The organism is Alteromonas australica (assembly GCF_000730385.1).
GTDB lineage: Bacteria > Pseudomonadota > Gammaproteobacteria > Enterobacterales > Alteromonadaceae > Alteromonas > Alteromonas australica.
The window spans coordinates 2,132,567-2,190,237 of the sequence record NZ_CP008849.1; the positions used below are offsets into that span (position 1 = coordinate 2,132,567).

At 44.2% G+C, this 57,671-nt stretch carries 49 protein-coding genes (1 of these 49 cut by a window edge); 30 read left to right on the forward strand and 19 right to left on the reverse strand.

The window, feature by feature from the left end:
• On the forward strand, positions 1-1,538 hold the 3' portion of the coding sequence (locus tag EP13_RS09400) for an alpha-amylase family glycosyl hydrolase (RefSeq protein WP_044057066.1). 166 nt of this gene lie to the left of the window's left edge; the window shows 1,538 of its 1,704 coding nt (coding positions 167-1,704); its start codon lies off the left edge, out of view; the stop codon is at positions 1,536-1,538.
• Positions 1,539-1,623: 85 nt separating this feature from the next.
• On the opposite strand, the gene EP13_RS09405 is transcribed toward EP13_RS09400, so the two are convergent.
• A complete protein-coding gene (locus tag EP13_RS09405) occupies positions 1,624-2,646 on the reverse strand; it encodes a LacI family DNA-binding transcriptional regulator (protein ID WP_044057067.1) in 1,023 nt (340 codons plus the stop codon).
• 275 nt (positions 2,647-2,921) lie between these two features.
• Here EP13_RS09405 and glnS point away from each other — a divergent pair, with 275 nt between their 5' ends.
• Positions 2,922-4,589, forward strand: a complete 1,668-nt coding sequence (gene glnS, locus EP13_RS09410) for a glutamine--tRNA ligase (protein ID WP_044057068.1) — start codon at positions 2,922-2,924, stop codon at positions 4,587-4,589.
• Between the two features lie 132 nt (positions 4,590-4,721).
• Here the strand turns inward: glnS and EP13_RS09415 are convergent, their stop codons facing one another.
• Entirely contained in the window at positions 4,722-5,465 is a 744-nt protein-coding gene (locus EP13_RS09415) for a YciK family oxidoreductase (protein ID WP_044057069.1), read from the reverse strand.
• A gap of 310 nt (positions 5,466-5,775) precedes the next feature.
• Here EP13_RS09415 and EP13_RS09420 point away from each other — a divergent pair, with 310 nt between their 5' ends.
• The 6 genes from EP13_RS09420 to EP13_RS09445 all read left to right on the forward strand — a co-directional run bounded on the left by EP13_RS09420 (position 5,776) and on the right by EP13_RS09445 (position 14,669).
• Positions 5,776-8,379, forward strand: a complete 2,604-nt coding sequence (locus EP13_RS09420; RefSeq protein WP_044057070.1) for a VolA/Pla-1 family phospholipase — start codon at positions 5,776-5,778, stop codon at positions 8,377-8,379.
• Between the two features lie 181 nt (positions 8,380-8,560).
• Complete coding sequence (locus EP13_RS09425) at positions 8,561-11,086, forward strand: acylase (RefSeq protein WP_044058875.1); 2,526 nt, start codon at positions 8,561-8,563, stop codon at positions 11,084-11,086.
• Between the two features lie 115 nt (positions 11,087-11,201).
• Positions 11,202-12,224 (forward strand): protease SohB, encoded by a 1,023-nt coding sequence (gene sohB / locus EP13_RS09430; RefSeq protein WP_044057071.1) that lies wholly within the window; start codon positions 11,202-11,204, stop codon positions 12,222-12,224.
• 94 nt (positions 12,225-12,318) lie between these two features.
• Positions 12,319-12,966 carry a TetR/AcrR family transcriptional regulator gene (locus tag EP13_RS09435; RefSeq protein WP_044057072.1) on the forward strand — a complete coding sequence of 216 codons (648 nt, stop codon included), beginning with the start codon at positions 12,319-12,321 and terminating at the stop codon, positions 12,964-12,966.
• Positions 12,967-13,087: 121 nt separating this feature from the next.
• Positions 13,088-13,849, forward strand: coding sequence for a Nif3-like dinuclear metal center hexameric protein (locus tag EP13_RS09440; RefSeq protein ID WP_044057073.1), 762 nt, complete (start codon positions 13,088-13,090; stop codon positions 13,847-13,849).
• A 55-nt stretch (positions 13,850-13,904) separates the two neighbouring features.
• Positions 13,905-14,669, forward strand: coding sequence for a methyltransferase (locus EP13_RS09445; protein ID WP_044057074.1), 765 nt, complete (start codon positions 13,905-13,907; stop codon positions 14,667-14,669).
• 4 nt (positions 14,670-14,673) lie between these two features.
• On the opposite strand, the gene EP13_RS09450 is transcribed toward EP13_RS09445, so the two are convergent.
• Together EP13_RS09450 and EP13_RS09455 are read right to left on the reverse strand one after the other, a co-directional pair.
• The gene (locus tag EP13_RS09450; RefSeq protein ID WP_044057075.1) at positions 14,674-15,705 is read right to left on the reverse strand and encodes a 2-hydroxyacid dehydrogenase; all 1,032 of its coding nucleotides are present in this window, start codon (positions 15,703-15,705) and stop codon (positions 14,674-14,676) included.
• 26 nt (positions 15,706-15,731) lie between these two features.
• The gene (locus EP13_RS09455) at positions 15,732-16,211 is read right to left on the reverse strand and encodes a glutathione peroxidase (protein ID WP_044057076.1); all 480 of its coding nucleotides are present in this window, start codon (positions 16,209-16,211) and stop codon (positions 15,732-15,734) included.
• A gap of 103 nt (positions 16,212-16,314) precedes the next feature.
• Here EP13_RS09455 and EP13_RS09460 point away from each other — a divergent pair, with 103 nt between their 5' ends.
• Both EP13_RS09460 and EP13_RS09465 read left to right on the forward strand, forming a co-directional pair.
• The gene (locus EP13_RS09460) at positions 16,315-17,175 is read left to right on the forward strand and encodes an NAD(P)-dependent oxidoreductase (RefSeq protein WP_044057077.1); all 861 of its coding nucleotides are present in this window, start codon (positions 16,315-16,317) and stop codon (positions 17,173-17,175) included.
• Between the two features lie 111 nt (positions 17,176-17,286).
• On the forward strand, positions 17,287-17,979 hold the full coding sequence (locus EP13_RS09465) for a hypothetical protein (protein ID WP_044057078.1): 693 nt from the start codon (positions 17,287-17,289) through the stop codon (positions 17,977-17,979).
• Between the two features lie 22 nt (positions 17,980-18,001).
• Here EP13_RS09465 and EP13_RS09470 read toward each other — a convergent pair whose 3' ends face one another.
• The gene (locus EP13_RS09470) at positions 18,002-19,612 is read right to left on the reverse strand and encodes a response regulator (protein WP_081869485.1); all 1,611 of its coding nucleotides are present in this window, start codon (positions 19,610-19,612) and stop codon (positions 18,002-18,004) included.
• 249 nt (positions 19,613-19,861) lie between these two features.
• Between EP13_RS09470 and EP13_RS09475 the strand changes: the two genes are divergently transcribed.
• The 6 genes from EP13_RS09475 (at position 19,862) to gmhB (ending at position 26,142) form a co-directional block, all read left to right on the forward strand.
• Positions 19,862-21,352 carry a CoA-acylating methylmalonate-semialdehyde dehydrogenase gene (locus tag EP13_RS09475; RefSeq protein ID WP_044057079.1) on the forward strand — a complete coding sequence of 497 codons (1,491 nt, stop codon included), beginning with the start codon at positions 19,862-19,864 and terminating at the stop codon, positions 21,350-21,352.
• A gap of 29 nt (positions 21,353-21,381) precedes the next feature.
• Entirely contained in the window at positions 21,382-22,536 is a 1,155-nt protein-coding gene (locus EP13_RS09480; RefSeq protein WP_044057080.1) for an acyl-CoA dehydrogenase family protein, read from the forward strand.
• A gap of 18 nt (positions 22,537-22,554) precedes the next feature.
• Positions 22,555-23,724, forward strand: coding sequence for an enoyl-CoA hydratase/isomerase family protein (locus tag EP13_RS09485; protein WP_044057081.1), 1,170 nt, complete (start codon positions 22,555-22,557; stop codon positions 23,722-23,724).
• Positions 23,721-24,617, forward strand: a complete 897-nt coding sequence (gene mmsB / locus EP13_RS09490; protein WP_044057082.1) for a 3-hydroxyisobutyrate dehydrogenase — start codon at positions 23,721-23,723, stop codon at positions 24,615-24,617. The genes EP13_RS09485 and mmsB overlap by 4 nt, the downstream gene beginning before the upstream one ends.
• A 101-nt stretch (positions 24,618-24,718) precedes the next feature.
• On the forward strand, positions 24,719-25,555 hold the full coding sequence (locus tag EP13_RS09495; protein WP_044057083.1) for a putative RNA methyltransferase: 837 nt from the start codon (positions 24,719-24,721) through the stop codon (positions 25,553-25,555).
• A 38-nt stretch (positions 25,556-25,593) separates the two neighbouring features.
• Complete coding sequence (gene gmhB / locus EP13_RS09500; protein WP_044057084.1) at positions 25,594-26,142, forward strand: HAD family hydrolase; 549 nt, start codon at positions 25,594-25,596, stop codon at positions 26,140-26,142.
• A 22-nt stretch (positions 26,143-26,164) separates the two neighbouring features.
• Here gmhB and EP13_RS09505 read toward each other — a convergent pair whose 3' ends face one another.
• Together EP13_RS09505 and EP13_RS09510 are read right to left on the reverse strand one after the other, a co-directional pair.
• Positions 26,165-27,688, reverse strand: coding sequence for a DUF3413 domain-containing protein (locus EP13_RS09505; protein ID WP_044057085.1), 1,524 nt, complete (start codon positions 27,686-27,688; stop codon positions 26,165-26,167).
• An 8-nt stretch (positions 27,689-27,696) separates the two neighbouring features.
• Entirely contained in the window at positions 27,697-27,915 is a 219-nt protein-coding gene (locus EP13_RS09510; protein WP_044058877.1) for a YejL family protein, read from the reverse strand.
• Between the two features lie 159 nt (positions 27,916-28,074).
• On the opposite strand from EP13_RS09510, the gene yejK reads away from it, so the two are divergent.
• The 3 genes from yejK to EP13_RS09525 all read left to right on the forward strand — a co-directional run bounded on the left by yejK (position 28,075) and on the right by EP13_RS09525 (position 31,039).
• Entirely contained in the window at positions 28,075-29,175 is a 1,101-nt protein-coding gene (yejK, locus tag EP13_RS09515; RefSeq protein ID WP_044057086.1) for a nucleoid-associated protein YejK, read from the forward strand.
• A 66-nt stretch (positions 29,176-29,241) separates the two neighbouring features.
• Positions 29,242-30,117 carry a 6-carboxytetrahydropterin synthase gene (locus EP13_RS09520; RefSeq protein WP_044057087.1) on the forward strand — a complete coding sequence of 292 codons (876 nt, stop codon included), beginning with the start codon at positions 29,242-29,244 and terminating at the stop codon, positions 30,115-30,117.
• A 136-nt stretch (positions 30,118-30,253) separates the two neighbouring features.
• Positions 30,254-31,039 (forward strand): M23 family metallopeptidase, encoded by a 786-nt coding sequence (locus EP13_RS09525; protein WP_052364530.1) that lies wholly within the window; start codon positions 30,254-30,256, stop codon positions 31,037-31,039.
• A gap of 116 nt (positions 31,040-31,155) precedes the next feature.
• Here EP13_RS09525 and EP13_RS09530 read toward each other — a convergent pair whose 3' ends face one another.
• A complete protein-coding gene (locus tag EP13_RS09530; protein ID WP_044057089.1) occupies positions 31,156-32,949 on the reverse strand; it encodes a M61 family metallopeptidase in 1,794 nt (597 codons plus the stop codon).
• A gap of 109 nt (positions 32,950-33,058) precedes the next feature.
• On the opposite strand from EP13_RS09530, the gene EP13_RS09535 reads away from it, so the two are divergent.
• The 4 genes from EP13_RS09535 (at position 33,059) to EP13_RS09550 (ending at position 36,270) form a co-directional block, all read left to right on the forward strand.
• Positions 33,059-33,742 (forward strand): PilZ domain-containing protein, encoded by a 684-nt coding sequence (locus tag EP13_RS09535; RefSeq protein WP_044057090.1) that lies wholly within the window; start codon positions 33,059-33,061, stop codon positions 33,740-33,742.
• Between the two features lie 43 nt (positions 33,743-33,785).
• Positions 33,786-34,247 carry an Mpo1 family 2-hydroxy fatty acid dioxygenase gene (locus tag EP13_RS09540; protein ID WP_044057091.1) on the forward strand — a complete coding sequence of 154 codons (462 nt, stop codon included), beginning with the start codon at positions 33,786-33,788 and terminating at the stop codon, positions 34,245-34,247.
• Between the two features lie 119 nt (positions 34,248-34,366).
• Positions 34,367-35,440 carry a sensor histidine kinase gene (locus EP13_RS09545; RefSeq protein ID WP_044057092.1) on the forward strand — a complete coding sequence of 358 codons (1,074 nt, stop codon included), beginning with the start codon at positions 34,367-34,369 and terminating at the stop codon, positions 35,438-35,440.
• A 2-nt stretch (positions 35,441-35,442) separates the two neighbouring features.
• Positions 35,443-36,270: a LytR/AlgR family response regulator transcription factor gene (locus EP13_RS09550; protein ID WP_044057093.1), complete on the forward strand. Its 828-nt coding sequence runs from the start codon at positions 35,443-35,445 to the stop codon at positions 36,268-36,270.
• A 79-nt stretch (positions 36,271-36,349) separates the two neighbouring features.
• Here EP13_RS09550 and EP13_RS09555 read toward each other — a convergent pair whose 3' ends face one another.
• On the reverse strand, positions 36,350-37,345 hold the full coding sequence (locus EP13_RS09555; protein WP_044057094.1) for an ATP-dependent 6-phosphofructokinase: 996 nt from the start codon (positions 37,343-37,345) through the stop codon (positions 36,350-36,352).
• Positions 37,346-37,532: 187 nt separating this feature from the next.
• Between EP13_RS09555 and EP13_RS09560 the strand changes: the two genes are divergently transcribed.
• Positions 37,533-38,378, forward strand: a complete 846-nt coding sequence (locus tag EP13_RS09560; RefSeq protein ID WP_044057095.1) for a DUF6279 family lipoprotein — start codon at positions 37,533-37,535, stop codon at positions 38,376-38,378.
• Positions 38,379-38,496: 118 nt separating this feature from the next.
• Here the strand turns inward: EP13_RS09560 and EP13_RS09565 are convergent, their stop codons facing one another.
• From EP13_RS09565 to EP13_RS09580, 4 genes are all read right to left on the reverse strand, one after another.
• A complete protein-coding gene (locus tag EP13_RS09565; protein WP_044057096.1) occupies positions 38,497-39,021 on the reverse strand; it encodes a cohesin domain-containing protein in 525 nt (174 codons plus the stop codon).
• 25 nt (positions 39,022-39,046) lie between these two features.
• Complete coding sequence (locus EP13_RS18905; protein ID WP_052364351.1) at positions 39,047-42,634, reverse strand: ExeM/NucH family extracellular endonuclease; 3,588 nt, start codon at positions 42,632-42,634, stop codon at positions 39,047-39,049.
• A gap of 387 nt (positions 42,635-43,021) precedes the next feature.
• Positions 43,022-43,315 (reverse strand): hypothetical protein, encoded by a 294-nt coding sequence (locus EP13_RS09575; RefSeq protein ID WP_044057097.1) that lies wholly within the window; start codon positions 43,313-43,315, stop codon positions 43,022-43,024.
• 5 nt (positions 43,316-43,320) lie between these two features.
• Complete coding sequence (locus EP13_RS09580) at positions 43,321-44,958, reverse strand: response regulator (protein ID WP_044057098.1); 1,638 nt, start codon at positions 44,956-44,958, stop codon at positions 43,321-43,323.
• 136 nt (positions 44,959-45,094) lie between these two features.
• Between EP13_RS09580 and EP13_RS09585 the strand changes: the two genes are divergently transcribed.
• The 5 genes from EP13_RS09585 (at position 45,095) to EP13_RS09605 (ending at position 50,401) form a co-directional block, all read left to right on the forward strand.
• Positions 45,095-45,592 carry a VC2046/SO_2500 family protein gene (locus EP13_RS09585; RefSeq protein ID WP_044447373.1) on the forward strand — a complete coding sequence of 166 codons (498 nt, stop codon included), beginning with the start codon at positions 45,095-45,097 and terminating at the stop codon, positions 45,590-45,592.
• A gap of 85 nt (positions 45,593-45,677) precedes the next feature.
• A complete protein-coding gene (trhO, locus tag EP13_RS09590; RefSeq protein WP_044057099.1) occupies positions 45,678-46,673 on the forward strand; it encodes an oxygen-dependent tRNA uridine(34) hydroxylase TrhO in 996 nt (331 codons plus the stop codon).
• 60 nt (positions 46,674-46,733) lie between these two features.
• A complete protein-coding gene (locus tag EP13_RS09595) occupies positions 46,734-46,976 on the forward strand; it encodes an EF-hand domain-containing protein (protein ID WP_044057100.1) in 243 nt (80 codons plus the stop codon).
• Between the two features lie 102 nt (positions 46,977-47,078).
• Positions 47,079-47,828: a 23S rRNA pseudouridine(2604) synthase RluF gene (rluF, locus tag EP13_RS09600; RefSeq protein ID WP_044057101.1), complete on the forward strand. Its 750-nt coding sequence runs from the start codon at positions 47,079-47,081 to the stop codon at positions 47,826-47,828.
• 218 nt (positions 47,829-48,046) lie between these two features.
• Complete coding sequence (locus tag EP13_RS09605; RefSeq protein ID WP_052364352.1) at positions 48,047-50,401, forward strand: EAL domain-containing protein; 2,355 nt, start codon at positions 48,047-48,049, stop codon at positions 50,399-50,401.
• 25 nt (positions 50,402-50,426) lie between these two features.
• Here EP13_RS09605 and EP13_RS09610 read toward each other — a convergent pair whose 3' ends face one another.
• From EP13_RS09610 to EP13_RS09620, 3 genes are all read right to left on the reverse strand, one after another.
• A complete protein-coding gene (locus EP13_RS09610) occupies positions 50,427-51,761 on the reverse strand; it encodes a DEAD/DEAH box helicase (RefSeq protein ID WP_044057102.1) in 1,335 nt (444 codons plus the stop codon).
• 89 nt (positions 51,762-51,850) lie between these two features.
• A complete protein-coding gene (locus EP13_RS09615) occupies positions 51,851-52,507 on the reverse strand; it encodes a CoA transferase subunit B (protein WP_044057103.1) in 657 nt (218 codons plus the stop codon).
• Positions 52,507-53,214, reverse strand: coding sequence for a CoA transferase subunit A (locus EP13_RS09620; protein WP_044057104.1), 708 nt, complete (start codon positions 53,212-53,214; stop codon positions 52,507-52,509). Before EP13_RS09620 ends, EP13_RS09615 begins: the two co-directional genes overlap by 1 nt.
• Positions 53,215-53,316: 102 nt before the next feature.
• On the opposite strand from EP13_RS09620, the gene EP13_RS09625 reads away from it, so the two are divergent.
• Positions 53,317-54,213 (forward strand): LysR family transcriptional regulator, encoded by an 897-nt coding sequence (locus EP13_RS09625; protein ID WP_044057105.1) that lies wholly within the window; start codon positions 53,317-53,319, stop codon positions 54,211-54,213.
• A 23-nt stretch (positions 54,214-54,236) separates the two neighbouring features.
• Here EP13_RS09625 and EP13_RS09630 read toward each other — a convergent pair whose 3' ends face one another.
• From EP13_RS09630 to EP13_RS09640, 3 genes are all read right to left on the reverse strand, one after another.
• The gene (locus EP13_RS09630) at positions 54,237-55,262 is read right to left on the reverse strand and encodes a D-Ala-D-Ala carboxypeptidase family metallohydrolase (protein ID WP_044058881.1); all 1,026 of its coding nucleotides are present in this window, start codon (positions 55,260-55,262) and stop codon (positions 54,237-54,239) included.
• A 35-nt stretch (positions 55,263-55,297) separates the two neighbouring features.
• Positions 55,298-56,671: a L,D-transpeptidase family protein gene (locus EP13_RS09635; RefSeq protein ID WP_052364353.1), complete on the reverse strand. Its 1,374-nt coding sequence runs from the start codon at positions 56,669-56,671 to the stop codon at positions 55,298-55,300.
• 225 nt (positions 56,672-56,896) lie between these two features.
• On the reverse strand, positions 56,897-57,649 hold the full coding sequence (locus EP13_RS09640; RefSeq protein WP_044057106.1) for a hypothetical protein: 753 nt from the start codon (positions 57,647-57,649) through the stop codon (positions 56,897-56,899).
• Between the last annotated feature and the right edge of the window lie 22 nt (positions 57,650-57,671).

A 57,671-nucleotide genomic window follows, 5' to 3' on the forward strand; every position in this document is an offset into this window, starting at 1 on the left:
TGACAGACAGGTTTGTGGATGGCGACCCGTCTAATAACTATGAAAATCAAGGCGGAGAGTATTCTACTTGGCAACGCCCATTAATCGGCCCGAATGGCGAAAAAGCCTACGTAGGTTACATGGGGGGTGACTTAAAAGGCATTCTAAACAACGCCGAATACATTGCTGATATGGGCTTTACCGCAGTATGGATGACGCCGGTTCATGATAACCCTGACTATGCATTTAATGGTGACGAGCCCATTACCTATGGCGGGGCGTTTAAGGATGGTGGTAAAACAGGTTACCATGGGTATTGGGCAACGAATTTCTATAAAGCCGACGAACATATTGTTAGCCAAGATCTTACGGTGAAAGCTTACACCGACCAAATGCGAAATCACGGCTTAAAATCAGTGTTTGATATTGTAGCGAACCACGGAAGTCCTAGTTTTACAATGGAAACCGACTTACCTGGTTACGGCGAAATTTACGATGCAAAAGGCAAACTCGTTGCTGACCATCAAAATTTAGCCCCAGAGGATCTTGACCCAGAAAACAACCCGCTGCACCGTTTTTTCCACAATTATCCCGACTTGGTCAAGCTGTCTAATCTGGATGATGAAAATCCAGAAGTCCGGGATTACCTGATAAATAGCTATCTTTATTGGATATCTCAAGGAGCGGATGGTTTCCGTATAGATACCATACGCCATGTTCCCCACAGTTTTTGGAGAGAAATGTCCGACCGCATAAGAGCGCAACACCCTGACTTTTTTATGTTTGGCGAAAGCTTCCAGTACGATGCTAACTTCATTGCCCAACATACGTTACCTAAAAACGGTGGTGTCAGTGTGCTTGATTTCCCCATGCAAAAGGCCATGGTTGAAGTATTTGAAAAGCCATTGGAAAGTGATTTTTCTACATTAGAAGAAGTGCTGTTTCTAACGCACGGCCCTTACAATAACCCCTACGATCTAACCACATTTTACGACAATCATGATATGGCGCGTATCAATGCGACGGACAATGGCTTTATTAATGCGCATAATTGGTTATTTACCGCTCGTGGCATCCCCGTCATATACCAAGGCTCTGAAATTGGCTTTATGCGAGGAACCTCAGAGCATCAGGGAAACCGAAATTACTTTGGGCAAGACAATATAGATGCTGCACCTGCACACCCTATTTATCAAAAACTCCGTAATATCGCCAACGTTCGCAAAACCACTCCCGCGTTACAACGTGGCTTGCAGGTGAATTTGGCGTTTGAAGGGCATAGCGCGGCATTCTATCGAATACTTCAGCACGAAGATATAAATCAAATTGCATTGGTGCTACTCAATAAAGGTAGCGAACCAAAAGCGTTCACCATAGACCAATTCATGCAACAAGGAGAATGGGTTGAGCAGTTGTCAGGTGACACGCAAACGGTAGATAGCCAAGCACAGCTGAGTACAACCGTTGAGGCAAATGGTGTTGAGGTTTGGGTACTGAACGACCAAATTAAACACCCAGCGTTATTAAATACCGTGGTATCACAAATGGCACGACAATAAGACAGGCATAATGCGAAAACAAAAAAAGCGGTGTAGGGGCTAAACCTTACACCGCTTTTTCATTTGTATTGTTTGGCTTAAAGCGCTACTGGCTACCACAAGATTGACGTACAATAACCTCAGCCGGCATAAGGTAGTCGTCTACCTCTTCATTATTAATTGCTTTTAGCAGAGCAGAAACTAACAATTCCCCGGCTAATTTTGTGTTTTGCTGAACGGTGGTGAGGGCAGGGGTGGTATACGCTGACACTGCAATATTATCGTAACCGACCACAGCAACGTCATCGGGTACTTTAATTTTTGCTTGCCTTAATGCGCGCAGTGCTCCCATGGCAATGAGGTCTGACGCACACACAATGGCTTGAGGCAATTCACCCGCTTCAATTAATCCTCGAATAGCTTCTGAACCGGCGTCTTCGGTAGATATAGCATCGAACTGACTACTGTTTTTGTCTAATCCATGGGCAAGCAATGTACGATAATAACCCGTAAACCTCGCTTTAAATTCAGGTGCGTGGTCGCCGTTGTCGCCAATAAACGCAAACGTGGTTTTTCCTTGCGAGATGAGGTGCTGAGTAATGCTTTCACCGCCTTGAAAATTATCACAGCCAATGCTGATACCGGGATGCTTTTCGTCAGGCGCGCCCCACCTCACAAAATGAGTACCTTGCGACTCTAATTGGGCAACTTTGTTTTGATAATCGGTGTAGTCGCCATAGCCCAGTAGAATGATACCATCTGCTTTATTGGAGTCTTCGTATTCGGCGTGCCAGTCATCTTCTAAGTTTTGGAAAGACACTAGCAGGTCGTAGTTAGCCTGCGCACACGCGCGAGTAATGCTCCCTAGCATGGCAAGAAAGAAAGGGTTGATCATTGAATCGTCAGACGTAGGATCTTCAAACAGCAAAAGGGCAATGGTACTGCTTTTTTGCAGCCGCAAATTGCTCGCGTTTTTATCAACTTTATAATTGAGTTCTCGGGCAATACGTTGAACCCGTTCCCGGGTTTCTTGATTTACAAGAGAGCTATTATTCAGCGCTCTAGAAACGGTTGACTGAGAAACGCCCGCTAGATGGGCAATATCAAAAGAGGTTGCTTTTTCTTTCATAAACACCATGTTCTGCTGCTACGACAGTGTTATCGCCGGTACAGATTAGCATATTTTTAGTTAAAGGCGTGACTTTAGCTACTTATGTTAAGCGATTACCGAATACCGTGTCTTGTTGACGAATATGACAAGGGAGATATCACCAGCAGGGGGGCGTGATAGATGCATATTCAACCACTTGCAAAGGTAAAACTAATTAAACGTGGTTGAACTAATTGTGTCAGTGTTATACTCCACTAAATTTTATGATTAGTTGCGTTAAGGGGAACATGCGAATGGCCGAGACTGACCATCGTCCGACCAATTTTATCCGTCAGATCATTGACAAAGACCTTGCCAATGGTGTGCACGACACTATCAAAACTCGATTCCCACCTGAACCCAATGGCTTTTTGCACATTGGTCATGCAAAGTCGATTTGCTTAAATTTTGGTATTGCCCAAGATTATCAGGGTACGTGTAATTTACGTTTTGACGACACCAATCCAGCAAAAGAAGATATTTCTTTCGTGAACTCAATTAAAGAAGATGTTCACTGGTTGGGTTTCGAATGGGACGGTGAAGAAAGGTACTCATCAAATTACTTTGATCAGCTTCACGGATTTGCAAAAGAGTTGATTAGCAAAGGCTTAGCCTATGTTGACTTCTCTAGTCAAGATGCCATGCGTGAAATGCGCGGCACATTGACCGAAGCGGGTAAAAATAGCCCTTATCGTGATACCGACATTGAAACGAATTTACGTGAATTCGAAAAAATGACGGCGGGCGAATACAAAGAAGGTGAATGTAGTTTACGTGCCAAAATTGACATGTCTTCACCTTTCATGTGTATGCGCGATCCTGTTATTTATCGTGTGAAGCATGCTCATCATCATCAAACCGGTGATAAGTGGTGTGTGTATCCAATGTATGATTTCACGCATTGTATTTCGGACGCCATTGAAGGCATTACGCACTCATTATGCACGTTGGAGTTTCAAGATAACCGTAGACTTTATGACTGGGTTATTGAGAATATCACCATAGATTGTGCCCCTAGACAGTATGAATTCTCTCGCCTAAACCTAGAATATACGGTGCTAAGTAAGCGCAGGTTAATTCAACTTGTTGAAGAAAATCATGTAAGTGGCTGGGACGACCCACGTATGCCTACCGTTGCTGGCTTGCGCCGCCGAGGTTATACCCCTGGCGCGGTACGCGAGTTTTGTAAGCGTATTGGTGTTACGAAAATGGATAACATGGTAGAAATGTCTATGTTAGAAGCCTGTATTCGTGACGATCTTAACGTTAACGCCCCTCGCGCAATGGCAGTGCTTGACCCTATCAAATTAGTTATTGAGAACTATGCAGATGGGCAAAGTGAAATTCTCAATGCGCCTAATCACCCTAATGATGAGACGATGGGAACACGGGAAATTAGTTTTGGTCGAGAAATTTGGATTGAAGCAGAAGATTTTCGTGAATCCGCCAACAAAAAATTTAAGCGCTTAGTGTTAGATAAAGAAGTGCGTTTACGCAATGCCTACGTGGTTAAAGCAAATCGTGTGGAAAAAGACGCTGATGGCAACGTCACAACAGTGTATTGCACATACGACCCAGATACCTTAGGTAAAGATCCTGCCGATGGCCGCAAAGTAAAAGGTGTGATTCATTGGGTAGATGCTGGTACGGCGCAAGCAGCAGAGTTTCGTTTGTACGATCGTTTATTTAACGTGCCCAATCCTGCAGCACAAGAGGACTTTACCAGCGCGATCAACCCAGACTCATTGCAAATTATGCAAGGGTGGGTGGAAGCAGGTTTAGACATAAATGTACCTGAAGTTGGCGCTTGGCAATTTGAGCGAACGGGATATTTCTGCTTAGATGCCGATAGCGTTGAAGGCAAGCCCGTTTTCAACCGTACCGTTGGACTTCGTGATACCTGGGCTAAAATTGGCGATTAATGGCTAACACAGCCTAGTCGAAACTTAAAAAAGCCGCGATTAAGATAATCGCGGCTTTTTTATTGCGCATTCAATGAAAGAAGCTTGGTCAATGTGCTTGCTGTGCCTTTTTTGAAACGGCAAGCTTTAACACTATTTTGGTTGGCAATCTAGCGATTCACCATTCACGTCTATGCTTTCGTCGCCCATTAAATAAAGATAAGTAGGCATAATCTCGGCAGGCGTCTTTAATGTGGCAGGGTCCTCTGCGGGGAACGCTTGTGCACGCATATTGGTGCGTGTACCGCCTGGGTTAATGCAGTTGAAGCGTAGTGACTTATTTTGGTACTCATCAGCTAATGTTTGCATTGCACCTTCAGTCGCAAATTTAGACACGGCGTATGTCCCCCAAAAAGCACGCCCTTTGCGTCCCACACTTGAGGTCGTAAAAACGACCGAAGCATGTGGCGCTTTCTCCAGCACAGGGATGAGGGCTTGTGTCATAAAAATGGTACCGTTTACGTTTATTTGCATAACATCGCGCCATTCATCTTCGCCAATGTCTTTAAATGCACTTAAATGCCCTAATACTGACGCATTATGTAATAGGCCATCTAATCGCCCAAACTGGTCTAAGATGGTTTGTGCCATTTGCTGATAGTGAGAAACGGTTGCCCCTTTTAAATCCAGTGGAACAATGGCCGGCTCACTGCCGCCTGCAGCGACTATATCATCGTAAACCTTTTCCAATTTACTCACTGTTCTGCCTAGCAATATGCAGGTAGCGCCATGTTTTGCGTAGCACCGTGCGGCTTCAGCGCCTATACCATCACCTGCACCGGTAATGAGAATAATCTTCCCCGCTAACAAATTTTCAGGGGCATGATACGCATTCATTGTCTTCATTTAATTTACTCACCCAATTAGGCACTAGGCCATGATTTGTATAGATTTGCCGATCATACTTACCTAGCGCAATAAGTAAAACCATATACAGTGAAAAAGGTTAAACGTAAAAATATTTAACACAATTAGTTAACAAATCTTTGCAAAGTTGCAACAAAGTTAATAAGATTGAAATAGATACAACTGGTCTAACTTGTTTAATTAACGTTATTCACTGAAGAGATTGTCGCAATAACTAGCCGTCCAGCAGTATGAATATTATTTAAACACAGAATAACAACAATGCTTGTAGGGAGTAGTAATGAGAAAACTCATATTAAGTTCCAGTGTGGCTCTTGCACTGGGTCTAACAGGCTGTGGTGGTTCAGACGATACACTTTCTGACATTCAGGCTGAAACTGAAGTTCAAACACCTTTTTCACGAATTGTCTTCGATCCATCTTCAGGCGATTTAAATATCCCCAACGATCTTCTAATGCTTCCTGGCGACGACGGTTTCTTTGATTACACATTGAATATACCCGTAGACGATGCCACAGACTTTTCAGATCCTCAAAATGCACTTAACGTACTGGATGGTTGGTCTACACAACACCCCTTTGCCATTAATGTAGAAACCCCCGCGGGTGTGTCACTGGACGAAAGCACGCTATCAGCCGGTATTATGCTGTTCGAAGCCACATTAGGTTTAGACCAAAGTGACGCAGACTGCGCGCAGGTTTCCATTCCATCTGCTGGGTGTAAATTGGGTGATCAACTTACCTATGGTGTAGATTTTGTTTTATCTCTCGCCGATGACGACACAGTAACCGTCGTGCCGCTAAAGCCGCTTAAATCAGGTCAAGGCTACATGCTGGTAATGACCACTGGCTTAAAAGATACTTCGGGTAAATCTGTACAAGGGTCGACGTCTTGGGATTTAACGCGTCAAGATATTGATACCTTGCCGTTATCGTCAGACGATCAATTATTACTTCAAGGCATAGTGAATTCGTTAGTCGACCCTGTAATTGCCCAAGGGTATGCTAGAGAGGACATCACCTATGTTTCTGCGTTTACTACTCAGTCTGTAGGTGTAGCGCTTAATACCATTAAAAAGGTCATGGTAAGCGACTTCGCACAAGCGTTTGCTGCCGGTGAAGCCACTGCCGCACAAGAGTTGCCCATTATCGTAGTAGGCGATTCAGCAGCACCTACGGCGATGGAGCGGTTAGAATTAGTGGATGAGGCCACGGTTGATGGCGCAGTTCAATTGGGAATTGCCTCGTTACCAGAAGGCTCAGAACAAACCATTGCATTTATTGAAGCGACAGATTTTAGTTCTTTGCAAACCTGTGCCGGTTTATCTGCCACTGCGTCTGGTCAAATGTCAGCCGAGTGGGGGGCATTGAACGAGTTCGCGACTGCGGTTGCATCAGGAATTTACACTCAGGTCGCGCCATTTTGTGCGGTACAGCACTATGAAGGGACGATTTCGCTACCTTACTTTTTGGGTACGCCCAGCGCCGAAAACCCTGAAGCCCCTGTTAACGAGTTTTGGACAGCAGCCTGTGATAGCGGCATTGTTCTCGCAAGTGCCTCAGACGAGGTGTTAAGTAGCGCAACGCCTGGTCCTAACCATGAGTTTTGTTCGGGTATCGGGCTTGCAGATTTACGTGTGAATGGCGAGATGCTTGATTCTGCACGGAACATCACAAAATTTAACCCGTATCCACAGCCCAAGGGCGGCAATGACGGTAATGAAACCCTAGATGTACAAGTTACTGTGCCTGATGTGGCGGTAGCGGCATCACTAGGGGTAACGCTAACCATGCCTGAAGCGGGTTGGCCAGTGGTTATTTTAGCCCACGGTATTACCAGTAAAAAAGAAGATATGTTGGCTATTTCAGGTGCATTATCCTTAGCTGGCGTTGCCACTATTGCCATTGACCAGCCATTGCATGGTTCTCGTGGTTATGACCTCACCGGTGACGGTGTGGACGACATTAATGCAACTGATGTCAGTGCCACCCATTATATGAACCTTGCAAGCCTGCCTACGGCCCGTGATAACCTTCGCCAGAGCGTGTCTGATTTACTTGGTTTGCGCTTGGGCATTAACGCGGTAGTTGATGCAACCACAACCCAAGGGGTGAAGTTTGATACCTCTCGCGTATCTATCATGGGCGTTTCACTTGGCGCGATCACAGGCGGTAACTTCGCTGCCGTTGCGAATACCACCATGGGTGACGAATTAGCAGCCCTAGATAGTATGTTCGCCATTAAAGAGGCGTCACTCGAGTCACCAGGAGGTGGTTTAGCGCAGTTCCTTCTAGAGTCGCCAGCTTTCGGTCCGTTGATTAAAGGTTTACTACTTAGTTCAGCGTCTGAAGAATTCGTTGCACTGTTAGTACAGCTGTATGGCGATACGTCAGATTTGACTGAAGAGCAACTTGTGGCGGCGGTCACTGCATTCATGGATGCGTTAACAGACGAACAGACCGCTGAAGTAGAAGCCGTATTCAGTGAGTTTGCTTTTGCCGCCCAAACCATGATGGATGCCGGCGATCCTACTAACTATGCCGAAACCTTAGGTGCAACCACACCGGTTCACATGATGACCGTAGTGGGTGACGGCGGTGATGAAAACTTGCCAGATCAAGTGATTCCCGTGTCTACCGCTTTACCTTTGTCAGGCCAATTACCGCTGGCAAGTACTATCGGGCTAGAGCAAGTTACTACCACGAAAGCAGATACCCAACCGGTGAGCGGCTTAGTGTTGTTTAACAGTGGCGCACACGCGTCAAGTTTAAGCCCGGCTTCAAATGCAGATGTGACTACGGAAATGCAAAAAGAGGTAGCAGCTTATATTGCCTCTGATGCCACCGTAATTAATATCAGTGATGAGAGCGTTGTTGCTAACTAATTGAGTAACTTTGTTATTTTAAAAAGCCGGCGTATAGCCGGCTTTTTTGTATGCCCACTAAAAATGTTGTTTGAATGTTTACTATTGTTAATGTAGTGTTAATTGGTCGGATCTGTTGAAGTCACAAAACGCGACGTCTCCGGGTTCCGAACAACAACAATAGAAGGACATATTTGTGAAAATAACGACAGAAAAAAGGGCCATTCAAAAAACACTGGTTGCATTGGCAATTGCCACGACGCTAAGTGCCTGTGGCGATAATGATAACGACTTTAGCCATATCGATACTCCCAGTAATGAAACCCCTAGCACCCCCACGACACCAATCACCACGCCGGTAACTGCCTTCGATGATGACGCCTCTCTTGATGCTGAAATACGTTGGACCACCTATGGTGTACCACATATTAAAGCAGACAACTTGGAAAGCATGGCCTATGGGGTGGGCTATGCTTTCGCCAAAGACAACCTGTGTGTGTTGGCGGATCAAATCGTCAAGTACAATTCCCAGCGTGCTAAATATTTTGGCCCTGATGCTAATCAGGGTAGTGGTGACGCTGAACACCTTATAAACGATTTCGGCTTTTTGACGCTGGGGATAAGAGCGTTAGCAGAAGAAAATTTACCCCGCTTGTCAGCAAATTCTCGAGCCATGTTTCAAGGGTACACGGCAGGATACAATCGTTACCTCAATGAAACACCGCTAGCGGACCAAGACCAAGCATGTGCAGGACAACCTTGGGTTACTGAAATTGACAGCGTCGATTTACTAACCTATTCATTAGGTGTAGCGTTGCTGCCTGGAGCAGCAAACTTTCTAGGCCCTATGTTTTTAGCTGCCCCGGAAGGTGAGAATTACGCGCCAACTGTGGTGTCAAGTGATAGCGGTGTGTCATCCGCGTTGGCAATAACGCCTAACATCTCACTTCCCGAAAAAAATCCACAGGAAATGGGATCTAATGGCTGGGGGTTAGGCAGCGACAAAACCACAAACGGGAAAGGCATGGTACTGGGTAACCCCCACTTTCCTCATACCGGCAACCTTAGATTTTGGCAATTCCATACTCAAATACCGGGGCATCTTAATGTCACAGGCAGTTCATTAATGGGGTTGCCTGGTGCCGTTAACATTGGCTTTAACGAAAACGTGGCGTGGACTCACACCTTCTCTACCGCTGAACATTTTGTCGTTTATCAACTGTCTTTAGACGAGGGTGACGCTTCAGGGCTTACGCACAACGTAGATGGAAATAAACGCACTATTTATGAAAAACCGTTACAAATTGAAGTGGCTGTGGCACCTGGGCAAACCATAACATTAAGTAAAACCGCTTATTACACTAACTATGGCCCCATGATTGAAGTGCCTGGCAGCTTTGATTGGACATCCACAAATGCCTTTGCCATTAAGGATGCTAACTTACCAAACTTTGATGTTGTAGATCATTGGCTAGCCATGAATATGGCCACATCAATGGATGAGTTTAAACAAGCATTTAAGGATTACGACGGGGTTATTTTTAACAATACAATGGCCGCGTCAGCAGATGGCGAAGTTTTCTATATAGATGACTCCACGGTCCCCTATCTTACAGATACCGCTATTAACGAACTCACTAGCAATCCAGTATTGATTCAAACCAAGGCATCTGCAGGGTTTACCGTATTACCCGGCTTTTTATCTGCCTTTGATTTTAATAGTCCGGTACCGTATGAAAATGCACCCAAATATGAAGGCAATGACTCAGTCCAAAACTCAAATGATAGTTTCTGGTTAACCAATCTTTCGTCTCCAATTACAGGGGTATCCCCCTTATACGGTGAAGTAGACAATCAACAGTCTTTGCGCTCGCGTATGGGACAAAAATTTATTGAATCTGAAGCTGGAAGTGATGGCACCTTTACGCCGCAAGAAGTAGAGGCGCTTTTACTCTCAAACAGAAGTTATCTGGCGGAAGAAGTATTGCCAAGCTTACTGCAGCTATGTAGTGAGCAAGGATCTGCTCCTGTCGTAGTGGATGGCAATAATGTGTCCGTTGAAGACGCATGCAGTGCGCTATCAACATGGGACGGAACCATGAATACGGAAAGTGTAGGGGCGCATGTATTTAGAGAATTTGCCTTTCAATTTGCACAAAACCCCCAGTGGGTGACACCATTCTCCCTTGAGAACCCGGTGTCTACCCCTAGCGGCTTGATTCAAAACGATGCAACATTGAATCAGTTCGCTCGTGCTGTACAGGTAATTAATGAAGCCGGTGTGGCTGTCGATGCAGAACTTGGCGACGTTCAATTTGTTGAGCGAAGTTTGCCTGATGGCAGTGCAACAGGAGAGAAAATACCCTGGGGTGGCGCGCATAATATTGAGGGTGGATTTAATGTGTTTAATATCGTGGCAGGCAACAATGGCACGCTTTTGCCCCGGCATACTTATGCGCCGCTAAATTCAAACACCATCATGAGTGCAGAAGCGCAGGGATATCACATAAACTATGGCAGTAGTTGGATGTTGGTCATTAACTTCACGGACGAGGGGCCACAGGGAAGGGGAATACTTACCTATTCACAATCTCGTGTGTTTGGCAGTGACCACTTCTTAGACCAAACATTGCTGTATTCTCAGCAACCTAGTTTAAGAGACATGTATTTTACAGAAGAAGATATAGCTGCAAATACAATCAATGAGTTAATCCTATCGTCAGACTAAAAATTGACTGGTATTATAGCCGTCATTTTTTTAACGACGCCTGTAATATCAAGATTGGGCGATAAAGCGAAGAAGGGGTAAACTTTACCCCTTCGGATTAAACTGGGAGAGTAGTTTGGAGTTTTTGTACGAATACGGTTTATTTGTTGCCAAAGCCGTCACTTTAGTTGTGGCATTCGTTGTGATTGTTTCCACCATAGTGGGCGCGGCGAGCAAACAAAAGCAAGGTAAGGGGCAACTTGAAATAACATCACTGTCTGAACAGTTAAAAGACATAACCCATTACGCGCGGCAAGTACTGTTAGATAAAAATGCACAAAAGCAGCTTGCCAAAGAACAAAAGAAAGAAGAGAAACAAAAGAAGAAAAACAAGGAACCGCAAGATAAAAAGTCACGTTTGTTTGTGTTGGATTTCAAAGGCTCTATGGACGCCAATGAAGTTGAGCATTTACGTGAAGAAATTACCGCCCTTCTTTGTATTGCACAAAGTGAAGACGAAGTTTTGGTGCGATTAGAGAGTGGCGGTGGTGTCGTACATGGTTACGGACTTGCAGCGTCGCAACTACAACGCATTAAAGAAAAAGGGCTTAAACTCACTATAGCCGTTGATAAAGTCGCCGCTAGCGGTGGGTATATGATGGCTTGCGTAGCTGATAAATTAATAGCATCCCAATTTGCATATATTGGCTCTATTGGCGTGCTAGCGCAATTGCCTAACTTTAATAAACTATTAAAGAAAAACGATATTGAATTTGAACAACACACAGCCGGGGAGTACAAACGTACGCTAACTGTGTTTGGTGAAAATAACGACGAAGGTCGGGAAAAATTCAAAGAAGAAATAGAAGAAATTCATATCTTATTTAAAGACTTTGTTCACAGCCAACGTCCAGACATGGACATTGAGAAAGTGGCAACTGGAGAGTATTGGCCTGGCGTTAAGGCAAAAGAACTCGGCTTGGTTGATGCGTTATCCACCTCGGATGACTATATCCTTTCTCATCACCCTGAGCGTGAAATATTTAGTGTTAAGTACTCAGTTAAAAAGAATGTTGCAGAAAAATTAGGCTTGTCTGTGGCCTCAGTAGCTGAGCGCGTGTTAATGAAAAGCTGGAACAAAGCAAGACATTGGTTTTAAGTAAAAACGAATTCTATCATGGGGTTAATCTGGTTACGCATAACCCTTCTGATGGATTTATCTAGTCAGCGGGCTGCTAATAAGAAATATAAAAATGGCGAAAAATACCAAAACAGATATTCTCGATGCCGCAGAATTGTTGTTTTCTCAATATGGGTTTACACAAACCTCTATGCGAGAAATTACAACGCAAGCGAATGTTAATTTGGCATCTGTAAACTACCATTTTGGTAGTAAGAAAAACCTGATCCAATCGGTATTAAAACGTTATTTCGATATTTTAATGCCCGAAGTAGCGCTTTGTTTAAAATCATTGTCGCCATCAATGGGAACGCGTGGCATTGCCGAATTGCTTCAATCTCTCATTCCCCCGATGTTGAAACTTAATACACTTGGGCCCAATGGAACGGCTATTTTTGTTCAACTATTGGGGCGAGGTTACAATGAAACACAAGGGCATTTGCGTCGGTTCATTATGACCAATTATGGCGAAACTGTTCGCGCTTTGGTTGCGAGTATACAAAGGTGTTTGCCTGAGTTACCGGAAGAAGAATTATTTTGGCGGCTTCACTTTGCGATGGGAAGCTTTGTATTTTCAATGGCATCCAGTCAGGCACTTACCGAAATTGCAGAGTCTGACTTCCATAAGCAGGTAGAGATTGAAGAGGTAATTAGTCACCTTGTTCCTTTTGTGGCGCAAGGCTTAGCGGGAAATCTCCCAAACAATATATCAACAATCTAGGCTTATCGTGGCAAAATTGCAGTGGCAGATTTAGCGCGTAGCTTTTCTGCCCAATCGTCTTTTACCGAAAAGCCAGTCACTTTTTATACTAATTTTTTCTCACTTTTTGCACGGAGGACTTGTGTCAGTATCCATTCAACAACTTTCTACCTATTTAAACGGACTTTTGCGAGTACAAGAAATAACCGACTACTGCCCGAATGGCTTGCAGGTTGAAGGTAGGAGGGAAGTCACTCATATTGTGACTGGTGTAACGGCGTCGCAAGCACTCGTTGATGCCGCTATTGCACAAGGGGCGGACACCCTTTTAGTTCACCACGGATACTTTTGGAAAGGTGAGTCACAAACCATCACGGGCATGAAGAAGAAGCGTATTTCTGCGTTACTAAAAAACGATATCAATTTGCTTGCGTACCACTTACCGTTAGATGTTCACCCTGAATATGGCAATAATCGGCAACTCGCGAAGTTGCTTAATGTTCATCAAGTTAAAGCAGTATCTAGTGTGAAACCTGTCGGTGTTTTGATGGAAGGCGAACTTCCCAGCCCAATTAAGGGTGAAGACTTAAAGCAATTACTGGCTACGCAATTAAGCCGCGAAATTCTTATGGAGTGCCCGCAGAATAAAGAGATAACACGTATTGCGTGGTGTACGGGAGGCGGCCAAGGTTTTATAGAGCAAGCCGTGGAGGCCAACGTAGATGCTTTTATTACTGGCGAGGTATCAGAACAAACCATTCATGTCGCACGGGAAATGGACATTGCGTTTTTCGCCGCGGGTCATCATGCAACCGAACGTTATGGAGTAAAAGCATTAGGCGAGCACTTGTCAGAGCACTTCGATATACCTGTAACCTTTATAGACATACCTAACCCTGCGTAATGCAAAAGCCTAATGTATTTCCTAGTACATTAAGTGAATTAACGATGAATAGTTTATGGAAAATGACCGCCTTTTTAACGGCATAGCAACTAAGTTTGCTGATAATATATATGGTACGACTAAGGGGCAGTTGCGCCATCTTATCTTGTGTGATGCCTTGCAACCTTTCACCCAAGTGCCCTTATCTATTTTAGAAGTCGGCGGGGGCACAGGTGTGATGGCCGCCCATTTAGCTGAGCAAGGGCATCGTATTACGCTGACTGACGGTTCAAAAGATGTGCTTGAATTGGCCAGCGCTAATTTAGCTGCGTTTAGCAACGTCGATATAAAGCAGCAGTATCTTCAAGATATTACAGATATTGATGCTTATGATCTGGTTGTATGCCATGCGGTTTTAGAGTGGCTTGATAAGCCCTTCGACGCCATACGTTTTTTGTATAGCAACCTAAAGCCCGGTGGGTTGCTAAGCCTTAGCTTCTTTAATAGAGATGCTGCGCTCATGGCGAATGCCATTTACGGTAACTTTGAATATATTGAACGTGGCCTTAAGGTTAAGAACCAAGTTAAACTGAACCCGCAAAATGCCTTACCTGCTAAACAAGTAGTGGAATTTTGTGAAAATTCAGGCTTTCATATCTTAAGTAAAACCGGGGTTCGCTGTTTTCACGATTACATGAAAGATAACAGCCATCAAACATCTAAATTCGACCAACTCGTAAGCGTGGAAAGGCAATACAATCAAACCGAACCGTTTCTATGGCTGGGGAAATATTTCCATTTGATGCTGCAAAAACCAGCAGCAAACGAACACAAAGAGTAACGATTTACACGTCCACGAGGTTGTCATTGGCAGTGAAATCGCTGTTGTGGGTGAATAATAAAAGGTTGCTCACAGTCACCTGTGCAATTTCGGCTAATGCCTCCTGGGTGAAAAAGCCTTGGTGCCCCGTCACCAGTACGTTGGGGAAAGTGAGCAGGCGTTGAAAAATATCGTCCTGAATAATGTCTAATGAGTGATCGCTAAAGAATAATTCACTTTCTCTTTCATAAACGTCAAGACCCAGGTAACCAAGGTGCTGTTTTTTCAACGCACCAATGACCGCGGTGTCATCGATAAGCCCTCCACGCGATGTATTAATAAGCATGGCGCCTTTTGGCATAAGGGCTAATGTATCCTCGTTTATTAAATGATAGCTATCGTCGTTTAGTGGACAGTGCAAAGACACAATTTGACACTGAGACATTACGTTTTCTAACGAGGTGTAGGTTGCCCCAAGCTTTTCAACCTCGCGATGAGGATTTGGGTCACAACATAAAATTTTACAACCAAACCCATTAAGAATACGGATGACTGCTTGACCAATCTTGCCTGTACCAATGATGCCAACTGTTTTATTGAAAAGGGTGAAGCCCATTAGGCCTTCCAAGGCAAAGTTTCCTTCTCTTACTCTGTTGTAGGCTTTATGGGTTTTACGGTTTAACGTGAGGATTAACGCCAATGTATGTTCTGCAACCGTTTGTGGACTGTATGCGGGCACACGGGAAACCTTAATCCCTAGCGCTTTCGCTGCGTGTACATCCACGTTATTGAACCCAGCGCAGCGCAGGGCGACATGTTTTACTTTTAAATTGGCTAAGGTCGCAAGGGTAGGCGCACTTAAATCGTCATTAACAAACACACAAACTGCATCAAAACCCTTACAGGTTATCGCAGTTTGCGTATTTAATGGGTGGGGGAAAAACGTAAAGTCAATAGTTGAGGATGGAGTTTCATCTACACTTTTCTGTTCCAATCGCAACGATGAAAAAATAGCATTATCGTAAGCTTGAGCACTGAAAAACGCGACCTTGAGCATACGGTTACCTCCCTGTTTATTATGACTTATGCTAAGTGGGACTCAATGTCTTTTGCTATGTCTTCTGGTTTCGTGGTGGGGGCATATCGTTTAACAACAGTGCCATCTTTTGAAACCAAAAATTTCGTAAAATTCCACTTTATCCGCTTAGAGCCAAGTAAACCAGGCGCTTGGTCTTTTAGTTCAACATACATAGGGTGGGTTTGCGGGCCATTCACATCCGTTTTTTTAAAAAGCGAAAATGAAACGCCAAAATTGATAGTACAAAACGCCGCGATTTCTTCATCACTGCCTGGCTCTTGATGGCCAAACTGGTCACAGGGGAACCCAAGAATTTCAAATCCCTTGTCTTTATAGCGCGAGTACAAGTTTTCTAGCCCTTCATATTGTTTGGTAAAACCGCACTTACTCGCGGTATTGACGATAAGAAGCAGTTTCCCTCTATAGCGTTCCATCTCTTGTGGTTCGCCAGTGTTTTTCGTGAGTGTGTGGGCATAAATTGACATCGCGTTTTCTCAGTATTGTTGTTTTTATTACTGTTGTCTTTGCTTCATTAAAGCTTGATACTTTGGGTATCAGTATAACCCTAGAATGGATAGTAAGATCAGCATGACAAAAATGAAAGTAAGCTTTTTGGGATTGGGTGTTATGGGGTATCCCATGGCGGGTCATTTGGTTTCTGCAGGTTTTGATGTGACTGTGTTCAATCGAACTACACAGAAAGCAAAGCAGTGGGTTGAAAAATATGGCGCCAAACTCGCTTTAAGCCCATCTGAAGCAGCCAAAGATGCTGATGTTGTACTAATGTGTGTGGGTGACGACAACGACGTTAGAACGGTGGCAAAAGAAGCCATTGCTGCGATGAATGAAGGCGCATTATTAATAGACCATACAACCGCATCTGCCACGGTAGCAAAGGAAATCGACCGGGTGTGTAAAGACCATGGTTTAGGTTTTCTTGATGCGCCTGTCTCTGGCGGGCAAGCTGGCGCTGAAAATGGTCAGTTAACTGTGATGGTCGGTGGGACGGAAAGAGACTATATCAAAGCTAAGCCTCTTTTCGACGCTTATTCTCGCCACAGCCAATTACTCGGGGAATGTGGCAGTGGGCAGCTTGCCAAAATGATGAATCAAATTTGCATTGCTGGGATTGTTCAAGGCCTAGCTGAAGCCTTGCACTTTGGCCAAAAAGCAGGCTTAGACTGCAATGCTGTTATTGACGTCATCAGCAAAGGAGCCGCACAATCGTGGCAAATGGAGAATCGCGCCCAAACTATGCTTAATAACAGCTATGAATTTGGCTTCGCCGTGGACTGGATGCGAAAAGACTTATCTATTGCATTGGATGAAGCTCGAAGAAATGGCTCTACACTTGCGTTAACCGCATTAGTGGATCAATATTATGCTGATGTACAAAAAATGGGCGGTAATAGATGGGATACATCTAGCCTGCTAACACGGCTGAAGTAAGGCAGGCGAAAAGCCTTAGGGTTGTTAGAATTGCAGTGCGGGAGCTGTGATGTACCGATAATTTCACAACTAAAACCTACTATACGAAAATAAATTTCAAAGGATTAAAGTATGTATGTTTTAAAATTCATAGTTTGTGTTGTTATAGCTTTACTTTTTACGCATTCTGCGCAGGCCACGCTGTTACAAGCTTCATGGCCGGGTCCTGGTACCCCTTTATTTTCCTCAAGTGGTGTTAGCCCTGGACATACTGGCGGTAAAACGTGGATGCTTACCGACTTTAATGAATCGGCCTACGATTCTCTCTATTACACGCTTTACGGAGAAATAGGGTTGGGCAGCGCTGAACCTATGAGCTTCGACGAGATTAACAGTGACTTAATCAATGGTGTGTCAATTTGGAAAAATACCTTTGACATAGATTTGTATAACAGTAGCTCGAGCACGTGGCAGACAACCACAGTGCAAAGTACATTCACAATGACTGTGGAGGACTTAACTGGAAGCAGTTTAGCGTTAGTATCTGCCAATAGTCTTGGGCTAGATACAAATTTTGGCGGTTTGTTAGAAGTGATAGATGATTTTAGCGTGAACTTTCTCTTTGAAATTAACGGCACTCCGGCAATTGAGTGGTTCGATAGTCAAAGCACCCGTCCTAGTGATGGAGGCCAATTGAGAACCAGTGCAGGGAGTATCTTCTTTTATACAGAACCAACATCAGTCTCATCACCTTCATCAATGACTTTTTATGCGTTTATGTTTTTTGTATTAGTGAGGAGACAAGTTAGACGAAATTTTAACTAGAATGAAAACGTGAAGCCTTATTTTACCCTTTTTTTTCAGCAGCGGCTTGTGCTAACAATGTCAGTTGGTTTAGTCGTTGCTGGTTGCCCTGTGTGAGTTCAAGTTCCGCAACACAACTCAGTAGGCTCTGTACAGAGAACTTTCGATATACCGCAGTATCCGCTTCAATCATACATTGAACAAGGTTAAGACCAAAGGCCGCCGTATCTGCTGACAAGGTGAACGCATCATAGAAGTGTTTGAGTGCGCCTAAAAAGTTTTTTTCAACAAACATGTGTGTGCCTGTTTCATTAAGCGCAACAGCTTGTTCGTGATTTAAACCCAATTCTTTTCCACTTGTAATAATTAATGCACTGTTGCTAACTTGTTCTGTAATAGCCTGAGTTTCTTCGTTTTTTTGCCTGGCTAATAGTAACAATGCGTTCGCTTTTTCTTCGTCGCCCAACCCATGATGCACTTTAGCGGCAATAACCAATAGTGAGGGTTCTGTCCGTAAATAATTATCCATGTAATCTTCGTCTAAAAGACTTGCGGCTTTGTCTTCATCCTGCTCGAGAATGGCAGAAAATGCTAATAGGTAGTCGCGCTTTTGCAGCATTTGCCTATCACCTTGATTTCGACCAGCAATGCCCACTAATTTTCTTGCTTGCGACAAGCTTTCTCTACGGTTAGTCGTAGGAGACTCTTCAGCGAGAAGTAGATAGAACTCTGCTAATTCAAAGGTAAAATCGTTAAAACGATCTTTCGCACTTCGGTGCATAGCGCGTTTTTTCTGAAACAAGTCTATGGCTTCTACCACTTTATCTTGCTTTTGAAAGGCAATAGATTTCATTCTGGTTGCCGATAAACTCAACTCGCTAAACTTAATGTTTTCGAGGTAATCTTCCACCTGTCCGTAGGACTTTTGTTCGAAGGACAGTGACGCCAACCACTCAAACGCGCGGTCTCTAGCTAAGCTAGAATGCACCATAGTGCTTAATTCCGACTGACATTCCGGCCATTTACCTGCAGCATATTGGCAACGTATTTTACCCCATTGTGCCCACAGCACTTTGTCAGAGCGGGTAAGTACTTCATCATAGATATTCATGGCTCGTTGAATCTCGCCATTTTCATAAAGAAGCCGTGCATACAATTTGCGAATGTCATTCACTAAACGAGAGGGCACACCTTCTCTCACTTGCTTTTGAAGTAAACTTATTGCATTACTTCGCTGCTTGTTATCCATTTCTTTTAATATCGGGTCAGCATAGTGGCGATAAGAAATATAGTGTCGAATTTGTCGAGTGAGTGACGCAATGGTGTAGGGTTTAATGAGTAGAATGTCAGGCTGAAGATCCATAATTCTACCTATGGCCTGTGGCGATCTATCCGACGTAAGAAAGATAATACCTGTACTTGGACGAATGTAACCCGCTTCACGAAGGGCGTGGATCCATTCTACACCAGACTTGCCTTGACCAAGGTGATAGTCCATTAAAAGCAGCTCGAAATGTTGTTTGCGCAGTGCGCTTTTCAACTCTACACCCGATGCAAAACTACGTACGTTTAAATGACCAATGGGCAGCAGATGACCACGAAGGGTCGTTCTTGCTGTCGCATTGTCTTCAACAATTGCAATCCTGTATTCCATCGGTGCTGTACTCAACATTCTATCAAACAATAGCTTACCAGTGCTTCGGCTAAAGTGCATTAAGCAAAAAGATGTAAAACGAAGCGGCGACATGTATCTATCGGCTTAGTCCTAAGAAACCATAAGGAATCCAACCTTTGATGTCACAATTAATTTACAATTATTTTAAATTGATTTGACGTTAACGTTTACGTGAAGGTTAACAATTCGTTACTGTTACTCTCATGAGTTAATCACAGGCAGAAAAGCATGAAACAGGTTCCTTTACTTATTAATGGTGAATTTATAACGTCGGCAACCGATGAGTTCATTACGGTGACTAATCCAGCCAACAACACACCCATAGCACACGCGCCCTGCGCGACTGAGAGCGAAATGGAAGGGGCGATCGCATCAGCAACACACGCATTCTCAAAATGGAAAAACGTGCCCGTTACTGAGCGAGCACGAGTCATGATGCGCTATCAGGCACTACTTAAAGCACACCATGATGAAATTGCGACTTTGCTCGCTCAAGAAACGGGGAAAACCTTCGACGACGCAAAAGGCGATGTGTGGCGTGGTATAGAAGTGGTTGAGCAAGCGATGAACGCCCCCGCATTAATGATGGGCGAAACTGTTGAAAACGTTGCAAGAGGCGTCGATACCTACAGTGTCACGCAACCCCTTGGTGTTTGCGCAGGTATTACCCCATTTAATTTTCCAGCCATGATCCCACTTTGGATGTTTCCCCTCGCTATTGTTTGCGGTAACACCTTTATTTTAAAACCGTCAGAACAAGACCCCTTAACGCCTAATCGCTTAGCTGAATTATTTCTTGAAGCGGGTGCGCCTGCCGGCGTTCTCAATGTTGTCCATGGCGGCAAAGAGCAAGTAGAGCCTTTATTAACCGACCCTCGCATTAAAGCAGTTTCTTTCGTGGGTTCGGTTCCTGTTGGTCAACACATTTATCGTACTGCAACGGCGAATATGAAAAGAGCACAATGCTTTGCGGGTGCCAAAAACCATACGGTAATTATGCCCGATGCCAATAAGGAGCATGTATTAAATAATCTTGTTGGCGCTTCGGTAGGCGCAGCGGGACAGCGTTGTATGGCAATTTCTGTGGCGGTCTTTGTTGGCGAGGCGCAACAGTGGATACCTGAATTAGTCGCCCGAATTGCTAAAGTAAAACCTGGCCTGTGGGACGACGAGGAAGCGGGATTTGGCCCCCTCATCAGCCCTCAGGCAAAACGACGTGTATTAGGTTTAATTCAAGAAGCGAAAGAAGAAGGGGCCGAATGTTTATTAGATGGTTCCACCGCCACTGTGGAAGGTTATGAAGACGGCAACTGGGTAGGCCCAACGGTGTTTAATAAGGTCACTGCCGATATGCGTATATATACAGAAGAAGTTTTTGGCCCAGTACTTTCCTGTATGTCAGTGGATTCACTCGATGATGCCCTGACACTGGTTAACAACAACCCTTATGGTAATGGTACTTCCATATTCACAAACAGTGGTGCAGCAGCGCGAAAATACCAAAGAAATGTCGAGGTAGGGCAGGTAGGTATTAATGTTCCAATTCCTGTGCCCTTGCCATTTTTTTCCTTCACAGGGTGGAAAAACTCTTTTTATGGCGACCTCCACGCGTACGGAAAACAAGCCATTCGTTTCTATAGCGAGACTAAAACGGTCACCGCTAGATGGCTAGAAGACGACGTACCTAGCGGTACAAATTTAACCATTTCGTTAGACTAATCCAAAACGGCAGTGTGGAGTAAAACACAATGAATGTAGAGCTTTCAGAAGACCAAGTGGCGTTTCAGGAGACAGCACGACAGTTTAGTGAACAAGCACTGGCACCTTTTGCGGCGCAGTGGGATCGCGAACATTTTTTCCCTAAAGAAACCATACAAAAAGCCGGTGAACTGGGTTTTTGCGGCTTATATAGCCCAGAAAGTGAAGGTGGTTTAGGTCTCAGTCGTTTGGATGCCTCTGTGATATTTGAACAATTGGCAATGGGGTGTACGACAACCACCGCCATGTTAACTATTCATAATATGGCAACCTGGATGATAGCCACCTGGGGAAGCGATGAGGTTCGCGCTAAGTGGTGTCCTAGTCTCGTCACTGGCGAACAACTGGCATCCTATTGTCTTACCGAGCCCGGTGCGGGTTCTGATGCTGCATCGCTAAAAACAAAAGCGGAAAAAAAACAGTCTGGCTATATTCTGAATGGTTCGAAGGTTTTTATTTCTGGTGCCGGTGAAACAGATGTTCTTGTGGTAATGGCTCGCACTGGCGGCAGCGGTCCTAAGGGCGTTAGCGCATTCGCTGTACCGGCCAATGCGCCGGGAATAAGCTACGGTAAAAAAGAGAGGAAAATGGGGTGGAACGCTCAACCCACTAGAATGATTGCATTTGATAATGTAGAGATTGACGCAAATTGGCGATTAGGCGAGGAAGGCCAGGGCTTTAAAATGGCCATGCAAGGTTTAGACGGCGGGCGTATTAATATTGCAACTTGCTCTGTAGGGACGGCCCAACAAGCACTTAATTTGGCCAACGCCTATCTACGTGAACGCGAGCAATTTCAAAAGCCTATTGCTACATTTCAAGCGTTACAATTTAAATTAGCCGATATGGCCACGGAATTGGTGGCAGCAAGGCAACTCGTTCGTATGGCAGCGTGTAAACTAGACGCGAACCACCCAGACAAATCCACTTACTGCGCTATGGCGAAACGGTTTGCCACCGATGTGGGTTTTAAAGTGTGTAATGAAGCCTTACAGTTACATGGTGGGTATGGCTATATTAATGAATACCCATTAGAACGCCATGTTCGCGATGTACGCGTTCATCAAATTCTTGAAGGCACAAATGAAATTATGCGCGTTATCATAGCAAGGCGATTACTTGCAGATACCACAAGCCTGCTTTAACAGGGATAAGGAGTTTTTATGCAACAGTCAGCCCCCGTCGTCATCGCCGAAGAGCGTAAAACCAAAAGTGGCCATGTATTGGGCGTCCTCACTTTAAACAAACCTAAGGCTCTCAATGCCCTAGACTTGCCCATGGCGAGTATCCTGTTAGATACATTAGAGCAATGGAAATCACGGCAAGATATCACGTGCATTGTTCTCACATCAGCAGGCGATAAAGCGTTTTGTGCGGGCGGCGATATCGTCTCTATGTACCACGCAATGTGTGAATCCCAAGGAGAGATCCCGGCATTTTTAACATCATTCTTCAAAACTGAATATACCTTGGACTACTGCATACATTATTACCCCAAGCCTATCGTGGTATGGGGTTCAGGTATTGTAATGGGCGGCGGTATGGGCCTTTTATGTGGAGCAAGTCATAAAGTGGTGACAGAAACATCACGATTGGCAATGCCTGAAATTTCCATTGGTCTTTATCCCGATGTAGGAGGCAGCTATTTTTTACCGCGCATGCCAGGTAAAACAGGCTTGTTCTTAGGATTGACAGCCACACAAATGAACGGTGCTGATGCCGTACATGCGGGATTGGCTGACTATTTGGTGGCTGCCAATCAACTAGACATCTTAATGCAAAAGTTAAACGACGTGGAGTGGGGCGGTGTTAATCATCACGATTCGGTCTCTCAGGTACTCGCGAACTTAGATGCGCCGCTAAGCCCGCCCAATAGCCTTATCGCTCTGCATCAAAACGCTATTGATACATGGTGTGACGGCAAAACAGTGGCTGCGGTGGTAGACAATATTTTAAGCGCCCAAGAAAGTGATCTACCGGTTAGCGAAGACCCAGAGGCACACGCAGTGGCGATAAAATGGCTTAATAAAGCACAAAAAAACCTCAAAAATGGGTCGCCTATTACCGCCCATCTGGTTTTTGAGCAGTGTGTTCGCGGGGCAACGATGACGTTGGCTGAATGTTTCAAAATGGAGGCCGTTATGTCTTGCAGATGCGGAGAGTCAGGCGAATTTCAAGAGGGCGTAAGGGCGCTGCTCATCGACAAGGACCTTTCCCCTAAGTGGAAATATAACCACGTAGAAGAAGTTCCCCACGACGTTGTTGAAGGTTTTTTCAGTTCTCCTTGGGCAGAAGACGAACATCCGCTGGCTCACTTAGGAGAGGAAAAATGACACACATCGCATTTATTGGTTTGGGCAATATGGGCGGTCCTATGGCCGTAAACTTAGTGCAAAGTGGACATAGGGTAACCGTATTTGATTTGTCGGTGCCGGCGATGGATTCACTAAAGCGTGAAGGCGCCAGTGTTGCTGATTCGGCGTTGAGTGCGGTAAAGGATGCAGACATTGTCGTGACTATGTTACCGGCGGCTCAACACGTTGAGCGCTTGTATTTAGGTAATGATGGTATTATTCGTGGCGCCAAACCCGGAACCCTATTTATCGACTCCTCTACCATAGATGCAGATACTGCAAAACGGGTTGGCGCGGATGCATATGCGTGTAACATGCACTTTATTGATGCTCCCGTCTCTGGCGGCACGGCAGGCGCGAAAGCGGGAACGCTCACCTTTATTATGGGAGGCAGCCCACACGCGGTTGCGCAGGCGACACCTGTTTTACAATGTATGGGGCGGAATTTGTTTCACGCCGGCGATTTAGGGGCAGGACAGATTGCAAAAATTTGCAACAATATGCTGTTGGCGGTGCTTATGGCGGGTACTTCAGAAGCCCTAACGATGGCCACAAAAAATGGCATAGACCCTAAGGTTATGTCTGACATTATGCTGCAAAGCTCGGGGTGCAACTGGACACTGGAGAAGTACAATCCGTGTCCAGATGTTATGGAAAATGTGCCCTCTAGCAATCAGTATGAAGGTGGTTTTATGGTTAAGCTTATGAACAAAGATTTAAACCTTGCCATGAACACTGCGGCCGACAGTGTCTCTACCACACCCATGGCAACAGCAGCGCAAAGCTTGTATAGAATGCTGGAGTCACAGGGCCATGGAGAAAAAGACTTCTCCAGTGTTTATACACTCTTTAATAAACACACTAACACGTAAAGCAATACACAAGAGAGAGGGCTAAGCCACAGTTTCCAATAAGACACTGACAGTGAAAATTGATAAACTTATTGCTCGTCGTCGTTTTTTGGATATTTTTTATGTGGCAATGCCCTTTATGCCAACTCCCCATCAATGTAAATGAAAAAGCCATTCAATGTGCAAACAAACACACGTTCGATAAGGCCAAAGCAGGCTACGTAAATTTACTTCCTGTACAGTTTAAAAAATCTAAGTCGCCGGGGGACGATAAGGAAATGGTACGTGCACGGCGCATGTTCCATGAACAAAAGGGTTATCAGCCGCTTAAAGACACCATGTGTGAAATTTTAGCGCGGTATTTCGCCAGCCAATCTTTAGAAAATACGCCGTTAACCCTGTACGATGCTGGTTGTGGCGAAGGAAGCTACTTACTTGCGTGTGTGAAAGGGTTAAAAGAAAGCGGTTTTATCCTTGACGGTGCAGGCAGTGATATTTCGAAAACCGCTGTTGAACTGGCAGCGAAAGCCTACAAGTCGTGCCAATTCGTTGTCGCTAGCAGCTTTGATTTACCGCTACAAAATAGTACGCTAGACGCCGCCATCCAGGTGTTTGCGCCGGGAAGCACCAAAGAATATGCTCGTATATTGAAACCCCATGGCGTGTTGCTTACGGTTGACCCTGCGCCAAGGCATCTCTTTGAATTAAAATCACTGGTATATAGCAACCCACAACCGCATAAAGACGGACCAACGGAGCGTGAGGGTTTCAATCAAATAAAACATGAAAACCTCTCTTACACGTTATCTTTACCATCCCCAGAACAGCGTCTCGCTCTTGTTAAAATGACGCCTTATTACTGGCGCTTAACACCTGAAAAATTAGATAAGGTGGTAGAAAATTTAGCATCGGTCACCGTCGACTTTAACATTCAGGTATTTTCACTATCATCCTCATAAAAATCTGAGTAAACCGCGTTCAAGCCAGAAGAATACAAATGCAAAAACAAAAAGCCGTATTTTTAGACCGTGACGGGATCATCAACATAGACCATGGTTATGTGGGGCACTACCACAATTTTGATTATGTGGAAGGTGTATTTGACATGATCAAGCACTTTGTCGCGCAAGGTTTTAAACCTATTATTGTGACCAATCAATCAGGTATTGCACGTGGCTACTTCACGGAGGCCGACTTTCTAAACCTGATGAAACAGGTTCAGGATGAATTTTCCGAGCAAGGGTTACCTCACATTCCCGTATTTTACTGTCCACACCATCCTGAAGGAAACCTTTCCGCCTACCAAGTCATGTGTGAGTGTCGAAAACCCAAACCCGGTATGCTGTTAAACGCCGCCAAACAATATGCTATTGATTTACCGAATAGCATAATGATTGGAGATAGTTGGCGCGACATAGAAGCTGGCCAGGCAGCTGGGGTGAAATGGTGTGTCTATGTGTCTGATAAAGCCCCTCCGTTAGAGGCTGATAAAAGCCAGGTTTACCTCGTCAATAAACTCACCGATATACCAGGCTCTATAGAGTAAAAAAGCGCCCGTAGGCGCTTTTTTAATGTTGTTGCGAGAACCGCGACAAATGTTTTATCGCTTGGCTAAGTAGGTCCACATTGAGCGGGGCGTTACTACGCTTATTGGTGGCCAAATCGGTAATTTCATAACTGCCATTACTTAACACATCAGTACGTTTTCCGTTATGAAACACCACGATACGTTCACCAGATGTACTCACCAACCAATTGCGACTTGGCGATAACAGGCTTTGCCCTGTGGAATAGAAGTGCGAAGGAGCATTACAGCCCAATGCATTTAAAATAGTAGGAGCAAGGTCTTCAGTACTTGCCATCGTACCCTTAATAGGCAGGTTACTGTATAAAGTGCCAGCGTTATTGGTGTTATTACTGCTGTAACCCGTTGCCACAATCACTTTACTGTTGGCAAGCAATTCAGAAGTTAAATAGCTTTCAATACTCGATGCCGTTAAAAACGCAATATGTAAACCACCGTGTTGACTACCTAAAGGTTGCGTATAACTGTCAAACCTTTGCGAGGGAAGAGCCTCGTCAAAGTGAAGTGATACGGGCATTCCAAGCCCCACAGGGAGCGCCAATAGCACCGGGCGTTTAGCTGATAACGATGCCTGATAGATTTCTGGAACCCCAAATAAGGTGGTGGAAATCAGGCTTTCTTGATTGCTTGCGGTAGAGTAGTAGCGAGCCACGGTATTCAGATTAAAGCCGTCAATATTGGCAATTGGCATATCGTCTGTTTGCACAATTACCGTCATATTATCGTTTGCATTAACTGAACAATACACCGGCTCTGCTGGGTAATTGATGTTGTGAATGTCTGAATTGAATTGTAGTTGCTTGCGTTCTTCATACGCCGCTAGGTCAAGTAACCCATAACGAGACATCGTGGTTTTTGCCGTCGCTGGATACGATAACGGGAACATGTTGTCCTGTTTGATAATAGGCTGATACAGCTTAGCGTCTGCCCACACATGAACGGCATGACTTGACACAAAACAAACAACGAAAAAGCTCGCTACAGGTATACCAATTTTATACTTAGTAAAGCGCTCAACCCGTTTCCAAATCGCATTGGCTAGTACCAATTGAAAACCTAGCCACACTATGAACAACAAAAACAAGTACGCCCATTGCTGCCAGTCAAATTCACCAATTTGCGTTTGTGCTTCATCTTTAAGTAGGTCAGCGGCATGCACGCTAATATGAAAACCTGTACGGTTAAACAGGAGGGCATCGAAAGCAAGGAGTGCAAGCCCAACCGCAGCAATCACCGACGCCGTTGCTTTAATCACCCTAGGGTTCGACACCAGATAACAAAGTGGCAATATAAAAATAACGAAGCCAAAGAAGGTCATGAAACCAATATGACCGAACCAATTGGTAAGTAAATACACTGTTCCCACACCTGTACCTGGCATAGGCGATGAAAATACAAAAATTGAAGCAATCACAATAGCAATAATAATATTGGCTAGTGCAAACCAGTGGCCCCAATTTACCAGTTTCGTCACCCGTTGACGGCGTGGAGATTCAGCTAAAATCATAAGGGCGCCTATTTACCTTGAACACTCTTTTTAAGAACGTTAGCGAATTGATCAGCCATGGTTTCTCTGTTTTCAGGTGCAACCTGTGTATTAAGGATATGGGTAATAACGTTACCTAGTACCATAAGAGATAAATCTCTGTCGGCTTCGTTTTTCTCTAATGTTAGAATGACGTCGTTCATTAGCGCTTCGAACTGATCGTTTGTGTAACGGCTCTGTTGGGGCATTGTTACGCCTCTTTTTAATAATTTCTTTGATAAAAAGAATGGTTTTAGTCGTAAAATGATTATAATCGTTGTTTGAGTGATAACAATCATTCATTCTAAAATCCCGCAAATCCTTGGATATTTCTGACACTTTTTAAGCAACAGGACACCCTTTTTACTATGAGTGCACTGATTCACCACTTTGTCGTACATCGTCTCATCCTCAATAAAGAAGAAAAAATTGAGGCTATTCCACGTGATAACTGCTTGGCCGTGACGCCAGAAATTGAGTTATTGGCGCATCAAATTAATCACAGTTTCAATGCTAAACCCGGCAAAGGCGTCGGCCATTTTGTTGATAACGCGCCCAGCGTAGATAACGAACACAAAGATAATGACGAAGAAAAAAGTGGCATCACTGATGTTTCAGCGTTTGCTAACGAATTAAAAAACTACATGGCAGAGAAAAAAGCCGCGGGAGACAATGTAGAAGATGCATTTCATCGTTTTTCCGTATCGGCAACCAATCGCTTAGTTAAAACCTTGGCCGATACCGGCACCGTAGAAACCGGTTTTTTAATCTTCTGCCAATATGAATACCTTGCTACACAGTACTTAATGATTGCGTTACTGAATACCCGCTCTCATGTAGAAGTTACGCATTCCCTTGATTTGTCAGCCAGAGAGCATTTAGACCTTGCTCGCATGCAATTGGCTGTGCGGTTTGATTTAACGCAGTGGGAAATCCAGCCAGAACAACAACGTTACGTAAGTTTTATTAAAGGCCGCATGGGAAGAAAAGTTTCAGACTTTTTTATGCAGTTTGTCGGATGCGAAGAGTTGGTCGACGTGAAGCAACAAAATAAACAGTTAATTTCAACTGTTGATGCGTACTTAGCCAGTGAAGCCCTAGACCCTCAAGAACAGCATCAACACAGAGAAGAAGTTAAAAGCTACTTCAAGGAAAAAATTGATGCGGGCGAGAGTTTATCTGTGGATGAATTAGCCAACCGCTTACCCGCGAACGAAGAAACGAATAACAACTTTTCCGCGTTTTCACAGCAAATGGAAACCCCACTTGAAAAAGAAATTCAACCCGACCCCGCAGCACTAAAACAATTAGCCAAATTTAGCGGGCAAGGCGGCGGTGTTTCTATTAGCTTTGAAAGAAAATTAATGGGCGATAGGGTATTTTACGATCCTGCCACCGATACCCTAACGTTGAGAGGATTACCACCAAATTTAAAAGATCAGCTTAATCGACAATCTTCTATGGACTAATCACTGATTTAAGCCTTAAAAAAACGTATACTACACAAAGAAAAATGAACACGATTCAAGGGTGTTATGCAATTATTTGTAAATGATTTGACAGTGATGGACTTTTCATACCTTTGCCCGAAGCGCGGCATGGTAGGTGAAAGCTGGATTGTCGACGTGGTTCTGGATGGAGAGCTCAATGAAGAGAGCATGGTCCAAGACTTCGGTAAAGTGAAAAAAAACCTAAAACGATTGATTGATGAATATGTTGATCACAAATTGCTTGTGCCAGCAGAATACGCAGGTTCAAAGGTTATACATGATGAAGTAACTGAACAAGTTGAAGTACAATTTACCTGCGAAGACGGCCGGCAAATTATGCTGCACTGTCCCGCTGAAGCTTACGCAATTTTGTATTCAGACGTGGTCACCATGGCGTCTGTCAGTGTGTATTTGAAAGAAGTTCTGGCTACGCATTTACCAGAAAACGTAGATAACATTACGTTGAAGTTAAGAACAGAAGTGATTCATTCCCCCTTCTATCACTATACCCATGGTTTAAAGAAGCATGACGGTAACTGTCAGCGTATTGCTCACGGCCATCGTTCTCGTATTGATATTTTACTAGATGGTCAAGTGAGTGAAGCTGAGCAAAGCTACTGGGCTAAACGGTGGGAAGATATCTATATTGCCACGCAAGAAGACGAAATTGCCTACACTGAACGGAAAATAACCGGCAGTGTTGCTGAACCGTCTGCCTATCTCTGTTTTGCTTATGAATCTTCGCAAGGGTATTTTGAACTCATTATTCCAAAATCAGACTGTGAAGTTATCGACACCGATTCTACCGTGGAATGCTTAGCGCAATATCTATTGGAAGAGCAAAAAAAGCGTACGCCTGATTCACACTGCCAAGTTATTGCCTATGAAGGGGTTGGAAAAGGCGCCATGGTAAGCGAATAATCTAGGGCAAATAAGCAAGGAAATGAGCCACTCTATGACATTGATGAAGAAAGTTAATTTTGACGTTAACCCTATTGGTAAATTCGGAAAAATAGTACGACGCACAAGTCTATTATGTGTTTGCGTACTCTTCTCAATGGTCAGTGTGGCCAGCGAAGCAAACGAAACGTCCCCTTTGGTTTTACATGGCGAAATGACCCAAGGGGCACTATTACGAGGTCAAGTGCCAGAGGGTGCCAAGGTGCGACTCGATGGCGTAAAGGTAGAGATTAACTCACAGGGTAAATTTGTTATCGGTTTTGAACGCAAAGCCCCGTTGAACCATGAACTCACTGTATCTTTACCCGATGGAAGTGTCATCACTAAACCCATCACGTTGACCGAGCGAAATTATAACATCCAGCGCATTGACGGCCTCGACCAAAAAATGGTGACGCCACCGCAATCGGTCACCGATCGCATTAAACAAGACAACATTGATGTCGCGATTGCCCGTCAGCCTAAATCGGCTCTCGATGCAGTATTCACGCGTTTCATTTGGCCGGCAAAAGGGCCAATTACTGGCGTTTATGGTAGCCAACGTATATTAAATGGTACGCCTAAGTGGCCGCATTATGGCGTAGATGTTGGCGGTCCAACAGGAACGCCAGTTTATGCGCCAGCCAGCGGGAAAGTGACCCTAGCAAAAGATTTATATTACTCTGGCAACACCCTGATTATGGATCACGGGATGGGGGTTTTCTCTACCTTTCTTCATTTAGATTCTATGGATGTAAAAGTGGGGGAATACGTAGAGCAGGGTAAACCTATCGGTACCATTGGCGCATCAGGTCGTGCCACAGGCCCACATTTAGATTGGCGTATCAACTTAGGTAAGATGCGATTAGACCCGCAAACTATCGTTACTGGCCAGCCTAACTAACGCCTAGCTGCTTATTCGTGTGTGATTCTTTGCGCGAGAAAAGTGCGCGCTAATCAACGCGCACCTTGATGAATAGCGCGCGTTATCTGGTTTAACATGAAAAGCGCTCAACCCGCTTAATGGTCTAACCATTGTTGAAGTTTTTCTTCATTTTCAATGGTAAAGTAGGCTCTATCCTGACGCGCTTGCAATACCGGCAAGGCGACATTGACGATTTGCCCATCGCGAATGAGTGTTAGAGTTACATGTGTATCAGATGCACAATCCAGTAACCGCTGTAATTTTGCTTGATTAACAACTTGATTATTTAAAGCCAAAATAATGTCATTTATCATAACGCCCGCTTTTGAGGCAGCTAACCCTTCAAACACCTGAATCACAGATAACCCCATGGCCGCGGGCTTACAAGTTGCGCCTAATTGATGTCGAATTTCTGTTGCATCAGTATAGCCGCCTTTATCTTCTGCGCTTACTGCAGAACGTGTGTGCAGTTTAACGCCTATATCATCAAGCCAAGTTTCAAGAGGCACATCGTCAGTGCCGTAAACCACGCTATCGAGATAATCGTTGACGTCAATATCAAACTCTTGCTGACACAAGGTAGCAATGACGTTATCTGGCGTACCACATTCGTCACGACCATAAATCTCCCAAAGGCGCTTCATGACAGTATCAAGTGACACGGTTTGATTCGATCGATGGCGAAGGAGCAAATCTAGGCCAAAAGCAATGATGCCGCCCTTGGTGTAGTATGAAACTATGTTATTAGTGGCACTGGCGTCTTGTTTGTAAAACTTTGTCCATGCGTCGAAACTACTTTGTGCCACCGACTGTTTATAGCGTCCAGCATTTTGTAGCAGGCGCGAAATATTCTGCGCGACAATGTCGAGGTACTTTTTGCCATCTATCAACTTAGCCCGAGCAAGGGTGAGATCATCATAAAAACTGGTAAAACCTTCATATATCCACAGTTGGTTTGTGTATGTTTCTTCACCTAACTTGGGTGTAACCATCACATCTGGTTTAATGCGTTTCACATGCCAAGTGTGAAATAGCTCGTGACTACATAAGCTTAAAAAGGTGATGTAACCGTCTGTTTTATTTGCCTGGCTATTGTCTCCCAACCGCGGTAGGTCGTGGCGAGGATAGAGCAGTGCGGTGGAGTTTCGATGTTCTAAACCGCCAAAACCATTTTCCGCCAGTAAGGTCATAAATACGTAGCGAGATACAGGCTGGGGGTGGTCAAACAACGCCATATGATGGCGACAAATGGGCTTAAGATCCTTTGCAATTCGCGCTAAGTCCAGTTGATGGCTACCACTAAAAACCAACTCGAAGGTCACACCATCCACCTCGTAACTCAGGGTTTCGCATTCACCAATAAAAATAGGGTGATCAATAAATTCAGCGTAGCTGTGGCTTTCATATGCCCAATATTGAGGATTACTGTCTAGCGCAATAGGTGTCATACCGGTATGCGCCTGCCAATGGCTCTGCGCCGGTTTTTCTATCTGCAATGTGCAACGCACTTCGCTCATTTCCACCACATTCAAAAACGCACTTGTGCCATTAATGAAGGCATATTCATGATTAATAAACGCCGAACGTACCGATAAGTCATTCGCGTAAACCACATAATTGACAATAACGCCATCGCCGTTGGTGGCAACCTCCCAGGTTTGCTTGTCTATTTTCTGAGCCGCTATTTCTGCCCCAGTGTCGGCATGGGTAAAGGTTATTTCCGTGATGCTTTTTGCGAAGTCGCGAATCATATAACTGCCGGGGATCCAAGACGGTAGCGCAAAGGTGAGGGTGGCTTCGTTGTGTTCTGGAACCTTAAGTTCTACGGCGAAAAGATGCTGCTGCCAAGATTTAACACTAAGCTGATACTGAAGAGATAAAGTACGCATAAAAAACCTAACAATAAACGAGACCTTCATGATGCCTTATCATGAAGGTTTTGTCAGCTAGGCTAAAATTAGTTACATTGGTAGTAATAACAATTAAAAATGGCGAAGCATGGAAGAAAAAGTTGTAAATAGGCGCATGAACCGAGAAGACGTTGAAAGTTTACGTTCACTCCTTCCTGGCACTATGGTAGACCTTCAAATTACTACGCCTACCGCGCCACGGCGCGTTAAAACTGGCTATGTGGGTATGGAACTGGGTAACTGTCTTTTATTTCAAGCGCCCACGTCAGCCAAATGGATGTCCACCCGAGATTTGCTCACTATTGGTAACGATTTAGTGGTTCGTTACGTACTGGAAGGAGACGCAGGGCAAGTCATTGCATTTCGCGTAAAAGTATTAAAGTTGCTCTCGAAACCTACGGGGCTGCTAATAACGAGTTTTCCTTCTCACATTGAATCCATTGGTCTTCGTGCGAATAAACGTTCGCAACCAGGTATTTCAGTTATCGTGACCTCTGAAACATTTCCTGAAGCGGATAAAGTGACGGGGATAATCGTGGACATATCACAACATGGTTGCAAAATTGCGCTACCCTTAAACCCAGAGTGGCCCGTATTATTAGATAATGCGAATCTCACCCTTACTTATTCTACCGATGGCGTGGAGTCTAAAATTCAGGCGTCGGTGCGGAATCACAAATTAGAAAGTGATTTTGTATATTACGGAGTAAAATTTAACAGTGATAGCGAAACAGTAAATGCGCTTTTATCACGCCACACATTAATTAGTTAGTATTAAAAGCGCTTGACCTAAAATAACTAGAAAGAGAATTGTTATGCGTACTATTGAACGACTGCTAACCCAATACAGCGAAAGCCATCAAAACAAAGCCAACGTTGCCATTCACGCTGTTGCTGTACCCAGCATTTACTTTGTTACTTTGGGGCTTTTATACGCCATTCCCGTGCCGGAACTGCTTGCGAATGCCAACGTTACGTGGGCCCACCTTATTGCGCTGCCCATACTCTATTATTATTTTTCGCTTTCAGGCCCAATAGGCGCGGCCATGACACTGCTTACCATTGTGTGTTTTTCTGCTATACGATTGCTTGAGTTTTACGGTGTGTCGGTTTGGCAAACCTGTTTAGCGCTGTTTGTGATCATGTGGGCATTACAATTTATTGGCCATAAAATTGAAGGTAAGAAGCCCTCTTTTTTGGAAGATTTGCGCTTTCTACTTGTTGGGCCTGCCTGGTGGTGGGTACATTGGCTTAAGCGGCTAAATATCAGTTATTAAAATTAAAATCTCATGACTTTCTTTCCTGCGATAAGTCGCCTATGGCATACGACCAAGCCGCTACGGTTAACCCGCGGCTTGCGTATAATCTCTTTATTATTTATTAAATTGGTATTTATGTGAGTCGCTTTCAGCGCGTTATTGAAAGTAATGAACGCTTGTTTTGGACGCTGCACAGTGCAGGGTGGGCAGGCTTCGCTATTATTTATTATATAGGTTCGTTTCTTCATGACGTTCGCCCTATTTGGGTATTTATCATTTTGCTTAACGCCTATGCAGGGTGGTTGCTTACCATTCCATTAAGATACATTTATCGCTGGGCTCGAAAACAATCTCCTTTAAACATGATCATCATTGTGATTGCATCGTGTTACCTCATTGCACTTTTATGGGCCGTGGTTAAAAACGTCAATTACTGGGAGATATATAAACACGGTTACCGTCCCGACGAGTGGTATATGTATTTCACCAATACCATTAACTCTCTCATTATGGTGGGGTGTTGGAGTGGTGTGTATTTCGGCATTAAAAACTTCCAAATGCTACAAAAAGAAAAGCAAAATGCGTTGAAGGCAAGTACTATGGCGCATCAAGCGCACATTAAAATGCTGCGTTATCAATTAAATCCACATTTTCTATTTAACACGCTTAATGCTATCTCTACGCTTATTTTGTTGAAAGAAAACGACACCGCTGAAGCCATGGTCTCTCGCTTAAGCGACTTTCTTCGCTATTCGTTAGATAATGATCCAATTAAACGGGTTCCTTTAGGGCAAGAGATTAAGGCGTTAAGGCTTTACCTTGAAATAGAAAAAGTCAGGTTTGATGACAGACTAGAAGTGGTGTGGGATATTGATGAGCATTGCGATAATGCGTTAGTGCCCAGCATGATTTTGCAACCCATTATTGAAAATGCAATAAAACACGCCATATCTAAAATGGAAAACGGCGGTCAAATAGCCATTACTGCCCGAACTTTTGGTAATGATTTGCTACTTGATGTGGCTGATAACGGCCCTGGAGCTGATATTAAAAATGGCCAGTTAAGCCGTGAGAATGGCGTAGGTCTGGTTAACATCAAAGAGCGTCTGCAGTCGCTTTACCAACGAAACTTTGCATTTTCTATAGAACATAATCAGCCTTCAGGAGTGCGGGTTAGACTGCGTATTCCTTATGAAGTAAAGGATGTATGAGCATGAGCAAGCAAATAATTAAAACTCTGGTGGTAGATGATGAGCCACTTGCACGGCGCGGCCTGCGAGCTCGATTAGAGCGCCACGACGATGTAGAAGTTATCGCAGAATGTCAAAATGGCCTTGAAGCCGTAAGTACCATCTCCCAATTGCGCCCAGATTTGGTGTTTTTAGATATTCAAATGCCTGGGTTGAATGGTTTTCAGGTTATTCACAAGTTGCGTGAATTGAACCAACCCATTCCTGTGATTGTCTTTGTTACCGCCTACGATAGTTACGCTATTAAGGCGTTTGATGTTCATGCTCTGGATTATCTATTGAAACCGGCCGACGATGAAAGACTTAAGTCGGCTCTCGATAAAGTGCGTGACTACCTTACCACGGCCCATCAAGATGAACAGTCTAAAAAACTGGTTAGCTTAGTGGCCGAATTGACCGGTGACGACTGTGAAGAAATTCTACGTAAACTGGCTAATGGTGAAGCGGTGGAAACAAATCCTTACCCTGACGTGTTAGCCATTAAAGACGGCTCAGAAGTCACCCGGGTTAATGTACAGGATATTCAGTGGATAGATGCTGCCGGTGATTACATGTGTGTACACGCATTAGACGGTATGCACATTATGCGTAAAACCATGAAAGAACTTGAGCAAGAGTTAAACCCGCAATGGTTTGTTAGGGTGCACCGTTCTGCCATTGCTAATATTCGTTTCGTGAAAAAATTGGTGAGTCACATCAGCGGCGAATACCACTTAATTTTACAAAACGACACCGAGCTCAAGGTGTCAAGAAGCCATAGAGACAAAGTCAAAGCCGCCATGAAAATGTAGTAGCGAACCTCTGGCGAATACGCACAAAAAACGCCCACACAAAGTGGGCGTTTTTTATTTTGTGGCTGAGTAATGGGGCTCAGTACCTATTATTCATGGTAATTCGCATAGTACTTAAGCTGCAATCATCAAGGGGCTTATTGTTTTCCCACGTTGCCTTAAGGGGGACTTCAACGGGCTTGTGGTTCACTTCACCTACCATCACTTTATTCTTATCTGTTTCAACCAGGGCCACAGCATGGGTGCCTAATTTAGTCGCAAGTAACCTATCTTGGCTAACGGGCGAACCACCACGCTGAACGTGTCCTAGGGTGACTGGGCGAACTTCCGACTGCATTTGTGATGATAAACGTTCCGCAAGTGTACTTAAGCCACCAGGCCAGACATTTTCAGCCACCACCACAATAAAACTCACCGGTCCCTTCAGCTGACGTCTGGCTTCAATTTGAGCCGCAATACTTTTCAGCTCAGCGTCTTCGCTCTCGAATAACTCAGGCACAATTACGTAGTCCGCAGCCGACGCTAACGCCGCATTTAAGGCTAAAAAGCCCGCATGCCTGCCCATGACTTCTACTAAAAATATGCGTTCGAAAGCATCGGCGGTATCTCGTACTTTATCTATGGAAGATACGGCGGTATCGATAGCTGTGTAATATCCCACAGTAGCGTCACAACCCGCCACATCATTATCAATAGTACCGGGAATTCCGAGAATTTGGCCGGGCCAGTATTGGGATAAATGTTCTGCGCCCCGAAAAGAGCCGTCACCCCCAATAACAATCAGGGTATCAATACCTAAAGTATTTAGGTTTCTAGCCGCATCTTTTGCGCCCTGAACCGATTTAAAAGCTTCACAGCGAGCGCTGTGCAAGATAGTACCCCCTTGTTGTATTAAATTGTGGGTAGCATTCAGTGAAAGGGATTCATACTCTTGGTTAATCAATCCATTGTAACCGTGCTGGTATCCAATAAGGGCATAACCAAGGTGCTCACATGCAATGACTATCGCGCGAATGCACGCGTTCATCCCAGGGGCATCGCCGCCGGACGTTAAAACTGCTACACGTTTTGACACAAGTTCTCCCTTTTTTGTTACGTGATTTCCCTTAATATAACCCCTATATCGGTATCACTAAAGCGTAATGACTTGCGAAAGTGAATACCTTAGTAAAAAGTGAGCTTAAAATTAGGCCACTTAATGTAATACCCATTTAACGGTAATACGTATCACATGGCCTAATGTAGACTGTTCAAGGATGCCCATGAAAAAATTTGTATGTTTACTGGTTTTCATAACAAGCTTAACCGCATGCTCATCTAAAATTGCTTATAACAATGTAGATTGGTGGATATATTGGTATCTCGATGATTACGTTGAGTTAACAGATGAACAAAAAACAGTGTTTGATGAATATCTAAACACGTGGCGTCAATGGCACAAAAACACGGAGTTATCGAAATACAAAGCCCAGCTTGAAGAAATTAAACAAGACGTACTCACTAACCGTCTAACTTCCGAACGCATTCTTGCCCATTTATTGCACGCCCGTGCGCACTGGACCCGCGCTAGGGACAAGGTTAGCCCAGATGTGGCTGCTATTGCGAAAACGTTAAGTGATGAGCAGGTTATTACATTATTTGCTCAAATCGAAAAAGAAAACCGCGAAGAGATTGAAAAGCGCCAAGACTATTTGTCGCTGTCAGAAAAAGAAAAAAAGCAAAAGCGTAAAGCGCAACTATTAGAGAGTGTGGAAGAGCAAATTGGCCGCCTTACTGATACCCAAGAACAAATTATTGCCACCTATAGCGAACAATATCTATCAACCAGAGATGAATGGATTAACTACCGCGAAACGATGACTAATGCGGCAAGGCGCATTATCGCCACACGACATATCAATAAAGATTTCGAGCAACAGCTCATCACTCTTATTCAAAACCCAGATACCTACCGCAGCCCAATGTACATCAACGCTAGAGCACATAATACTGAGGTTATGGCGGCAATGGTCAGTGAATTGGCCACCACATTAAGTGACAAGCAAAAGCGCGTGTTTATTGGCAATATTGAAGACGTTATTGAGGATATCGAAGGCTTTATGGAATAGCTGTTGGTGTATACTGAATACGTACAAAACGTAACAAGAAACGCCCCTTATTCCAGAGCAAAACCGTGAGGTTTGCCAAGGCCTAAGGGGCGTGATTAATGTAAACAGCTTAGTGACTTTATTTCACCCTGCGGCGCACGACGAATGCTGCCCCCATTAAGATAAGAACAACCATAGCAGGCTCAGAGACTTCTGCCACCGTCAACGTGGCAGACGTAGACGATGTTGGGACTATTATATTACCACTCCCATCAGACAATAGCAGACCGCTGGTGTCGAAACTAAACACGCCGCTCTGCAGTGCATTCAATGAAAGAGTGAAAATGTTAACGGTGCCGGTTAACGCGCCTGTGAATGATAGCCCAAGGCTGCTTAAGCTCGTGCCATTATCTGAGTTTGACGTAAACCCAGCCACATCAAATTGACTGGAAGCGTTGTTGATATCGAAGGAAAAGGCATTTGCATCATAAGGCAACGAAAGTTGGTAACCTTGAAAATCATCAGTAAAGTCAAATATACCACTGAACGAAAGTACCACCTCATCGCCCACATTTATTGTGGTTTCGTTCACAGAAACTGAAATTTGAGCTGAATGAGCATTTACGGTCCATAGTAGGGCCAGTATAGCGAATAGTGTTTTCATCTTTTTTACTCCATTTAAAAGCTAGTTAATTTGTTGCGCAGCCCATATTTGTGCACATGTTTCGCAGCATCATGACGTCAAAGATATTAATGAGCCCGTCATTATTTAAATCAAAACTGTCATCCATGTTTTGGTTGGTCGCGATGGCCATAGATAAACGTTGTAAATCAATCATGTCGATATCACCGTCGCTATCCCAATCGCCGGCCATTGTTTCGCTAGGCATAGTGAAGGTCGCGATCACGGGGTCGTGATCAGAGGCACGATATAGCAGAGAATTTGTGAATAGATCGCCATTGTCTTCAGTGTTGTAGTCTAAAACGGCGGGCTCATCAGCATTAATGTGCCACTCAGTGGCATCAAACAGCCATTCAGAGGCAAGGGCATTGGTCATTAAATAGTCCAACGTGCCAAGTTGACCATCAAAGGTGTAGCTATAGGCCAATTCACCAATCACAGTTGCAGCGGCATCTGAATAACCATAATCATTTAACACGGTAATAGGGTCTTCTTTCGCGTAGCTATTTAAGTCACCCAGCAAGATGACCGGGGTGTCTGGATATTCAGCTTCTAACCACGTGGCCACGGCGGTTGCCGCCCGTGTACGGGTTTTGTTACAGTTACCTTGACCTGTCTCATAGTCATCATCCCCGGTGCCGCAGGACGAACCTTTCGACTTAAAATGGTTAACATTGACCACAAACGTTTCGCCCGAGGCCAGGTGAATAAATTGCTGAGCTAGAGAAGGGCGGTTTTTTGTATCGACGAACAGCACACCCTCATCATCGCTTGGGCTATTACTTGAGTACAATACTCTGGGCGCTTGATTCACACTTACTGTTGCAGGTTTATATAAAATTCCCACAACGATTTCGTCTGTACCAACGGCACCATTATTATTGGCCACAGAAGACGCATCAATGTAGGCATAGGTACCTTCACCCATAGCGCTATTTAGTGCATCAACAAGTTGAGCAATTGCGCTGTCGCTACCAAACCCATCATTTTCTATTTCCATCAAACCTAATATATCGGCGTTGATGACAACGAGTGCGCTGACAATCTTGTCTAATTGACGGGCGTATTCGTCAGCCGTGGTGGCGCCACGAGCAGTAGGAAAATCGCCGCCATTACCGTCACCATTAAACAAATTAAGTACATTGAACCCTGCAATGGTCAAATCCTTCGCGGAAATGGCGGGAGCAGCTTCACGAGGATTTGTGTTTACTGTCGTTGGCGACTTAGTTTGATAAACACGATACCAATTAAAGGCATAGCCCAATACCCCTTCGATGTTACTCACTTGCATACCACTTCGCGCGCTATTGTCAGCAGTGAAGCCATCGTCAGGTACATAATAGGCACTAACCGCATCGCCTGAACCTGTGTCGTCAATAAGCATTTGTGATAATGCGTTTGCGCTTGCTAACGCGAATGCTTCATCACTGCCTGGCAACGCTATCTGTGTAGGCTGATATAACCGAGAAGGTGCCACCCCAAGTTCGCCAAATTCACCATAATTGTAATTTTGAGTCACGTACAAGGTTTGCGAATTGCTAATTAACATGCCTTCTAAGGCTTCAAACGCCAATGCATTTTCCACAGGGAGCCACATTGATGTCGCAAGCGTGGTGTTACTTCCACACGCTAAATTAGCTTCAATATCGGAGAGTTGAGTTTGCTCATAATACTCCTCAGCGGTACCGAGTAACCTCACGATTTGCCCAGTACTTACGCTGACATCAGGGGCATAGACGGCAATACCTTCAGAAGTGAGTGGATTGCTGTCTTGGTTAGACGGTTCTTCTTGAACAAAGAAACTACCGCCGTCGAGTACCGCAGTTACAGCAGCTTCTATAACCACGCGTTGTCCATTTAGTGGTGTGACAAAACTGTCGCCTTGAACGTCACTTATCAAGGTGGCGCTATCGCCACAAAGGCCGATAACGAGGTCGTCTTGGTTGTCATCGCTACCATCGTCAATGTCGCTACACTGTGCATCATCTTCCTGTGTGAATAGTTGCCCAGCATTTATCGACCCCATACTTGCGTCAGCTGGGCCGGCAAAGGTAAATGAACAACGTTGATTGCCTTCACCCACACGCTGCAATGACTGTGTTGATAATGCAGTTCCCGTTTCACTCACCAAAATGTCAGTACTGGTTAAGCCAGACGCTGGGCCATTGGTGGCAGTCATAACCCCTTCGTAGCTTAGAAACTCAACAACATCGCCGTCAACAACAAGCGCTAAACCGTCTGGTGCACCATTTTGAATACCTGAAACAAGCATGGCTGCAGTACCATACCCATTTCCTTCATCTGGGAGAGTGCCTGTAAAGGTCACTGTTTTGTAGCTAGTGCCGCCATTGCCGTTATACAAAACCAGCGAGACAGTGCTTAAATCGGCGCCCGCTGGCCCCGCTATTTCAACAAACTCGTTCTCATCGCCACCGTCGTTGTCGTAATGAAACTCGTTAATAAACATGCCTTCTGCAATGATGCCCGGTGCGTCGTTTCCATCGTCGTCACTGCCACTATCACCGTCATCAGTATCACTAGAAGTGCCAAATACTTGGGTGAGGTTTACGGCACCCGCCGTTGCACTGGCAGGGGCATTCCAAGTGAAGTCACTGTATTGCCTTCCTTCACCACCAAGTTGTAAAGACAGGCCAACTTCCGTTGAGGTGGTCTCACTTACGCCAATATCAATACTGGTTAAGCCATTTGCAGCGCCGCTCGTGGCGGTTAATTCACCTTCATAGCTTAAAAATTGGATCACAGTGCCATCAGGGCCGACCAATGCAATGCCATCTGGACTGCCATTTTGAATACCCGACTTTTCAAAGGCAAGAACGCCAAAGCCGCTATCGTTGAGATTAGGAATAACACCAGAGAGCGACTCGGTCGCGTAATCGCTTCCGCCATTACCGTTATAGAAAACTAACGTGTAACCAGATAAATCAGTATTGGCAGACCCAGCTATTTCAACCAACTCGTTAATGTCTCCACCGTCGTTATCGTAATGAATTTCATTTATAAACGGAGTAACGGTAAAGTTGAATGTTTGCCCTTGATTAGCCGCGCCCGGTGTTTGGTTATTCGCGTGCCATGTAAAATCGTCGTATTCGCTACCTTCTCCAGTCAGTTGCAAAGACATACCTATTTCCGTACTTGCGGTTTCTTCAATACCAATGTCTACGCTCGTTATACCGTCTGCTGCACCACCTACAGCGGTAAAACTGCCTTCGTAGCTCAAAAACTGGATCAGTTGACCGTTGCTATCAACTAGCGCTAATCCGTCGGGTGCTCCATTTTGAATACCGTTGGTAGGCAGGTTGATAACGTAACTTCCCATTCCATCACCAAGGGATGCTACGGTGCCCGACAGGGTCTCTGTCAGGTAAGCGGCACCATTATTTCCGTTGTAAAGTACCACTGAATAGTCGGTTAAATCAGTGCCTTCTGGTGCAACTATTTCGATAAATTCGTCAACATCACCACCGTCGTTGTCGTAGTGAAACTCATTGATAAACACCGAAGTCGCGAAAGCTGAACTTGAGATAAGGGCACTGGCAATGGCGCCGGCTACCTTTGCTGAAGCGAGAGGTTTCATTATTGTTCCTTTGTTCCATCGGAAGCATAAAGCTGCAGTTATGCTGAATAAAAAAGAAACAAAACATTACCTGTACCGAATGACAGTTTGGTTACATGGACAAAGCACCTCAGCTTTAACGTAACACGTTGAATAATAGTGAGTTAATGTAATTTTGGCTAATTTATTCTTATATTGGTGTAAAAAAATTAGACGGTCGATAGGAGGCGAATATGAGGAGAATAGGGCGTGGGGTGACTTGCCATTAGTGATGATAGGGTACTTGCCTTACAAAAATGATGAATCTAATTATGTAAGGAAAACTGACAGATGTCACAAAAATATCATGAAAAATTCAACAACGAATACCCATCGACATCACTGACATTGGCACGAGCGGTGAACAGGCTATTTTTTACTTGACGTTTCCTTGTCATTTTTTCCAATGGCAACGTTTGACCCCTTACAAATAGTGTCGTAATCGTCACGATAAAATCGAAAATCTTCACACTCTGCTTGATAACGCTTTCTGGCTGTTATGGCTTGTTGAGGGTATCGGTTATCATCCATTGTTCTGGCGAGGGTTTCACAAACGTGTAATTGTCGGTTAACTTCTACAATATCTTCGCAAGGCTGCGTTTGACTACAACCGCTAAGTAAAAAGACAGAAACTGTAGCATGTAGTGATATACCTGTTTTCATTATGTTCACCCTATAATCTGGTCTAGTTCCTGCCTTAGTGTCTGATACTTTTCAGCATGTTGTTGCTTTAAAGGCATATCATCTATTAATTTGAAAAGCTTTCTGCACTCTAACATCATTTCGCGAGAAGGCTTGTCGGATTTTAAAAGTAATTGTAGTAAGCATTGCAGTAGGTTTAGGGTGACCCCGGTATTCACCGGCGCAAACCCTTGAGCAAGGGCAAACGCTGCTTTTGCTTGCTCGTATTTACCTTGTTGATAGTACTTTATGCCTTCGCGATTAAACTGTTGATAATTAGCAAAGTTTTGTTTTGAGTTGTGTTGCTCTTTAGAAAGTAAAAAACGGCTATTAGGGTCAAGATTGCCTTCACTGTTTTTTAATACTTCCTGCAGTTTTAACGCATCTTCAAATTCACCTAAGTCATACATAACTTTAATGCTATCAGGAATGAAAGCGATAGGCGGAGTTTGGTACTTCTCTTCAATTGCCCATTGCGATCGCACTAAGTGTTTCTTGGCATCTAACATCTTGCCGTCAATCGCGTTCACCCGAGCATTCATGATTCGGCCAAAAATTTCCACATCAAAATCTTCATCTAGGCGATGGAGGTATTCATCAAACTTGCCACGTTGTAGCGCTAACAATGCTTCTTGTTGGTACTTATTTCGAGTTCGCTTATCATCGGTATATTCTGCAACATCCAATAAACTTCTAATGTAACCGCACCAATGAAGACAGTCGTAATGTACCGTTCGCTTGGACAAATCCCAAATGGCGAAACTCGATTCAGCAGCTAATAGGTAATCGTCGTGATTACGAGCAATTTCACACGCGTGAAAATGGCGAGGTAGTGAAAAAGGAGATAGCTTAATCGCTTGCCGTATGGCGCTTATAGCTAATTCACCTTGCTGCTTGGCATCACTGGCCTGTGCCAAAATGTCTTGTGCTTCCGCACTGAAGCGATTTCGCTTTAGAACCTGTTCAGCCATGTCCATCGCTTTATCGTATTGCTGCAAGTGAACATAGGTTTTCCCCAACGCTACCTGCACCCACATAATGGGCTTGCCATCTAAGTAGGGCGTGAGTACATCAAGTGCCTTGTCTGGCTGTTCAAGTTGCCAGTACAGTTCAACTAAGAGTTGTTCGCAACTGCCTCTGTAAGGAGAGGGGCTGGCGAGTAAGTCTTCGCATATATCTACCGCCGTATTTAAATTATCATTGGCAATTTCACGGTAAACATCACCTAAATATTGGCGCTTAGACCACGCCCTAGAAATACGGGATTTTAACTGAACCTGAGAAAAAGGCTTAATAAGGTAATCATCTGGACGGCGTTCTATAGACCCCAGTACTACAGGCCTCGCACTATCAGCACTAATTAAAATGAACACCGTTGTAGGCTTGATTAACCGTCTTACCCTTAACTCTTCTACAAACTCAAAGCCGTTTTTCCGGTCACTACCTAAGTGTAGATCTGACACTACCACATCAAATTTTTGCTTACGGCAAATTGAAATGGCCTTTTCAGCAGAAGACTTGGTCACGATATCCGTGGCACCCATAGAATGCATTAAACCGCGAAGGAGCAATAAAAAGGGGCGCTGATCCTCAACAATAAGCACTTGCTTATTAGCAAAGTTCATTTCGTGTCCGAGTAAATAAGTACAATACGCATAACTACATGATTAATTAAAATAACCATTAGAGCAAGAATAAGCTTAAGAAAAACATTATCTTGCCGACAACGTACGTATGTAATCAAATGATTAACGGCGATTTGTGAATCACTCTATAGACCAAGCCACTGTTTCCATCGATCCCAGTAGTGGGTTTGAACTTAACGGGAAATTGTCAAACGCAACCAAAAATGCGCGATTGTTTTCGCTGTATTTGGCGATGCAACAGACAGCACTGGCAGATACTATTGGCATTGAGAGCCCCACTGCGTCTACGCCTGACGTTGAAACACAACTTCGCTCGCTAAATTTTTACCGCCACCCGGCCTTGTCAGCAGACGATTTGCATTGGGAAACCTTGAATCGCGTGAACCAGGCATTTAGTCAACACCAGTTTGCAGACGCACGGCTACACCTGGCCATGCACCCCATGCCACTGGCACAGGTTGATAATGCGCAGAAAATAAGCGACGACATTGTTAATAACTGTCCCTTAGGGGCGCAAAAGCGACTTTCCAAGCAATACAGTTCGACCCTGTACGAAGACAACACACTTATGGAAGAGGTTATTCTCAACGCCAAACAGGCTGTTGCTGCTTAAACTGGCAATCGTCCTGGCCATTTGTTACACTCCGCGCCGCATTTTTTGCACTGGTTTTACGTTCCAACTAGCAAAGGTGAACACCATGTCTAAATATATTGTTTGCGCGATGTATAAATTCGTTGCGCTTGAAAATTACGAAGCTATGCGCCAGCCTCTTTTAGAGGCTATGGAATCTAACGGAATTAAAGGTACTTTGTTACTTGCCGAAGAAGGCATTAATGGTACTGTGTCCGGCAGTAGAGAAGGCATTGATGCCTTACTTGACTACCTCAACAATGATGCTCGCATCAACGCTATTTCTACCAAAGAGTCGTTACATGACGAACAACCGTTTTATCGCACCAAGGTAAAACTGAAAAAAGAAATCGTCACAATGGGTGTTGAAGGTATAGACCCCCGAAGAACGGTAGGCACCTACGTTAAGCCAAAAGATTGGAATGCGTTAATAAGCGACCCAGACGTTACCGTTATTGATACGCGCAACAACTACGAAATCGAAATTGGCACATTTAAAAATGCCATCGACCCGAAAACGGAAACGTTCAGAGAGTTTCCTGAGTACGTGGAAAAAGCCCTAGACCCTGAGAAAAACAAAAAAGTCGCCATGTTTTGTACTGGAGGTATACGCTGTGAAAAATCCACCGCTTACCTTAAAGAACAAGGTTTTGAAGAGGTCTATCATTTAGAAGGCGGCATCCTCCAGTACTTAGAAGATGTGCCAAAAGAAGAGTCACTTTGGGAAGGGGATTGTTTCGTGTTTGATAATCGCGTTGCGGTTAACCACGATCTGGAAAAAAGTCATTATGAACAGTGTTATGCATGCCGCTTACCGATTACTGCTGAAGATAAGCAAAGTGATAAGTATGAAGCGGGTGTTAGTTGTCCACACTGCTATGGCACCCACACCGAAGACCAGCTTGCGCGGTTCAGAGAGCGCGAAAAGCAGGTGCAACTGGCGAAGCAACGTCAGCAAGAACACGTTGGCACCGAAGCACGCTTGACCATGGAACAGAAGCGCCAAGAAAAAGCGCAGCAACAACGCGAACGCGCGTTAAAAGCGAAAGAAAATCAAGCGTAGACACTGAAAGAGAAGGGCGTTACACTCTCCCTTAAATGTTGTAGCTAAAAGGGAAAGCGAGTGGACGCCCAACTTTCAGACGAAAAAATTGAAGAGATAAAAAAAGATTTTAGCTTTTTTGATCGCGATGGTAACGGCCAAATAGACTTAACTGAGTTTATTGAATTACTGACGGTCATTTCACCAAAAACAAAAGCGAGCCATGTAGAAGAAGGCTTCAAACTTATTGATGAAAACAACGATGGTTTTATCGATTTTGAAGAGTTCTTAGAGTGGTGGCAAGAATGTTGGTGGGAATACTAAGTTCCCATTCGCCATCGTAAAGATTTAAAAAGCGAGCTATTAGCTCGTTTTTTTATGCCAGTTATTCAGCAAAAATTACACCGTTACATAAAGGTTTATATCATGAGCGAGCAAACAGAAAAGAGGCTAAATAAATACATCAGTGACACTGGGTTATGTTCGCGACGAGAAGCCGATAAGTTAATTGAACAAAAGCGGGTAACAGTCAATAACAAGCCACCAGAATTAGGCACTAAAATTGGGCCTAAAGACGAGGTGAGGGTAGATGGCAAACTTGTTAAGGCAGTCGCAAAAGATAAATCAGACAGGGTATACATCGTTTACAATAAGCCCATCGGTATTACCTGCACCACAGAGCGCCATGTAAAAGGCAATATTATTGATGCTATTAATCACAAACAGCGCATATTTCCGGTTGGACGATTAGACAAACCTTCTGAGGGTCTAATTATACTGACCAGCGACGGCGATATCGTCAATAAAATTTTACGCGCCGAAAATGCCCACGACAAAGAGTATGAAGTGACCGTTAATCAGCCAATTAGCCAACGTTTCATCCAGCGCATGTCGCGAGGCGTGCCCATTTTAGGTACAGTCACCAAACCCTGTGTGGTTAAAGCCAGAGGCAAGTTTTCTTTCACTATTATCCTCACACAAGGGCTTAACCGTCAGATTCGTCGTATGTGCGAATTTTTAGGGTATGAAGTGACTAAGCTAAAACGTACACGGATAATGCACTTAGAGCTCAATAACTTAAAACCAGGGCAATGGCGGAATTTAACGGATCGGGAATTAAGCACCCTTAATAATGCGGTGAAAATGTCCTCTAAAATCGCAGCAGCGACCAAGTAGAGCCAATGATTTAGGCCAGTCCTTTCGTTTTTCTTATTGTTTTTTCAAACGGTTTTTTATACTTTAAGATACTGTCAGCAAATAAATTTTTTCTACTCAGTGTGTACGCAGACTTGAATATTTCGCCTATACTCATGGTTGCTTCCTACCGGTATGAATTCGTCATTTGCACGATGATAGGGGTAGATTGATGAAAACGTCAACAGGAATGGCCTCGCTTGAAAGAACCCGTAATCCCAGAAAATGACAAAGCCCGCGTAAAAACGTTGCAATGTCTTAATATCCTTGATACCCAACACGAAGAACGATTTGACCGAATCGCACGTTTAGCTGCTCAGTTGTTTCAGTGTGAATTTGCGTCAATTTCTTTTATTGACGAAAAACGTCAGTGGTTCAAATCTCTCGTTAACCTTTCACTCGAGCAAACAACGCGAGAAACTGCATTTTGTGCGCATACGATAAACCATGCGTCAACATTAATTGTGCCCGATACCCATCTATCAGAAACGTTTAAAGGTAACCCTTTTGTTATCAATGCCCCCCACATACGCTTTTATGCTGGTACGCCCATTGTGGTTAATGGACATAGAATTGGTGCGCTTTGCGTCTTTGACTCCAAACCTAGAACATTTAGTCCACAAGAAGAAGGCCAATTAAATGACTTATGCCGTCTCGTTGAAAGTGAATTAAATCGCGAAGAATTAACCTGGTTAACCGCACAGCTCTCTGAAAAACAAACCGCGTTAGAAGAAAATCAGAAACTTACCCGCGTGCGTAGCGTCATTTTAGAAAAAGTAGTGAATTGCGAATCTCTACCCAGTGTACTTAAGCATATAGTGGAGTCTATTGAAGAAGAGTATCTCAACCAATACTGCAGTGTACTCTTACTAGAAGATAATAGGCTTCGCATGGGGGCGGCGCCTTCTTTGCCAGCATTCTATAACGATATCATCGACGGGGTTGAAATTGGTGTAGGTCAGGGCTCTTGTGGTACCGCCGCTTTTACCAATGCCCGCACAGTTGTAGAAGATATTAATGTGCACCCTTATTGGACAGCATGGAAAGCGCATGCTCAGCAAGCCAAATTAGGCGCCTGTTGGTCTGAGCCTATCCGGGGTGCTGATGGCGCCGTTTTAGGCACTTTCGCCATTTATCATGAACATGCTGCAACACCATCAAAAGACGAACTCATCCGAATAGAAGAATTCGCCCACCTCGCCAGTATCGCCATTGAGCGTGAACGCGCAAACCAAATCATTTGGCGGCAAGCCAATTATGACGTGTTGACAAATTTGCCGAACAGAAAGCTCATGGAAGAGCAGTTAAAACAGGCAATAAGCATTGCATCACGTAAACAAAGTAAAGTGGCAGTGTTGTTACTCGATCTCGATAATTTCAAAGATATTAATGACACACTAGGCCACAGCGTAGGCGACCTTTTATTAATTGAAGGGGCGAAACGAATAGAGTCTTGTGTGAGTAGCAAAGATACCGTCTCCCGATTAGGTGGCGACGAATTTGTGCTCATCATTAACGACGTCACCAACTTCATTGAACTGGAGAAAGTGGCTCAGAATATATTACAAGCGATGTCGCTTCCCTTTGAGTTGCAAGAACATAAAGTGCATTCTTCGGCAAGTATTGGGGTAACGGTTTTCCCGGATGATGCAAGAGACATTGTTAACTTGCTAAAGAATGCAGACCAGGCCATGTATAGCGCTAAGGCTGCCCGGAAAAATAGCTACCACTATTATACGAAGGCGTTAAGAGACCAAGCGTTAAAGCGAATGGGGTTACTGTCCGACTTAAGAACTGCCATAGATGAAGGGCAGCTGTTCATTGAATATCAACCCATTGTCGATATTCAAACCAAATCGATTGTAAAAGCAGAAGCGCTAATTCGTTGGCATCATCCGTCTAGGGGGCGTATAGCCCCCGATGAATTTATTGGCATTGCTGAAGAGTTTGGGCTTATTAGTGAAATCAGCAATTGGGTATTTGCCCAGGTATGTACAAAAGTAAAACGGTGGCGCCGACATTTTGGTCAATTCCTACAGATAAGCGTAAATACGTCGCCTAAACAATATGCCGACTCAGACACCTGTATTACTCACTGGCTGCAATACTTGCTCGATACCAACACGCCCGCCAATGCTATTGTGCTTGAGATAACTGAAAACCTATTGATGGAAGGAGACGATAGAATATCCGAAAAGCTATTTCAATTTAGACAAGCGGGTATCGATATTGCCCTTGATGATTTCGGTACGGGCTATTCTTCCATTTCCTACCTTAAAAAGTACCCAACTGACTTAATTAAAATAGATCGCAGCTTTGTCAACTCCATGACAGAAGTGAGTAATGATAAGGTGCTCTGTGAAGCCATCATTGTGATGGCGAAAAAGTTGGGAATTAGCGTGGTGGCTGAGGGGATAGAAACCAAAGAGCAACACTATATATTGAGCCAGATGGGATGCGATTTTGGTCAAGGTTATTTGTATTCAAGACCGGTAGATGCAGAGTCGTTTGAGGGGCTGCTGATTGCACAACACAGGCAAACCGCTACCCCCTAACGTAAATTCCAGCCGTTATAACTGATTATTCGTCATCATTATCGTCGGATTCAATGGCTCTAGGTCTTCGCTTGATAGGTGCCATACCAATGTCTTTACCTTCCATAGTATCAACACGTTTCTTAATTTTTTGATGTGTTGATTGACCGTCGCTACTGCGGTTATTTTTCGACTTTTTAGCCTTGTCGGCAGACGGTTTATTTACTTTAAAGCCAGAAAAACGTGCTGGTAATTCACTGTGGTTGTCACAAGCTAATGCATACTGTAGGTGCGATTTAAGCGCTTCAAAACTTTTCCAATCTCTTGGGCCGACCAGTGAAAAGGCTTCACCTTTTTGGCCTGCGCGACCTGTACGACCAATACGGTGGATATATTCATCAGCATTTTTGGGCAAGTCAAAATTCACAACCAAGCCAACTTTTGACAAGTCTAAGCCACGAGACGCTAAGTCTGTTGTGACTAAAATTGAATATTGGCCGCGGGTAAACTCACTCATAATTGCCGCGCGTTTGTTCTGCGGTAAATCGCCCCGCAATGAAATGGCTTCAAGATTATCTTGGTTGAGCAACGCCGTTAACCTGTCGGTATCTTCTCGGGTGGCAGTAAAAACAATAGCTTGATTGAAAGTTCGATGGCTTAGTTCATGGCGCAATAAGTTATCTTTGTGCTCAATATTATCAGCGAAGAAACAGGCTTGTTCAATATCACCATGCTCAGCCGTTGCATCACCCACACTGACGCGTACGGCAGAGCGTGTGAGTTTAGTCGTCATGTGGTTCAATTCAACGTTATCTAGGGTGGCAGAAAACATCATGGTTTGACGTTTTCTGTGGTTAGCAAACCCATTTATCATTGATAATTGTGGTGCAAAACCTAAGTCAAGCATACGGTCAGCTTCATCAAAAATAAGTAACTCTAAGCCGTTAAGAAACATGCTTTTGTCACTTAAATGGTCAGCAATCCTGCCAGCCGTACCTACAATAACATGGGGGTTGCGTCTAAGCGCTTTTACTTGATCGTTATAATTTTCACCACCAACGATGAGTGAACAACTAAGGTTAAGACCTGAACACAGTGTTTTTGCTTCAATAAATACTTGTTTGGCCAGTTCACGGGTTGGCGCGAGAATGAGGGCGCGAGGATCTTGTCGACTCAGTGCTTTTTGCGACATCAACCGGTTTATTGCTGGCACTAAAAACGCAAAGGTTTTTCCCGACCCCGTCTTCGATGAAGCAATAATATCCTTGCCCTGAAGCGCAGGTAGAATGGTTTTCTCCTGTATTTCAGTTAACTCAGCAATATTCTTATTTTCAAGCTTGGCAATAATTTTGTGATGAACAGGTAAGTCGGTAACTAGCAAGGTAGGGCCTCATAAACAATCGTAAGGCCTATTATCTCTTAAAGCGGTATATTATGAAAGCACGGCGAGTGCGTGCTTTCATTAAATGGTTAAACGACCATGACGTTAACGTCGTCAGGCACCACCAATTTACCCTGTGTTTTCTGTTGAATCTCATCAACCGTCACACCAGGTGCAGTTTCTTTTAACACAAAGGCACCCTCTGCCACTTCCAGCACCGCCAAATCGGTAATAATGCGAGTAATGCAATTTACACCGGTAAGGGGGAGAGTGCATTCGGAAAGTAGCTTTGAATTGCCATGTTTATCAGTATGAGTCATGGTGACAATGATATTTTTTGCCCCCGCGACTAAGTCCATAGCCCCTCCCATGCCTTTAACTAGCTTGCCAGGGATCATCCATGAAGCTATGTTTCCATTCACATCCACCTCGAATGCTCCTAATACGGTAAAGTCAACGTGTCCGCCTCTAATCATGGCGAAACTTTCAGCTGAATTGAAAATAGACGCGCCGGTAATGGCGGTAACCGTTTCTTTCCCCGCATTTATCATGTCTGCGTCGACTTCATCTTCTTTTGGGTAACGTCCCATGCCAAGCAACCCGTTTTCCGATTGCAGCATGACATTAATATCATCAGGAACAAAGTTCGCTGCAAGAGTAGGGATGCCAATCCCTAAATTGACATAGTCACCATCCTTGAATTCTTGTGCCACGCGCATTGCTATTTGATCTCTCGTTAACGCCATTAGTTATTCTCCTTCGCAACAACCCGTCGCTCTATACGCTTTTCAAATTCACCTTTAATAACGCGGTTCACATAGATGCCTGGTGTATGAATTTCACTGGGTGACAGTTCGCCGGGTTCTACAATTTCTTCAGCTTCCACCACGGTAATGCTACCGGCCGTGGCAGCCATAGGGTTAAAGTTTTGAGCGGTATGTCGATACACGCAATTGCCAAACCTGTCTGCTTTCCATGCTTTTACAATGGCAAAATCACCAGTAATGGCTTCTTCAAGGATATAGGGTTTGCCGTTGAATTCTTTTACTTCTTTACCTTCACCCACGGGGGTTCCGTACCCGGTAGCGGTATAAAACGCCGGGATCCCCGCTCCGCCTGCGCGCATTTTTTCGGCCAAAGTGCCCTGCGGCGTCAACTCAACCTCTAATTCACCGTTGAGCAGCTGCTTTTCAAAGAGGGCGTTTTCACCCACGTACGACGACACCATTTTCCTAATCTGCTTGTCCTCTAAGAGCACACCAAGACCAAACCCATCAACCCCACAATTATTTGAAACAACAGTAAGCTGATTGACACCACTTGCCTTTATTTGAGCAATTAACCCCTCTGGAATACCACATAAACCAAAGCCGCCCGCAATAACGGTCATCCCGCTTTCTAGCCCTGACATTGCTGCCGAATAATCTGAAACCACTTTGTCGAAACCCGACATTGAATATTCCCCACCTGTTTACGTTAATAAAAAGTATCATCAATGTTATTAAGTATGTAAAATTGAATTTAATGTCTCATTGATAACTTATATTTATTAATCATGAACGTTTCATATCGCCAGTTAAAAGCGTTTATCCACGTGGCGCAATCCGCTACGTTTGCAGACGCGGCCACCAAGCTTCATATCACTCAGCCTGCGTTGTCGTCATCTATCCAAAAACTGGAAGGCCAGTTAGGTGGGCGACTATTCACGCGCAGCACACGACGGGTGGAATTAACCAAAGAAGGCGAAGCGCTCCTTCCTAATGCCATAAGAATCATGCGGGACTGGGAGGAAACCTTCTCTGACATTCAAAACCTCTTTGCCATGGCAAAAGGACAGTTAACGCTTGCCGCCATGCCGTCTTTTGCTGAGAGTCACTTGCCTCTGTTATTAGCGCAATACCACGCCATTGCGCCGAATATTAATCTACGCATTTTGGATGTGGTTATGGAGCAAGTGATTCGAGAAGTCTCTCAAGGCCGCGCTGAACTGGGGTTTACTTTTGAACCGGTGAGAACCGAAGGGCTTAAATTTAGTCCATTGTTCGACGATGAGTTTTTGTTAGTGCTAAGTGCCAATCACCCATTAAATACAGCAAAGCAGATATCTTGGCACCAATGTCTCGATTATCCCTTCGTCATGATGAATAGAGGCTCGGCGGTAAGACATTGGACCGAACAACATCTTGCTCTTTTTGGCGAACCAACTATTGTGGCTGAAACAGGTCAATTGGCCACGTTGGGTAATTTGATTAAACAGGAATTGGGCATCGCCGTCATGCCTAATTTATGTAAAAACCATATGGAGAATATTGGGTTGCGAACTATAAAGCTAAGTACGCAACCCTTGGTAAAATCGGTAGGTATGATTGCAAAATCTCACGGCGATTTGTCGGTAGCCGCGCAACGCCTTTGGACCCAAGTGGCAATGCATTACGGTGAAAACGCAGAGTAAGGGTAAGGGCTGGGCGATGGCGTTTACGGTTTTCTCCATCTCGCTTTGAGCCCGCGCGTATCAATGTGAATAAACGGGCCGCGATGAGGTTTTGGCCCGTAAATGCCCAAGCCGCCAATCAGCCCCTTATATTCACTGCGTTTATTAAGTTCGGCAATCACACTGGCCATAACATCAGCATCACCTATGTTAACAGCACCATCATTGTTTAAGTCATCCATACGATAATTGCCATCATTATCAACGAAAATATCTGCTGCATCACCATAGACGTGGCGACTGAACTTTACATTGCCAATCGCTCGATTGTACTGAGGCGTACGATACCCACTCATAATAACCATGTTCTGAACCGGAATATCGTTCATGTTCATTTCACGCCTAAGCATTTCAAGCTTCAGCAATAAAGGCGCTCGAAGATACACGAATTTTGGATAACCAGAACGCTGCTTGCTGGTAAATTCTTTCAACTTAAAATGCGGTGACAATCGTTTTTCCTGATTTGCCTTCGTGACCTCAATAAAACCATTAGGCTCTACGTACATGTTTTTGTCTGTGACTTCACTTTCATCAGGGTAGGGACCAATATGGTAATACTTCAAGCGGCCGCCTTGTACTTCTTCGGCGGGGATCATGACAAACACATTCAATGTCATGCTGACATCGCCGTCTTGGCTTTTAATGGTTAACTGCTGCTCACCGGGTTCATCTGCCGCTCTCCAATGCCAAGTGAGATCTTCAGACTTTTGAACTTTCGCACCATTTTCGTAAAGTTCATAGCGTTTGTCGGGCTGAGGATAAATAATCTCTAATTCTGTCACTTCCTCAGGAAGTACAAACAACGAAAACACATTGTAAGGTACAACAACGTTATTAATTTTAAGGCTAAATTCCGCATCTACGAGGGCGTCTTGGTTATCAATAATTACGGGCTCATGAGGTGGCACCTTTTGCAGCGCGGCCTTAGTTTGCATATTGTGTGCTTGGCAAGCACTCATCATGGTCACGCTAGATAACACCCATAATGTTACCAGCGTGATTGTTTTCATAGTCACCTTTGTCAGCATCAAAAACTCCTGCCTTTTTATAAAGAAGCTAATTGAGATAACGATTGCGTGTCTCGCGCATCACGTCGATAAATATCATTTCTGAAATTAATTCTGCCATTTTCATCTGCCCAAGCGGTCCAATACACTAAATGAATGGGTAGGGGTTCCCTAAGATGAAATGTTTTTGATTCACGTAGATCTCTGGCCGATATTACGTTGTCCATTAAACTCTCTACGCCTTGTTCTTCTGCAATTAGCTTTGCTAAAGAAAATGGGTCTTCTAGACGAATACAACCGTGAGACGCTGCACGTACAGGTTCGTTAAACCACTGTTGATAAGGCGTATCGTGCACATACACCGCATGTGGGTTAGGGAACAGGTATTTCACTTTTCCCAATGGATTTTTATCGTGAGGTAGTTTCACCAGGAAATGGTCAAATTGATAGGGCTTTACGCTGGCCCAAGCAATGGTACTAGGGTCAACCAATTCATCGTCGATGAAGCTATTTTTACGAATGACGATGTTATTTTTTTCAAGGTAATCAGGATCTTCAGCCACTTTTGGTGCAATTTCTCGCGTAGCGATAGAAAGCGGGATTCGCCACTCTGGATTAACCACAAATTTTTCAATTTCATCGCTAAACGAAGGCGTGGCCCAACTTGGCTTACCAACAACCACATCTTTTTTCGCCTTAACCTGACCATCGTTGATATAACGCAAACGAAATTCTGGAATATTCACGAGCACATACGCATCTTCATCGTTTGCCTCAAACGCGGTTAGACGCGCAATGTTTAATGCCAGTTGTTGCTTTTTTTGTTCTGCGGTTATATTCAATGCGGCAAGCGTATTTTTGCCCACTACGCCATCAACATCTAGTCCGTGGCGTTGTTGAAAGTCTTTCACTGCGTCTTCAATTAATTCATCAAAAGTACAGTGGCGAAGGCTAGGTGATAGAACGGAACGGTCATCGCATAAAGTGTGAAGCGCAGGATACTCCTTAGCAAGGCGAGTGATAAGTAACGACACCGCTTGTGAGGTGTCACCTTTACGCAGTGCGCCTTCTGCCAATAGTTCACCGGCGTCTAATGACTTCCAACCACCTTGCTCTATTATCGTTTCATAATAGGCTTGCGCCTCTTGCATACGTGCTACACGACTATCTAATGAAGAAAATTGCTCAGTTGGTTCAGTGTTTTGATGCCATGGTGTGGTTACTGGTGCTGCAACGCCTACAAGCGGCGCCCATAATGCCGCAAGTGCAATAAAGGACTTGCCCAATGATCGTTTAACCAACACCCTAGCGCGTCGCGTAGACACCGATTTGTGCTTTGGCGTTGAGGTTACATTTTTGTCGCTTTGCTTTGAAAAAGGTTTAATAGCCAATTTACGCTGCTTGATATCCATTTAACTGTTCCCTTGATTAACTGATCCTTCGAAAATCTGTTCAATCTGGAACTCGCAAAACCAATGCCAATAGACCAGCAGCCGCTAAGCTTCTGATTGCAAAAGAGTATATTTAATAGCCAATAAAAAAGGCCTAACGTCGTTAGGCCTTTATGTGTAGGATTGAGGAATAGGTGGTAAATATTTTATGGGAAAAGAGGAGAGACGAAGAGGTAACTTTTACAATTACCACTTCTTCTTTGGTGCAAATAATTCGTCTAGCTCGTCGCGCTCTTCTTCTTGACGTTTCGCACGATCTTGCGCATTCACACTTTTCAGGTTGCTTTGAATTTCGTTTAACCATTCCGTTAGGTTGGCTAACCGAGAATGGGCGTATTCATCTTTTTGATTCTGATTTTCTAGCGCAGCTTTGGCTTTTTCATAATATTGGCGTGCTGAACCTAGCATATTCGTTTGGTGTGCAGCCCGACCTCGTTTAATCAGTGTTTCTACATTCACTTTAATCTGTAGACGCTCTAACTGCTTTTCTTCATCAATAAACGTTTTAGAATCCACTTTGCCTTTACTATGTTCCGAGCGAAGGAGAATACGTAGTTTCTTGACCGCCTGAATATACTGGATAATTAATTTGTCATTATCAGGCAAAACGAAATCGCTCGTCGCGGCGCCATCACTGCCACTGCTTGTGCGTTGTTCAGCGTCATTAATCCGTTGTTTAATCTCAGGGGTACTATTGTGCTCATTAATCACTTTAAGCGCATTTAGCACGCGATTATGCAAGACTTCCATCAAACGAGGTGAGGTAGGAATATTCACACAGGCCATAATGACATTCTCTGTCTCATCGATAATTGCTTTTTGTTTGGACACCTCAGCACGGCGTTCTGATTCAATTTTTGCGCGATGCTGTTGTACCGCATTAATAAATATGGCCGCAATTAAAAGTACAACAATCAGAATTATTATTATCACGTACATTCGTGTAGTTCCATTTAAGTCA

Bases quoted from the DNA above. Each gene is read 5' to 3' on its own strand.
- EP13_RS09550 (WP_044057093.1), top strand. From the start codon at position 35,443: ATGAGCAAGCAAATAATTAAAACTCTGGTGGTAGATGATGAGCCACTT.
- EP13_RS09635 (WP_052364353.1), bottom strand. From the start codon at position 56,671: ATGGATATCAAGCAGCGTAAATTGGCTATTAAACCTTTTTCAAAGCAA.
- EP13_RS09580 (WP_044057098.1), bottom strand. From the start codon at position 44,958: ATGAACTTTGCTAATAAGCAAGTGCTTATTGTTGAGGATCAGCGCCCC.
- EP13_RS09485 (WP_044057081.1), top strand. From the start codon at position 22,555: ATGCAACAGTCAGCCCCCGTCGTCATCGCCGAAGAGCGTAAAACCAAA.
- EP13_RS09460 (WP_044057077.1), top strand. From the start codon at position 16,315: ATGACAAAAATGAAAGTAAGCTTTTTGGGATTGGGTGTTATGGGGTAT.
- EP13_RS09565 (WP_044057096.1), bottom strand. From the start codon at position 39,021: ATGAAAACACTATTCGCTATACTGGCCCTACTATGGACCGTAAATGCT.
- EP13_RS09450 (WP_044057075.1), bottom strand. From the start codon at position 15,705: ATGCTCAAGGTCGCGTTTTTCAGTGCTCAAGCTTACGATAATGCTATT.
- EP13_RS09415 (WP_044057069.1), bottom strand. From the start codon at position 5,465: ATGAATGCGTATCATGCCCCTGAAAATTTGTTAGCGGGGAAGATTATT.
- EP13_RS09510 (WP_044058877.1), bottom strand. From the start codon at position 27,915: ATGCCCCAACAGAGCCGTTACACAAACGATCAGTTCGAAGCGCTAATG.
- rluF (WP_044057101.1), top strand. From the start codon at position 47,079: ATGAGCGAGCAAACAGAAAAGAGGCTAAATAAATACATCAGTGACACT.
- EP13_RS09620 (WP_044057104.1), bottom strand. From the start codon at position 53,214: ATGTCGGGTTTCGACAAAGTGGTTTCAGATTATTCGGCAGCAATGTCA.
- glnS (WP_044057068.1), top strand. From the start codon at position 2,922: ATGGCCGAGACTGACCATCGTCCGACCAATTTTATCCGTCAGATCATT.
- EP13_RS09525 (WP_052364530.1), top strand. From the start codon at position 30,254: ATGGTCAGTGTGGCCAGCGAAGCAAACGAAACGTCCCCTTTGGTTTTA.
- EP13_RS09630 (WP_044058881.1), bottom strand. From the start codon at position 55,262: ATGAAAACAATCACGCTGGTAACATTATGGGTGTTATCTAGCGTGACC.
- EP13_RS09530 (WP_044057089.1), bottom strand. From the start codon at position 32,949: ATGCGTACTTTATCTCTTCAGTATCAGCTTAGTGTTAAATCTTGGCAG.
- EP13_RS09480 (WP_044057080.1), top strand. From the start codon at position 21,382: ATGAATGTAGAGCTTTCAGAAGACCAAGTGGCGTTTCAGGAGACAGCA.
- EP13_RS09615 (WP_044057103.1), bottom strand. From the start codon at position 52,507: ATGGCGTTAACGAGAGATCAAATAGCAATGCGCGTGGCACAAGAATTC.
- yejK (WP_044057086.1), top strand. From the start codon at position 28,075: ATGAGTGCACTGATTCACCACTTTGTCGTACATCGTCTCATCCTCAAT.
- EP13_RS09455 (WP_044057076.1), bottom strand. From the start codon at position 16,211: ATGTCAATTTATGCCCACACACTCACGAAAAACACTGGCGAACCACAA.
- EP13_RS09520 (WP_044057087.1), top strand. From the start codon at position 29,242: ATGCAATTATTTGTAAATGATTTGACAGTGATGGACTTTTCATACCTT.
- EP13_RS09465 (WP_044057078.1), top strand. From the start codon at position 17,287: ATGTATGTTTTAAAATTCATAGTTTGTGTTGTTATAGCTTTACTTTTT.
- mmsB (WP_044057082.1), top strand. From the start codon at position 23,721: ATGACACACATCGCATTTATTGGTTTGGGCAATATGGGCGGTCCTATG.
- EP13_RS09435 (WP_044057072.1), top strand. From the start codon at position 12,319: ATGGCGAAAAATACCAAAACAGATATTCTCGATGCCGCAGAATTGTTG.
- EP13_RS09540 (WP_044057091.1), top strand. From the start codon at position 33,786: ATGCGTACTATTGAACGACTGCTAACCCAATACAGCGAAAGCCATCAA.
- EP13_RS09475 (WP_044057079.1), top strand. From the start codon at position 19,862: ATGAAACAGGTTCCTTTACTTATTAATGGTGAATTTATAACGTCGGCA.
- EP13_RS09420 (WP_044057070.1), top strand. From the start codon at position 5,776: ATGAGAAAACTCATATTAAGTTCCAGTGTGGCTCTTGCACTGGGTCTA.
- EP13_RS09560 (WP_044057095.1), top strand. From the start codon at position 37,533: ATGAAAAAATTTGTATGTTTACTGGTTTTCATAACAAGCTTAACCGCA.
- EP13_RS09625 (WP_044057105.1), top strand. From the start codon at position 53,317: ATGAACGTTTCATATCGCCAGTTAAAAGCGTTTATCCACGTGGCGCAA.
- EP13_RS09470 (WP_081869485.1), bottom strand. From the start codon at position 19,612: ATGGAATACAGGATTGCAATTGTTGAAGACAATGCGACAGCAAGAACG.
- EP13_RS18905 (WP_052364351.1), bottom strand. From the start codon at position 42,634: ATGAAACCTCTCGCTTCAGCAAAGGTAGCCGGCGCCATTGCCAGTGCC.
- EP13_RS09405 (WP_044057067.1), bottom strand. From the start codon at position 2,646: ATGAAAGAAAAAGCAACCTCTTTTGATATTGCCCATCTAGCGGGCGTT.
- EP13_RS09505 (WP_044057085.1), bottom strand. From the start codon at position 27,688: ATGATTTTAGCTGAATCTCCACGCCGTCAACGGGTGACGAAACTGGTA.
- EP13_RS09575 (WP_044057097.1), bottom strand. From the start codon at position 43,315: ATGAAAACAGGTATATCACTACATGCTACAGTTTCTGTCTTTTTACTT.
- EP13_RS09535 (WP_044057090.1), top strand. From the start codon at position 33,059: ATGGAAGAAAAAGTTGTAAATAGGCGCATGAACCGAGAAGACGTTGAA.
- trhO (WP_044057099.1), top strand. From the start codon at position 45,678: ATGTCTAAATATATTGTTTGCGCGATGTATAAATTCGTTGCGCTTGAA.
- EP13_RS09445 (WP_044057074.1), top strand. From the start codon at position 13,905: ATGGAAAATGACCGCCTTTTTAACGGCATAGCAACTAAGTTTGCTGAT.
- EP13_RS09640 (WP_044057106.1), bottom strand. From the start codon at position 57,649: ATGTACGTGATAATAATAATTCTGATTGTTGTACTTTTAATTGCGGCC.
- EP13_RS09495 (WP_044057083.1), top strand. From the start codon at position 24,719: ATGTGGCAATGCCCTTTATGCCAACTCCCCATCAATGTAAATGAAAAA.
- gmhB (WP_044057084.1), top strand. From the start codon at position 25,594: ATGCAAAAACAAAAAGCCGTATTTTTAGACCGTGACGGGATCATCAAC.